Annotated in this window: 55 protein-coding genes (2 of these 55 only partly in view); 30 read left to right on the forward strand and 25 right to left on the reverse strand. The window is 66.9% G+C overall.

Annotated elements, in window-relative coordinates; translation table 11 throughout:
• On the forward strand, positions 1-171 hold the 3' portion of the coding sequence (locus tag VGV58_RS16360) for a diguanylate cyclase domain-containing protein (protein ID WP_326875091.1). Its footprint begins 786 nt before the window's first position; the window shows 171 of its 957 coding nt (coding positions 787-957); the start codon falls outside the window, past its left edge; the stop codon is at positions 169-171.
• A gap of 193 nt (positions 172-364) precedes the next feature.
• Here the strand turns inward: VGV58_RS16360 and VGV58_RS16365 are convergent, their stop codons facing one another.
• Complete coding sequence (locus tag VGV58_RS16365) at positions 365-739, reverse strand: VOC family protein (RefSeq protein WP_326875092.1); 375 nt, start codon at positions 737-739, stop codon at positions 365-367.
• Positions 740-928: 189 nt separating this feature from the next.
• Between VGV58_RS16365 and VGV58_RS16370 the strand changes: the two genes are divergently transcribed.
• From VGV58_RS16370 to VGV58_RS16380, 3 genes are all read left to right on the forward strand, one after another.
• On the forward strand, positions 929-1,207 hold the full coding sequence (locus VGV58_RS16370) for a hypothetical protein (RefSeq protein ID WP_326875093.1): 279 nt from the start codon (positions 929-931) through the stop codon (positions 1,205-1,207).
• The gene (locus tag VGV58_RS16375) at positions 1,192-1,524 is read left to right on the forward strand and encodes a hypothetical protein (RefSeq protein WP_326875094.1); all 333 of its coding nucleotides are present in this window, start codon (positions 1,192-1,194) and stop codon (positions 1,522-1,524) included. The genes VGV58_RS16370 and VGV58_RS16375 overlap by 16 nt, the downstream gene beginning before the upstream one ends.
• Before the next feature lie 201 nt (positions 1,525-1,725).
• Complete coding sequence (locus VGV58_RS16380; protein WP_326875095.1) at positions 1,726-2,196, forward strand: VOC family protein; 471 nt, start codon at positions 1,726-1,728, stop codon at positions 2,194-2,196.
• Between the two features lie 6 nt (positions 2,197-2,202).
• Here the strand turns inward: VGV58_RS16380 and VGV58_RS16385 are convergent, their stop codons facing one another.
• Positions 2,203-2,568, reverse strand: coding sequence for a winged helix-turn-helix transcriptional regulator (locus tag VGV58_RS16385; protein WP_326875096.1), 366 nt, complete (start codon positions 2,566-2,568; stop codon positions 2,203-2,205).
• 122 nt (positions 2,569-2,690) lie between these two features.
• On the opposite strand from VGV58_RS16385, the gene gstA reads away from it, so the two are divergent.
• The 4 genes from gstA to VGV58_RS16405 all read left to right on the forward strand — a co-directional run bounded on the left by gstA (position 2,691) and on the right by VGV58_RS16405 (position 6,285).
• Positions 2,691-3,302 carry a glutathione transferase GstA gene (gene gstA, locus VGV58_RS16390; RefSeq protein WP_326875097.1) on the forward strand — a complete coding sequence of 204 codons (612 nt, stop codon included), beginning with the start codon at positions 2,691-2,693 and terminating at the stop codon, positions 3,300-3,302.
• A 4-nt stretch (positions 3,303-3,306) separates the two neighbouring features.
• Complete coding sequence (locus VGV58_RS16395) at positions 3,307-3,690, forward strand: nuclear transport factor 2 family protein (RefSeq protein WP_326875098.1); 384 nt, start codon at positions 3,307-3,309, stop codon at positions 3,688-3,690.
• A gap of 240 nt (positions 3,691-3,930) precedes the next feature.
• Entirely contained in the window at positions 3,931-5,640 is a 1,710-nt protein-coding gene (locus VGV58_RS16400) for a Na/Pi cotransporter family protein (RefSeq protein WP_326875099.1), read from the forward strand.
• A 180-nt stretch (positions 5,641-5,820) separates the two neighbouring features.
• The gene (locus tag VGV58_RS16405) at positions 5,821-6,285 is read left to right on the forward strand and encodes a hypothetical protein (protein WP_326875100.1); all 465 of its coding nucleotides are present in this window, start codon (positions 5,821-5,823) and stop codon (positions 6,283-6,285) included.
• A 45-nt stretch (positions 6,286-6,330) separates the two neighbouring features.
• Here the strand turns inward: VGV58_RS16405 and metH are convergent, their stop codons facing one another.
• The 4 genes from metH to VGV58_RS16425 all read right to left on the reverse strand — a co-directional run bounded on the left by metH (position 6,331) and on the right by VGV58_RS16425 (position 13,710).
• A complete protein-coding gene (gene metH, locus VGV58_RS16410) occupies positions 6,331-10,083 on the reverse strand; it encodes a methionine synthase (RefSeq protein WP_326875101.1) in 3,753 nt (1,250 codons plus the stop codon).
• Positions 10,084-10,087: 4 nt separating this feature from the next.
• Positions 10,088-10,999: a methylenetetrahydrofolate reductase [NAD(P)H] gene (gene metF / locus VGV58_RS16415; RefSeq protein WP_326875102.1), complete on the reverse strand. Its 912-nt coding sequence runs from the start codon at positions 10,997-10,999 to the stop codon at positions 10,088-10,090.
• Positions 10,999-12,012 carry an ArsR/SmtB family transcription factor gene (locus VGV58_RS16420; RefSeq protein WP_326875103.1) on the reverse strand — a complete coding sequence of 338 codons (1,014 nt, stop codon included), beginning with the start codon at positions 12,010-12,012 and terminating at the stop codon, positions 10,999-11,001. Before VGV58_RS16420 ends, metF begins: the two co-directional genes overlap by 1 nt.
• A 270-nt stretch (positions 12,013-12,282) precedes the next feature.
• Complete coding sequence (locus tag VGV58_RS16425) at positions 12,283-13,710, reverse strand: aminotransferase-like domain-containing protein (RefSeq protein ID WP_414644042.1); 1,428 nt, start codon at positions 13,708-13,710, stop codon at positions 12,283-12,285.
• Between the two features lie 84 nt (positions 13,711-13,794).
• Here VGV58_RS16425 and VGV58_RS16430 point away from each other — a divergent pair, with 84 nt between their 5' ends.
• Entirely contained in the window at positions 13,795-14,658 is an 864-nt protein-coding gene (locus VGV58_RS16430) for a DMT family transporter (protein WP_326875104.1), read from the forward strand.
• 177 nt (positions 14,659-14,835) lie between these two features.
• On the opposite strand, the gene VGV58_RS16435 is transcribed toward VGV58_RS16430, so the two are convergent.
• Together VGV58_RS16435 and VGV58_RS16440 are read right to left on the reverse strand one after the other, a co-directional pair.
• Complete coding sequence (locus tag VGV58_RS16435) at positions 14,836-15,039, reverse strand: cold-shock protein (protein WP_326875105.1); 204 nt, start codon at positions 15,037-15,039, stop codon at positions 14,836-14,838.
• 137 nt (positions 15,040-15,176) lie between these two features.
• Positions 15,177-17,378 carry a glycoside hydrolase family 3 N-terminal domain-containing protein gene (locus VGV58_RS16440; RefSeq protein ID WP_326875106.1) on the reverse strand — a complete coding sequence of 734 codons (2,202 nt, stop codon included), beginning with the start codon at positions 17,376-17,378 and terminating at the stop codon, positions 15,177-15,179.
• A 199-nt stretch (positions 17,379-17,577) separates the two neighbouring features.
• Between VGV58_RS16440 and VGV58_RS16445 the strand changes: the two genes are divergently transcribed.
• From VGV58_RS16445 to VGV58_RS16455, 3 genes are all read left to right on the forward strand, one after another.
• The gene (locus VGV58_RS16445) at positions 17,578-18,723 is read left to right on the forward strand and encodes an alpha-hydroxy acid oxidase (RefSeq protein ID WP_326875107.1); all 1,146 of its coding nucleotides are present in this window, start codon (positions 17,578-17,580) and stop codon (positions 18,721-18,723) included.
• Positions 18,724-18,882: 159 nt separating this feature from the next.
• Positions 18,883-19,452, forward strand: a complete 570-nt coding sequence (locus VGV58_RS16450) for a TetR/AcrR family transcriptional regulator (RefSeq protein WP_326875108.1) — start codon at positions 18,883-18,885, stop codon at positions 19,450-19,452.
• 85 nt (positions 19,453-19,537) lie between these two features.
• The gene (locus VGV58_RS16455; protein ID WP_326875109.1) at positions 19,538-20,419 is read left to right on the forward strand and encodes an SDR family NAD(P)-dependent oxidoreductase; all 882 of its coding nucleotides are present in this window, start codon (positions 19,538-19,540) and stop codon (positions 20,417-20,419) included.
• Between the two features lie 77 nt (positions 20,420-20,496).
• On the opposite strand, the gene VGV58_RS16460 is transcribed toward VGV58_RS16455, so the two are convergent.
• Together VGV58_RS16460 and ettA are read right to left on the reverse strand one after the other, a co-directional pair.
• Complete coding sequence (locus tag VGV58_RS16460; protein ID WP_326875110.1) at positions 20,497-21,597, reverse strand: serine hydrolase domain-containing protein; 1,101 nt, start codon at positions 21,595-21,597, stop codon at positions 20,497-20,499.
• 184 nt (positions 21,598-21,781) lie between these two features.
• On the reverse strand, positions 21,782-23,434 hold the full coding sequence (gene ettA / locus VGV58_RS16465; protein ID WP_326875111.1) for an energy-dependent translational throttle protein EttA: 1,653 nt from the start codon (positions 23,432-23,434) through the stop codon (positions 21,782-21,784).
• A 246-nt stretch (positions 23,435-23,680) separates the two neighbouring features.
• On the opposite strand from ettA, the gene VGV58_RS16470 reads away from it, so the two are divergent.
• From VGV58_RS16470 to VGV58_RS16495, 6 genes are all read left to right on the forward strand, one after another.
• A complete protein-coding gene (locus VGV58_RS16470; RefSeq protein WP_326875112.1) occupies positions 23,681-24,490 on the forward strand; it encodes a FadR/GntR family transcriptional regulator in 810 nt (269 codons plus the stop codon).
• Positions 24,450-24,995, forward strand: coding sequence for a TRAP transporter small permease (locus VGV58_RS16475; RefSeq protein ID WP_326875113.1), 546 nt, complete (start codon positions 24,450-24,452; stop codon positions 24,993-24,995). Before VGV58_RS16470 ends, VGV58_RS16475 begins: the two co-directional genes overlap by 41 nt.
• On the forward strand, positions 24,992-26,275 hold the full coding sequence (locus VGV58_RS16480) for a TRAP transporter large permease subunit (RefSeq protein ID WP_326875114.1): 1,284 nt from the start codon (positions 24,992-24,994) through the stop codon (positions 26,273-26,275). Before VGV58_RS16475 ends, VGV58_RS16480 begins: the two co-directional genes overlap by 4 nt.
• Positions 26,276-26,329: 54 nt before the next feature.
• The gene (locus tag VGV58_RS16485; RefSeq protein WP_326875115.1) at positions 26,330-27,358 is read left to right on the forward strand and encodes a TRAP transporter substrate-binding protein; all 1,029 of its coding nucleotides are present in this window, start codon (positions 26,330-26,332) and stop codon (positions 27,356-27,358) included.
• A gap of 138 nt (positions 27,359-27,496) precedes the next feature.
• Positions 27,497-28,693, forward strand: coding sequence for a mandelate racemase/muconate lactonizing enzyme family protein (locus VGV58_RS16490; protein ID WP_326875116.1), 1,197 nt, complete (start codon positions 27,497-27,499; stop codon positions 28,691-28,693).
• 84 nt (positions 28,694-28,777) lie between these two features.
• Positions 28,778-29,584, forward strand: coding sequence for an MBL fold metallo-hydrolase (locus tag VGV58_RS16495; RefSeq protein ID WP_326875117.1), 807 nt, complete (start codon positions 28,778-28,780; stop codon positions 29,582-29,584).
• A 3-nt stretch (positions 29,585-29,587) separates the two neighbouring features.
• On the opposite strand, the gene VGV58_RS16500 is transcribed toward VGV58_RS16495, so the two are convergent.
• Entirely contained in the window at positions 29,588-30,328 is a 741-nt protein-coding gene (locus VGV58_RS16500; protein ID WP_326875118.1) for an SDR family NAD(P)-dependent oxidoreductase, read from the reverse strand.
• A 100-nt stretch (positions 30,329-30,428) separates the two neighbouring features.
• Between VGV58_RS16500 and VGV58_RS16505 the strand changes: the two genes are divergently transcribed.
• Complete coding sequence (locus VGV58_RS16505) at positions 30,429-31,040, forward strand: TetR/AcrR family transcriptional regulator (RefSeq protein WP_326875119.1); 612 nt, start codon at positions 30,429-30,431, stop codon at positions 31,038-31,040.
• 111 nt (positions 31,041-31,151) lie between these two features.
• A complete protein-coding gene (locus tag VGV58_RS16510; RefSeq protein ID WP_326875120.1) occupies positions 31,152-31,472 on the forward strand; it encodes a hypothetical protein in 321 nt (106 codons plus the stop codon).
• Between the two features lie 7 nt (positions 31,473-31,479).
• On the opposite strand, the gene VGV58_RS16515 is transcribed toward VGV58_RS16510, so the two are convergent.
• Positions 31,480-32,364 carry an AraC family transcriptional regulator gene (locus VGV58_RS16515; protein ID WP_326875121.1) on the reverse strand — a complete coding sequence of 295 codons (885 nt, stop codon included), beginning with the start codon at positions 32,362-32,364 and terminating at the stop codon, positions 31,480-31,482.
• Here VGV58_RS16515 and VGV58_RS16520 point away from each other — a divergent pair.
• A complete protein-coding gene (locus tag VGV58_RS16520; RefSeq protein WP_326875122.1) occupies positions 32,363-32,773 on the forward strand; it encodes a DUF2000 family protein in 411 nt (136 codons plus the stop codon). The genes VGV58_RS16515 and VGV58_RS16520 overlap by 2 nt on opposite strands.
• Positions 32,774-32,779: 6 nt before the next feature.
• Here the strand turns inward: VGV58_RS16520 and VGV58_RS16525 are convergent, their stop codons facing one another.
• Positions 32,780-33,790, reverse strand: coding sequence for an aldo/keto reductase (locus VGV58_RS16525; protein WP_326875123.1), 1,011 nt, complete (start codon positions 33,788-33,790; stop codon positions 32,780-32,782).
• A 118-nt stretch (positions 33,791-33,908) separates the two neighbouring features.
• On the opposite strand from VGV58_RS16525, the gene fliK reads away from it, so the two are divergent.
• The 6 genes from fliK to VGV58_RS16555 all read left to right on the forward strand — a co-directional run bounded on the left by fliK (position 33,909) and on the right by VGV58_RS16555 (position 39,991).
• Positions 33,909-35,447: a flagellar hook-length control protein FliK gene (gene fliK, locus VGV58_RS16530; protein WP_326875124.1), complete on the forward strand. Its 1,539-nt coding sequence runs from the start codon at positions 33,909-33,911 to the stop codon at positions 35,445-35,447.
• Positions 35,444-35,722, forward strand: coding sequence for an EscU/YscU/HrcU family type III secretion system export apparatus switch protein (locus tag VGV58_RS16535; RefSeq protein ID WP_152012428.1), 279 nt, complete (start codon positions 35,444-35,446; stop codon positions 35,720-35,722). Before fliK ends, VGV58_RS16535 begins: the two co-directional genes overlap by 4 nt.
• On the forward strand, positions 35,719-36,846 hold the full coding sequence (locus VGV58_RS16540) for a GNAT family N-acetyltransferase (RefSeq protein ID WP_326875126.1): 1,128 nt from the start codon (positions 35,719-35,721) through the stop codon (positions 36,844-36,846). The genes VGV58_RS16535 and VGV58_RS16540 overlap by 4 nt, the downstream gene beginning before the upstream one ends.
• Positions 36,847-36,908: 62 nt before the next feature.
• Entirely contained in the window at positions 36,909-37,916 is a 1,008-nt protein-coding gene (locus VGV58_RS16545) for an NAD-dependent epimerase (RefSeq protein WP_326875127.1), read from the forward strand.
• Between the two features lie 9 nt (positions 37,917-37,925).
• Positions 37,926-38,471 (forward strand): molybdopterin adenylyltransferase, encoded by a 546-nt coding sequence (mog, locus tag VGV58_RS16550; protein WP_326875128.1) that lies wholly within the window; start codon positions 37,926-37,928, stop codon positions 38,469-38,471.
• 104 nt (positions 38,472-38,575) lie between these two features.
• Positions 38,576-39,991 (forward strand): mannose-1-phosphate guanylyltransferase/mannose-6-phosphate isomerase, encoded by a 1,416-nt coding sequence (locus tag VGV58_RS16555; protein WP_326875129.1) that lies wholly within the window; start codon positions 38,576-38,578, stop codon positions 39,989-39,991.
• A gap of 223 nt (positions 39,992-40,214) precedes the next feature.
• Here the strand turns inward: VGV58_RS16555 and VGV58_RS16560 are convergent, their stop codons facing one another.
• The 12 genes from VGV58_RS16560 to VGV58_RS16615 form a co-directional block, all read right to left on the reverse strand.
• Positions 40,215-40,772, reverse strand: coding sequence for a glutathione peroxidase (locus tag VGV58_RS16560; protein WP_326875130.1), 558 nt, complete (start codon positions 40,770-40,772; stop codon positions 40,215-40,217).
• Between the two features lie 184 nt (positions 40,773-40,956).
• Positions 40,957-41,343, reverse strand: coding sequence for a response regulator (locus tag VGV58_RS16565; protein ID WP_291679682.1), 387 nt, complete (start codon positions 41,341-41,343; stop codon positions 40,957-40,959).
• A gap of 112 nt (positions 41,344-41,455) precedes the next feature.
• Positions 41,456-42,568, reverse strand: coding sequence for a chemotaxis-specific protein-glutamate methyltransferase CheB (gene cheB, locus VGV58_RS16570; protein WP_326875131.1), 1,113 nt, complete (start codon positions 42,566-42,568; stop codon positions 41,456-41,458).
• Positions 42,568-43,161, reverse strand: a complete 594-nt coding sequence (locus VGV58_RS16575) for a chemoreceptor glutamine deamidase CheD (protein WP_326875132.1) — start codon at positions 43,159-43,161, stop codon at positions 42,568-42,570. The genes cheB and VGV58_RS16575 overlap by 1 nt, the downstream gene beginning before the upstream one ends.
• Complete coding sequence (locus VGV58_RS16580; RefSeq protein ID WP_326875133.1) at positions 43,158-44,009, reverse strand: CheR family methyltransferase; 852 nt, start codon at positions 44,007-44,009, stop codon at positions 43,158-43,160. The genes VGV58_RS16575 and VGV58_RS16580 overlap by 4 nt, the downstream gene beginning before the upstream one ends.
• Before the next feature lie 22 nt (positions 44,010-44,031).
• On the reverse strand, positions 44,032-45,954 hold the full coding sequence (locus VGV58_RS16585) for a methyl-accepting chemotaxis protein (protein ID WP_326875134.1): 1,923 nt from the start codon (positions 45,952-45,954) through the stop codon (positions 44,032-44,034).
• A gap of 78 nt (positions 45,955-46,032) precedes the next feature.
• Positions 46,033-46,536, reverse strand: a complete 504-nt coding sequence (locus tag VGV58_RS16590) for a chemotaxis protein CheW (RefSeq protein ID WP_057190852.1) — start codon at positions 46,534-46,536, stop codon at positions 46,033-46,035.
• A 3-nt stretch (positions 46,537-46,539) separates the two neighbouring features.
• Entirely contained in the window at positions 46,540-48,819 is a 2,280-nt protein-coding gene (locus tag VGV58_RS16595) for a chemotaxis protein CheA (protein WP_326875136.1), read from the reverse strand.
• A gap of 8 nt (positions 48,820-48,827) precedes the next feature.
• Positions 48,828-49,187: a response regulator gene (locus tag VGV58_RS16600; RefSeq protein WP_326875137.1), complete on the reverse strand. Its 360-nt coding sequence runs from the start codon at positions 49,185-49,187 to the stop codon at positions 48,828-48,830.
• Positions 49,188-49,194: 7 nt separating this feature from the next.
• The gene (locus tag VGV58_RS16605) at positions 49,195-49,590 is read right to left on the reverse strand and encodes an STAS domain-containing protein (RefSeq protein ID WP_326875138.1); all 396 of its coding nucleotides are present in this window, start codon (positions 49,588-49,590) and stop codon (positions 49,195-49,197) included.
• A 2-nt stretch (positions 49,591-49,592) separates the two neighbouring features.
• Positions 49,593-50,060, reverse strand: coding sequence for a response regulator (locus VGV58_RS16610; RefSeq protein ID WP_326875139.1), 468 nt, complete (start codon positions 50,058-50,060; stop codon positions 49,593-49,595).
• 69 nt (positions 50,061-50,129) lie between these two features.
• Positions 50,130-51,584: a methyl-accepting chemotaxis protein gene (locus VGV58_RS16615; protein WP_326875140.1), complete on the reverse strand. Its 1,455-nt coding sequence runs from the start codon at positions 51,582-51,584 to the stop codon at positions 50,130-50,132.
• 157 nt (positions 51,585-51,741) lie between these two features.
• Between VGV58_RS16615 and VGV58_RS16620 the strand changes: the two genes are divergently transcribed.
• The 3 genes from VGV58_RS16620 to VGV58_RS16630 form a co-directional block, all read left to right on the forward strand.
• Entirely contained in the window at positions 51,742-52,617 is an 876-nt protein-coding gene (locus VGV58_RS16620) for a LysR substrate-binding domain-containing protein (protein ID WP_326875141.1), read from the forward strand.
• Positions 52,618-52,718: 101 nt separating this feature from the next.
• The gene (gene metC / locus VGV58_RS16625; protein ID WP_326875142.1) at positions 52,719-53,903 is read left to right on the forward strand and encodes a cystathionine beta-lyase; all 1,185 of its coding nucleotides are present in this window, start codon (positions 52,719-52,721) and stop codon (positions 53,901-53,903) included.
• Between the two features lie 91 nt (positions 53,904-53,994).
• On the forward strand, positions 53,995-54,935 hold the 5' portion of the coding sequence (locus VGV58_RS16630; RefSeq protein WP_326875143.1) for an amino acid ABC transporter substrate-binding protein. 79 nt of this gene lie beyond the right edge of the window; only the first 941 of its 1,020 coding nucleotides appear in the window; it begins with the start codon at positions 53,995-53,997; its stop codon lies beyond the right edge, outside the window.

Below are 54,935 nucleotides of genomic sequence, written 5' to 3' on the forward strand. Positions count from 1 at the left end.
ATCCTGCGGCCAGGCCTGCTGCACGATCCCGAGCGGCGCTTCGCCGAGGCGGATTCGGCGCTCTATGTCGCCAAGGCCGCCGGCCGCAACTGCCTGCGCCTGTTCGGCGATCCCGTCGAGGTCGCGGGCGACGTGGCGATGGTCAGCGCCGGCACGATGCATGTGGTCTGAGCGAGTGCCTGGCAGGGGATCTGCTCCCGGCTGCGGCTGATATTCGTCCGCTCCCGCCCCTGGCGAACTGCGAGCAGGCCACTTCATGGCGAGCCGACTGGCTCGAAGGGAGAGGTAGGGATTGGGCCGTCCGCTTGCCGGCGAATGTCCCGAAAAGCGCGGCGATCTTCGGCCCAGCCGTTGCCGATTGTGCTTACTTCGTCGGCCGGGAGCGCGCAGTAAGCTTGTTTCCGTCCGGATCACGGAGGTAAGCGACGAACGCACCATTCGGGCGCTCGCTGGGTGGGCTCTCGATCGCCGTCCCACCATGCGAGGTGCCAGCCTTATGCCAGGCGAGGACATGGTCACGGCTCGCAGCGGCGATGCCGATCGTCCCACCGTTGGCCGCGGTCGCTGGATTGCCGTCGATCGGCTTCGTGATCATCAGCCGACCGCCCATGTGGGCATAGATCAACCTGCCCCTGGCATCCATCTCGCCGGGCTCGCCTCCCAACGCGGCGAATGTGGCGTCATAGAAATCCCTGGCCCGCTCGAGGTCGTTGCTGCCGATCATGACGTGAGTGAACATGTTTTCGCTCCAAAGAGGGCCTGTGCGAGATAATCACAGCCGAACGCGCAGACGACCGGCCGACCGCGAATAGACCAATGATTATCAGGCTATCCTGTGCGGCCTTTTGGAAAAGATCAGTCCTTTCGCAAGGCATGCCCGCAGAGTTGGCGGCAAGCTGCGCACATACCCTCCCCAGGAGATCCAGCGATGACGCCCGGGCGAATGCCTGCTCGCGGCTGCCACACCAGTCTCCGTGGCCACATCATCAACGCCAGGCTGGACCACGAGCCCGGCAACCTCTTCGCAACCTTCTTTGACCAAACTTCGCCGGCGGGACAGCTCCGGCTGACGATCTCGTGCGGTGCACGAAACAGCGGCCCGCGCTCGCTGAACATCAGCGAACATTTCCATTCAGGCGGCGTTGCCATTGCAAGTGCGATGATCGCCTCAGCTAAACCAGGAGACACCTCATGCGACATCTCGTGATCGCGGCCGCCCTGTTCATGGGCTCGGTCGCCGCGGCCAGCGCCGCACCGGCCGCCACTCATGACGGTGCGCTTGCACCCACGGTCGCGCAGCAGCTCGACCGGCTACCCGCCGAATTCACCGCCAGCGCCGCCAAGCTGCGGCGGATGCAGATCATCCAGGACAATCTCGATCGCCAGCGCTACGGGCGCAGCGGTGGCTACCGACGCGACTACGGCGGCGGTTACGGGCGCGGCTACGGACGCGGTTACGGCGGTGACGGTTATCGACGCGGATACGGCGACGGCTACGATCGCCCCCGCTACGATCGCTGGTGAGGCATGGCGGCCTCGCTGGCAAGCGGGGCCGCTGCATGCGCCGGAAGGCGTGAAGGGGTCGAGAGGGATAAGAACCGTCCCTCTCAGAATCCCAACTTTCTTCCAAAAAAAACGTCCCGCCTTGTCGGAACTTTGCTCCCTGCTTCGTCCTTGAGCTGACAGGCCGCCATCTGGTCTGATGAGGCAGCAAGGAGCACAGCGATGAAGGTCATCCAGAATCTCTGGTTCGACAAGGACATGGACGCGGCGATCAGCCTCTACACCTCGCTGATCCCGAATTCGGCTCTCGAATGGACCAACGCCCTGCCGGCGGAATCGCCAAGCGGGCCGGCCGGCAGCGTCAAGATCGCCTTCTTCACCATCGGCGGTCAGCGTTACCAGGCCTTCGAGGCGTGGCGCTCCGATGCCTTCAACCATACCTTCTCGATCATGGTCGAGTGCGAGACACAGGCCGAGATCGACCGGCTCTGGGAGGCGCTCGGTGAAGGCGGCAAGTTCGAGCAATGCGGCTGGCTGAAGGATCGCTGGGGCCTGTCCTGGCAGATCGCGCCCAAGCGCCTGGGCGAGCTCGTCCGCGATCCCGATCGGGACAAGGCCAAGCGCGTCGCCGAGGCGATGCTGAAGATGGTCAAGCTCGACATCGCCACGTTGGAAGCCGCGGCTAAGGATTGAAAGCGCTCAGGCGGCTTCGGCCGCCTGCCCCATGCGCTCCTTCAGGCGCTTGCCGACCTCGACGATCGCCTCGATCGCCGGCATCAGCTCGAGGCCGAGTTCGGTCAGCCCGTACTCGGCCGAGGGCGGCGAGCTCGGCACGACGCACCGCGCGACCACGCCCCTGTTTTCGAGATCGCGCAGCCGCTCGCTCAGCATCTTGGCAGAGATCTGCGGCATGTCGTGCCGCAGCTCGCCGAAGCGGCGCGGGCCGGCGCTCAGATACCAGATCACGTTCGGCGTCCAGGCTTTGCCGAGCACCTGCATGCAGGTGCCCACCGCGCAGGTCGGCGGCGGGTTCTTGGCCCGATTCTTCCGTATCTTCAAAGCCATGAGGAGAATTCTCCGGTTACCGGGAAGATACCGGAAAATTCAGTAACCACAAGTTACCGGGTATACAAAAGTTATCTCACCTCCTACCGCTGAGCCGCCCGCCAACACGGAGACGGATCAGCATGAAACTCTATTACGCCCCCGGCGCCTGCTCGCTCTCGCCCCATATCGCGTTGCGCGAGGCCGGCCTGGCCTTTGCGCTCGAAAAGGTCGACACCAAGACCAAGACGACCGAGACCGGCGCAGACTTCACTGCCGTCAATCCACGCGGCTATGTCCCGGCGCTTGAGCTCGACAACGGCGAGGTGCTCACCGAAGGCGCCGCGATCGTGCAGTACATCGCCGATCTGAAGCCGGAGGCGGAGATTGCCCCGAAGGCCGGCACATTTGCCCGCGCGCGGCTGCAGGAAGAGCTCAATTTCGTCTCGTCCGAACTGCACAAGGGCTTCAGCCCGCTGTTCAATACCGCAGACAGCGAGGAGAACCGGGAGGCTGCCAAGCAAAAGCTCTCACGCCGTTTCGACAACGTCGAGGCGAAGCTCGCCGATGGCCGCTCCTACCTGCTGGGCGAGCGTTTCAGCGTCGCCGACGGCTATCTCTTCACCGTGGCGAACTGGGGCGGCCATGTCGGCTTCCCGCTCGACCGCTGGCCAAAGGTCCAGGCCTTGATGGCCCGCGTCGCGGAGCGCGCCACCGTGCAGGCCGCAATGAAGGCCGAAGGCCTGGTCAAGTAAAGCCATGGAGCCGCGTTTCGCAGAGATCGTCGCTGCGCTCGGCGACTACTTCGACGGCCTCCATCACAGCGACGCCGACAAGCTCGGCCAGCTTTTCCACCCGCAGGCGATCTATGCCTGCGGAACGGAAGGCAGCCTGACCCATCTCACCATGGATCAGTACCTGCCCATGGTGGCGAAGCGTCCTTCGCCGGCAAGCCGCGGCGAGCCCCGGCGCGACCGCATCCTCTCGATCGAGTTCGCCGGCCCGGTCACCGCGCTGGCCCGCGTCGAATGCGCGATCGGTCCAAAGCGCTTCACCGACCTCCTGAGCTTCATCAGGCTTGATGGGCGCTGGCGGCTGATCGCCAAGGTCTTCCATTTCGACCTCGATGAGACAGCCGCCTGATTAGTCGAGAGTGACCCTGCCGTCGGCGGATATTCACGCCGGCGGCCAGTCGATCGCTCGCCAGTCTTGTGACGCACAGTCACCCGAATGTCGTACGACCTGCCTAAGGACTCCGCTGGCCAGGTGGGGGCCGGCACGGAGAAGCACGCGCGTCCATTGCCGGGCACGCCTGTTGCCGCTTGCCGTGACGCCTCGACCCGGCGGTAGACGCGACCGCGCACATTTGTCGGAGTCGAGAGCATGCAAATCGACATCTTCACGCAGGTGATCGTGCCTGTGATCGGTGGCCTGGGCATCTTCATGCTCGGCCTCGAATTCATGAGCAACGGCATCCAGAACCTCGCCGTCAACAAGATGCGGGCGCTGCTCGCCAGGATCGCCGGCACGCCGGCCAAGGGCGTCCTCGCCGGCACCTTCATCACCGGCGTGATCCAGTCCTCGACCGCGATGACCGTCATGGTCGTCGGCCTCGTCAACGCCGGCGTCATCGGGCTGCGGCCCGCGATCTCGGTGATCATGGGCGCCAATATCGGCACGACGCTCGGCAACGGCCTGATCGCGCTGCCGCTCGGCCCGCTCGGCCTGTTCCTCGCCGGCATTTTCGCGCTGGTGCACATCTTCGCCAAGACCGACAAGGTCAAGAACATCGCGCTCGCCTGCATGGGCTTCGCGCTGATCTTCTATGGCCTCAACCTGATGACCGGCGGCCTGCGCCCCCTGCGCAACATGCCGGAGGTGATGGGCGTCATCTCCTCCCTGAAGGCCGACACCTATCTCGGCCTGCTCTACTGCGTGCTGATCGCCGCCGGCATCACCGCGATGATCCACTCATCCTCGGCGACGATCGGCATCGTCATGGGCCTCGGCGCCGCCGGCATCCTCGATTGGAAGACCGCCGTTGCCTTCTCGCTCGGCGCCGATCTCGGCACCACCATCACCTCGTGGATGGCCTCGCTCAACCTGACCAAGAACGCCAAGCGCGCGGCTTACGCCCATATCTCCTTCAACATCATCGGCGTCGCCATCACGATACCGCTGTTCTTCGTTTCGATGGACGTGCTGACCTGGGCGATGCAGTGGTTCGGCGGCAATCCCGGCATCCCTGTCATCAAGGACGGCAAGGAAACCTTCCCGCTCATCCCGGTCGCGATCGGCCTCTATTCGACCTTCTTCAACATCTTCAACACCGTCCTGCTCTTCCCCTTCGTCGGCGTCTTCGAGCGCGTCCTGATGAAGGTCGGCGCCACGGCGACGGACGAGATCGAGGACTATTCGGCGCCACGCTTCCTCGCCAAGGCCACCGATCACGCCCATGCCGTCGCCAACATCCAGAAGGAGACCGGCCGCTATCTCCAGGCGGCGCAGCTCTTCCTCGACATCGCCCGCGACAAACCGGATGCGCCGCAGAAGAGCGACGAGCACTACGCTGCCATCGACATCCTGAACCGCGACATCCGGGCCTACACCTCCGGCATGTTCACGCCAGAGATGCCCTATGCCCGCGCCGACCTCGTCGCGAGCCTGATCGAGGAAGAGGACTTCACCGCCAGTCTCGGCGAGACCCTCTACCAGATCGCCCGCCGCATCGAGCGCCAGCCCTTCAGCGTGCCCGGGCGCGAGATCGTCGACAGCGTCATAGATCAAGTCGCCGAGGCGATGCGCGCGATCGTGCCGGCCGGACCGGATGCTCCGCTGGTCTCCGCGGAGGCGCAGCCGCGCATCGCCGCCCTGACGAGCGTCCGCGAGCGCTGCCTGCGCCTCGGCGCTGAACTGCCCTGGGTCGAGCGCGGCGCGATCCTGGCGCTGCTCGGTTCGGCCGAACGCGCCTACTTCCTGATCGAGCGCATCGACGCCGAACGCCGCTCGGTCTCGCGCGTCGTGCCGGTAGCCGAGACCAGCCAGCAGAGCCGCGAGGTCGGTGGTTTCAGCGCCGCTGCCGTGCCGGCCTGAGCGATCCGCTCCTCATAGGACTGTGGACAGGCCGCCATCGTGCGGCCTGTTTGCCGTTCCAGCTGAATTTTTGTCGTGATTGCAGGCGAAGAGGAGCGGTCCGCAATGACGGTGCAATGCGCGAATTGTCGCCTGTTCGCCCCAAAGGCGCGGCGATCGATCGATACGAGGACAGCTATCATGACGTCGAAGGCGATTTTCCTCCTGGCGCCCGCTCTGGCGCTCCCGGCCGCTGCGGCTTGGGCCGATGACGGCCTGACCTGGGGTGTCCGGCAGGATGGCGAGGGCATCGTCGTCGCCTATGAGATGCCGCAGACGGACGACCAGCGCCTGTTCTTCTCCTGCGACTTCGCCAGCAAGAGCCTGACCGTGCGGATTCCTTTCTTCAAGGAAGGCATGAAGGACAATGCCGTCACCACCGCCAAGTTCTCGTCCAGCGGCGGGCAGGCGGATGTCGGCATGAAGCTGATCAGCGACGAGATGGGCAATCACTTCGAGGCGACGACGACATTGTCGCCCGCGCTCCAGGCGGTGCTGCGCAAAGGCAAGAGCCTCACCCTGCGCGTTGAGGGCGAGACGCAGAACTTCCCGCTCGCAGCGGGACAGAAGGGCTTTGCCGTGCTGGCGCAGCGCTGCGGGGGGTAAAGAGCTGCGGCAGCTCTCGCGCTGCCGCTGCCTCCTCCGGAGATCTTACTCCGCCGCCTCCGCATAGGCACTCGGATCGTAGTTCAGGATCGGCGCCAGCCAGCGCTCGACCTCGCGGATGTCCATGCCCTTGCGGACCGAATAATCCTCGACCTGGTCGCGCTCGACCTTGGCGACGCCGAAGTAATAGGCGTCAGGATGCGAGAGATAGAGGCCCGAGACCGATGAGCCCGGCCACATCGCATAGCTCTCGGTCAGCTTGACGCCGACGCGCGGCTCGGCCTGGAGCAGTTCGAACAGGGTCGCCTTCTCGGTATGATCGGGCTGGGCCGGATAGCCCGGCGCCGGCCGGATGCCCTGGTATTCCTCGCGGATCAGGTCCTCGTTCGAGAAAGCCTCGTCCGGCGCATAGCCCCAGAACTCCGTGCGCACGAGCTGGTGCATGCGCTCGGCAAAGGCCTCGGCGAAGCGGTCGGCCAGCGCCTTGACCATGATCGAGCGATAGTCGTCGTTGTCGCGCGCGAACTTCTCCGAAATGCGCTCTTCTTCCGCCCCGGCCGTGACGACGAAGGCACCGATATAATCGGGCCGCTCGATGCCCTCGGGCGCGACGAAGTCGGAAATGCACATGTTCGGCTTGCCGTCGCGCTTCGAGAGCTGCTGGCGCAGGCCGTGGAAGGTCGCGAGCGTCTCCTGCCGGCTCTCGCCGGTATAGAGGCGGATGTCGTCGCCGACCGCGTTCGCCGGCCAGAAGCCGACCACCGCCTTCGGGTTGAACCAGCGCTCCTCGACGATGCGCTTCAGCATCGACTGCGCATCGTCCCAGAGCGCGCGCGCCGCCTCGCCCTGCTTCTCATCCTCGAGGATCGCGGGGAAACGCCCCTTCAGCTCCCAGGTCTGGAAGAACGGCGTCCAGTCGATCACCGGCACGAGATCGGCGATGTCATAGGTCCGGAACACGCGGGTGCCGAGGAAGGTCGGCTTCGGCGGCTGGTAGCCGGCCCAGTCCGGCTTGAAGGCGTTGGCGCGCGCCTTGGCCAGCGGCAGACGCTGCTTTTCGGCCTCGGAGCGGCGATGGGCGGCGGCGACCTTCTCGTACTCGGCCTGGAGACCCTCGACATAAGCAGGCTTCTGCTCCTGCGAGAGCAGGCTGGAGACGACGCCGACGGCACGCGAGGCGTCGGTGACATAGACCGCCTGGCCCTGATTATAGGCCGGGTGGATCTTCACCGCGGTATGGACCCGGCTCGTCGTCGCCCCGCCGATCAGCAGCGGAATGTCGAAGCCCTCGCGCTCCATCTCGGAGGCGACGGTCACCATCTCGTCGAGCGAAGGCGTGATCAGCCCGGAGAGGCCGATGATGTCGACCTTCTCCTTGCGCGCGGTGTCCAAGATCTTCTGCGTCGGCACCATCACGCCGAGGTCGATCACCTCGTAGTTGTTGCACTGGAGCACAACGCCGACGATGTTCTTGCCGATGTCGTGGACATCGCCCTTCACCGTCGCCATCAGCACCTTGCCGGCAGCCTGGCGCTCGGCGCCGCCATTGAGGCGCTTCTCCTCTTCCATGTACGGCATGAGATAGGCGACAGCCTGCTTCATGACGCGGGCCGACTTCACCACCTGCGGCAGGAACATCTTGCCGGCGCCGAACAGGTCGCCGACGACGTTCATCCCGGCCATCAGCGGCCCTTCGATGACGTGCAGCGGCTTCTCGGCCTGCGTCCTCGCCTCTTCCGTATCGCGGTCGATGAACTCGGTGATGCCGTTGACCAGCGCGTGCTTGAGGCGCTCGTGCACATCGGCCTCGCGCCAGGCGAGGTCCTTGCCCGAGACCGCCGCCGAGCCGTCGCCCTTGAAGCGCGGCGCGGCGTCGAGCAGCCGCTCGGTCGAATCCTTGCGGCGGTTGAGGACGACGTCCTCGCAGAGCTCGCGCAATTCCGGATCGAGGTCGTCGTAAGAGCCGAGCTGGCCGGCATTCACGATGCCCATGTCCATGCCGGCCTTGATGCAATGGTACAGGAAGACCGAATGCATCGCCTCGCGGACCTTTTCATTGCCGCGGAAGGAGAAGGACAGGTTCGAGACGCCACCGGAGATATGCGCATGCGGCAGCGTCTCGCGGATCGTGCGGGTCGCGTTGATGAAGTCGTTGCCGTAGTTGTCGTGCTCCTCGATGCCGGTCGCCACCGCGAAGATGTTCGGATCGAAGATGATGTCCTCGGGCGGGAAGCCGGCGACCTCGGTCAAGAGCTTGTAGGCGCGGCTGCAGATCTCGATCTTGCGCTCATAGGTGTCGGCCTGGCCGGTCTCGTCGAAGGCCATGACCACGACGGCCGCGCCATATTGCCGGCAGATGCGGGCGTGCTCGAGGAAGGCTTCCTCGCCCTCCTTCATCGAGATCGAGTTGACGATCGGCTTGCCCTGGATCGTCTTGAGACCGGCCTCGATCACATGGAACTTCGAGGAATCGACCATGATCGGCACGCGGGAGATGTCCGGCTCCGAGGCGATCAGATTGCAGAACTCGGTCATCGCCTTCTCGGAGTCGAGCAGGCCCTCGTCCATGTTGATGTCGATGACCTGCGCGCCATTGGCGACCTGGTCGCGCGCCACATCGAGCGCGGCGGCATAATCGCCATTGGTGACCAGCTTGCGGAACTTGGCCGAGCCGGTGACGTTGGTGCGCTCGCCGACGTTGACGAAGGGAATGGTCTCGTCGAGCGTGAACGGCTCGAGACCGGCGAGCCTGAGGTAAGGCTTCGGCTCCGGGATGGCGCGCGGCGCCTTGCCGGCGACGGCTTCGGCGATGGCGCGAATATGGCCGGGCGTCGTGCCGCAGCAGCCGCCGACCATGTTGACGAAGCCGGCATCGGCGAACTCGGCCAGCATCTTGGCAGTCGCTTCCGGCCGCTCGTCATAGAGGCCGAACTCGTTGGGCAGGCCCGCATTGGGATAGGCGCAGACAAGGGTGCCGGCGACGCGCGACATGTCCTTGATATGGGCGCGCATCTCGCGGGCGCCGAGCGCGCAGTTGAGGCCGATCGTCAGCGGATCGGCATGGCGCACCGCGTTCCAGAAAGCCTCGACCGTCTGGCCCGACAGCGTGCGGCCGGAAAGGTCGGTGATCGTGCCGGAAATCATCACCGGCAGCTTCGAGCCCTTCTCGCGGAAGACCTCCTGGATCGCGACGATCGCGGCCTTGGCGTTGAGCGTATCGAAGATCGTCTCGATCAGCAGCAGCTCGGAGCCGCCATCGATCAGGCCGCGCACCTGCTCGGCGTAGGCATCGCGCACTTGGTCAAAGGTGACGGCGCGAAAGCCGGGATTGTTGACGTCGGGCGAGATCGAAAGCGTGCGGTTGGTCGGTCCGATCGCACCGGCGACGAAGCGGCGGCGACCGTCCTCCTTGCGGGCGATCTCGGCGGCCTCACGCGCGATCCGGGCACATTCGACGTTGAGCTCGTAGACGATCGCTTCCATGCCGTAATCGGCCTGGGCGATCGAGGTGCCGGAGAAGGTGTTGGTCTCGACGATGTCAGCGCCGGCCCGGTAATAGGCCAGATGGATGTCGCGCAGCGCATCCGGCATCGTCAGCGCGATCAGGTCGTTATTGCCCTTGAGGTCGTGGTTCCAGCCCTTGAAGCGCTCGCCGCGGAAATCGGCCTCGGTCAGCTTCAGATCCTGGATCTGCGTCCCCATCGCGCCGTCGAGGATGAGGATGCGCTCGGACGCGGCCTGGCGCAGGGCGCGCACGATCTCGGCGCCGTCAGCTAGGGTGGGCTTGTAATCGGACATGGGCTTACTCCGCCGCCGCCTGCTGCGCCTGCGCCTTCTCCGGCTTCAGGCCAACGAGATGGCAGATCGCATAGACCAGATCGGCCTTGTTCATCGTGTAGAAGTGCAGGTCGGAGACGCCGCGATCGATCAGGTCGAGCACCTGCTCGGCGCAGACGGCGGCAGCGACCAGCCGGCGCGTCGCCGGGTCGTCCTCCAGCCCTTCGAAGCGGTCGGCCAGCCATTGCGGCACGCTCGCCCCGGTCCGGCGGGCAAAGCCGGCGGTCTGCTTGAAGTTCTGCACCGGCACGATGCCGGGCAGGATCGGGATCTCGATGCCGCTGGCACGGACCTTGTCGAGATAGCGGAAATAGACGTCGTTATCGAAGAAGAACTGGGTGATCGCCCGGGTCGCGCCGGCATCGACCTTCTTCTTCAGCGCATCGATGTCGGCATCGAGCGAGGCGGCCTCCGGATGCTTCTCCGGATAGGCCGAGACGGTGACCTCGAACTCGCCGATCTTGCGGATGCCTTCGACCAGGTCGGAGGTCTGGTGATAGCCCTCGGGGTGCGGCTCATAGGTGGTGCCGAGCCCGCCGGCCGGATCGCCGCGCAGCGCCACGATATGGCGCACGCCCGCCGTCCAGTAGGAGCGGATGACGTCGTCCACCTCGGCGCGAGAGGCGGAGACGCAGGTCAGATGCGCTGCCGGCTTCAGGCCGGTCTCGTCGATCATGCGCTTGACGGTGTTGTGGGTGCGCTCGCGGGTCGAGCCGCCGGCGCCATAGGTCACCGAGACGAAGGCCGGCCCGAGCGGCTCCAGCCGGCGCACGCTGTCCCAGAGATTGACCTCCATCTCCTCGTTCTTCGGCGGGAAGAACTCGAAGGAGACGCGCGGACGGCGCGAGCCGTGGCGGCTGGGGCGGAACGCGTTCATCACGCAACCTCACGATCGAACTGGCGAATCGGAAAATCACCCTGGAGGCGCCGATCGCGCCCGCGCCAGAGCATGACGCCGAGCTGGCCGCAAGCCCCGTCGGGTGCCGTGACCTCTTCGGCAAGGTCGCAGTCGAGGCCGGCTTCGGCGAACCAGGCTGCGATCTCGTCCTTCTCGAAGCCGAGACGACGATGAGCGTGCTCGGTCCGCAGGAACTCCATCTCGTGCGGCGCGAAATCGACCAGGATCAACCGCCCGCCCGGCGACAGCAGCGCCGCCGCCTCGCGCAGGGCGCGCGCCGGATCGTCGAGGAAGTGCAGTACCTGATGCACGATCACCAGGTCGAAGGAGCCGCGGGCGAAGGGCAGCGCATAGATATCGCCCTGCCGGAGCTCGACCCGCGACAGCCCCGCCTTTTCGAGATTGGCGCGGGCCACCGCCAGCATGGCGTGGCTGGCATCGACACCAACCGCGCGGGCTGCCTTGGGCGCAAGGCGCTCCAGCATGCGCCCGGTGCCAGTGCCAAGATCGAGCAGCGCCTGCAGCGGCGTCTCGCCGACCGCCGCCTCGACGGCAGCTTCCACGGCGGCATCCGGTACATGCAGCGAACGCAACTGATCCCATTCGCGCGCGACATTGGCGAAATAGGATTGCGCCGCCGCCGCCCGTGTCGCCCGGACGGCAGCAAGACGCTCGCCATCGGCGGCAAGAACCGGGTCGGCGGGGTCGAGATCACGAGCGAGAGCCAATGCCAGCGCACCGCCCGGCGTCGCATCGTCGAGCCGGAAGAAGGCGAAGGCGCCTTCCCGCGAGCGGCGCAGCAACCCGGCCTCGGCCATCAGCTTCAGATGGCGCGAGATGCGCGGCTGCGACTGGCCGAGAATGTCGGTGAGATCGGAGACCGAGAGCTCGCCTTCCGCCAGCAGCGCCAGGATCCGCAAACGGGTCTCCTCACCCGCCGCACGCAGCGAGGCCAGCAAGGTCGGCAGCGAATGGTGGAAGCGGCTGGTCACCTGCGGGCGCCTCGAAATTCTGTGAAAGATATAAAGATATCTTTATGTCAGATACGAGGAAGATGCAAGCCTGTTCGTCCGATATTCCAGTCGACGCCGACGGATCAAACAAACGCGGGATCCCCTCTCCCGGATGGGAGAGGGTAGGGGTCAGGGACCGCCGCTGATTGTTGAAACGCAACGGCGCCGTTGCGACTTCAATGGGCGAGGGCAGGCCCTCATCCCTACCCTTCTCCCATACGGGAGAAGGGTTCCCCGCGCCCTTGATTGCTATCGCGCAGCTGCCAGCATCGCCTCACGCAACACGCTGAAGATACGTGGATCGGCAGCCTGCGCCACATTGAAGCGCATGAAATGCCGGGCCGTCTGCGACAGGCTGAACGCGTTGCCCGGCGCGAGCACAATCCCCTCGCCCAGCGCATGCCGGGCAACCTCCCCCGCGTCGAGCTCGTCAGGCAGGCGGCCCCACAGGAACAGCCCGCCGCGCGGCGTCAGCCAGGGCTCGATGTCGAGCGCGGCGAGCCGGCCACGCGTCTGTGCCATCGCTTGCGCCAGCCGCTGGCGCAGCGCCTCGACATGGCGGCGATAGCTGCCGTCCTTGAGGATATCGAGCACCAACTCGGCTGCAAGCCGCCCGCCACCGAAGGACAGCGCGACCTTGAGATCGGTCAGCCCCTCGATCCAGTCCGGCCGTGCCGCGATGTAGCCGCAGCGCACCGAGGCCGACAGTGTCTTCGAGAAGCTGCCGATCTGGATCACCCGCTCCAGCCCGTCGAGCCCGGCGAGCCGCGGCGCGACATCCGGTTCGAGATCGCCGAAGATGTCATCCTCGACGATGGTCAGGCCAGCCTGCTCGGCGAGCTTGAGCAGGCGATGCGCCGTCGTGGCCGAGAGCGTCGCGCCGGTCGGGTTGTGCAGCGCTGAGTTGGTGACGTAGAGCCGCGGCCGGTGCTCGCTCAGCGCCTGCGCAAACAAGGCAATATCCGGCCCCGACGGCGTATAGGGCACGCTGACGATCTTCGCCCGGTGCGCCCGCAGCAGCGCCTGGAAGTTGAAATAGCAGGGATCGTCGACCAACACCGTGTCGCCGGGCTCGAGCAGGAAGCGGCAGACGAGATCGATCGCCTGCGTGCCCGACTCGGTCAGGACGATCTGGTCGGGCGAGGCCTCGACGCCGCGCTCGGCCAGGCGATGCGCGAGGAGATGGCGCAGCCCGGCTAAGCCGAGCGGCGTGCCGTATTCGGCCAGCGTCGCCGCCTCGGCCCGGCCGAGCTTGCGCAGCGCCTTGCGGATCGAGGCTTCCGGCAGCCAGTCCGGCGGCAGCCAGCCGCAGCCGGGCCTGAGGCTGTCCGCGCCGGCATCGAGCGACTGCCGGGCGATCCAGAGCGGGTCGACCGCCCGGTCGAGCTTCGGCGCGACATCGGCGAGCGAGAGCGGCGGCAGGCGCCGGACATAGAAGCCCGAGCCGCGCCTTGCCTGAACCGCCCCTTCGGCCGCCAGCCGCTCATAAGCCTCGACCACCGTCGACTTCGACACGCCCATGCTCTCGGCAAGGCCGCGGATCGAGGGCAGCTTGGCGCCCGGCGTCAGCGTCCGCCCGGCGATCCGCTGCCGTATCGTCGCCATGACACGGCCGACGAGCGTGTCGGCGGCCGCCGCAGCCTCGCCTGATTCCTTAATCTGTACTGCATCCTGCATCAGTACAGATTGCCGGAACTGTACCGGACTGTCTCTGGAAATCTTCACGCACTCTCCGCATGCAGGCCAGCCTCAGGAGGTATCATGGACAAGACTGCAAACGGCCTGCTCAACGGCTTCATCGGCGTCGTCATCTTCAGCGGCTCGCTGCCGGCGACGCGCGTCGCCGTCGCCGATTTCGATCCGATCTTCCTGACCGTCGCTCGCGCCGCCATTGCCGGCCTGCTCGGGCTCGCCCTCCTGCTTGCATTGCGCGAAAAGCGCCCCGCAACCGCCGACCTGTTGCCGCTCGCCGTCGTCGCGCTTTGCGTCGTCGTCGGCTTCCCGCTGCTGACGGCGCTGGCGCTGAAGCATGTCACCTCCGCCCACTCGATCGTCTTCATCGGCCTCTTGCCACTCGCGACCGCGATCTTCGGCGTGCTGCGCGGCGGCGAGCGACCGCGCTTTGCCTTCTGGCTCTTCGCCATCCTCGGCAGCCTCTGCGTCGTCGGCTTCGCCTGGACGCAAGGCATCGCCGCCTCCCCGGTCGGCGACCTCTTGATGCTCGCCTCGATCATCGTCTGCGGCCTCGGTTATGCCGAGGGTGGCCGGCTGTCGCGCCATCTCGGCGGCTGGCAGGTGATCTCCTGGGCGCTGGTGCTATCACTGCCGATCATGGCCGGCCTCTCGCTGGCGACGCTGCCGGCCTCGTTCGCGCAGGCGGGCGGCCCGGCCTGGCTCGGCCTCGCCTATGTCTCGCTGTTCAGCATGCTGATCGGCTTCGTCTTCTGGTATCGCGGCCTCGCCCAGGGCGGCATCGCCGCGGTCGGGCAGCTGCAATTGCTGCAGCCCTTCTTCGGCCTGGCGCTGGCCGGCCTGCTGCTCGGCGAGACTGTCGGCTGGCAGATGATCGCGACCTCGGCCGCCGTCGTGCTCTGCGTCGCCGGCGCACGGCGCTACGCGCGCTAGAAGGGAACATCGGACAAATCGAGATCGAGAGCCGCAGCACGCCCTGTCGCAAGCGCGTGCTCACCGTCCCGGCGGGGGCCGGCTCTGAGTGGGGCAGCGAGCCTATCAGCTTCGGGCGCAGTGCTTACAACCGCAGGCCTGCAGCCTTCGTCACGCCTACCAGTCCTTCGGCTGCGTTCAGAGCAGCTTCAGGTCGCCTGCAGCGGTCTTGCCGCGCTCGGTCTTCAGGTCGAAGGAGAGCTTCTGTCCCTCGGTCAGGGACATCAGACCTGCTTCCTTGACGGCCGTGATGTGCACGAACACATCCTTGCCGCCGTCAGCAGGTTGAATGAAGCCATAGCCCTTCTCGGTATTGAACCATTTGACGGTTCCGGTCGACATCGCCGCATCCCTCGGAGCATCCGTGGTCGTAACGGAGCCCTCTCGGCAAAGACGTCGAAAAGGCCCCGCGCAGCAAGAATTGACCGAAAACGCAAGCTTGTCGAGATGAAACCGCCGGCAGTTGCCGTTACGTCCGCTTAAGGCTTTGCCAGCTCGAATTGCGTCCTTACCGATGCGAGTGAAGAGCCCCCAAGATAAACTTCCACGATACCCGGATCGAGCTGGTAGCGGCCGTCATCGTCATGGCCGCCGAGCGCCTTGCCCTCCAATTTGAACCGCACTGTCCGGGTTTCGCCCGCCTTGAGCGCGATCTTCTCGAAGCCCTTGAGCAGCCGAAGCGGCCGCGACCGTTCCGCGACCGGCTGGCGGATATAAAGCTGTACGACTTCCTGGCCGTCGCGGTCCCCCTGATTGGTCACGTCGACGGCGATCTCCGTCGCGCCATTGAACGGCACCCTGGCGTTCGTCACCCGCGGATTGGCATAGGCGAAGCGGCTATAGGACAGGCCGAAGCCGAACGGGTAGAGCGCCTCGTTGGCCTCATCCATGTAGATGGATTCATAGCGCTGGCGGATCTTCTGCGGCCGCCCCGTCGGCAGCTGGTCGTAATAGACCGGGATCTGCCCGACCGAGCGCGGGAAGCTCATCGGCGTGCGCCCGGCCGGATTGACCTTGCCGGCCAGGACCTCGGCGATCGCGGCGCGCCCCTCGGTGCCGCCATGGAAGGTCTGGACGATCGCGGCGACATGCTTGTCGGCCCAGCTCAGGACCAGCGGCCGTGCGGTCGCCAGCACCAGCACCACCGGCTTGCCCGTGGCGACCAGCGCCTCGAGCAACTCCTGCTGCACGCCCGGCAGACTAAGATTGGTGCGCGAGGCCCCCTCGCCCATGAACTCGCAATCCTCGCCGAGCATGGTGACGACGAGATCGGCGGCGGCCGCCGCCTTCAGCGCGGCGTCCTTGTCCTTGAACTCAGTGCCGCAAGCCTTGGTAAAGGCTGGCTCGTAGGTGACGGTGACGTCCGAAGGCAATTGCTCGCGCAGCGCATCCGGCAGCGGCTGCACGACGCGTCGGCCTAGCCCAGCCGGATCGGTCCAGACCCGCTCGTCCTCCGGCACCGCCATGGCGCCGATCACCGCGACCGACTTCACAGCCGGCGCGATCGGCAGCGTCTGCTTGTCGTTCCTGAGCAGGATCACACCCTCGCGCGCCGCCTGGCGCGCGACCTTGCGGGCTTCCTCGGTCTGCATCAGCGACGGCGCCGCCGCCACATCGACGTCCTGCCGCTCGAACAGGCCAAGATGGTACTTCACCCTGAGCACGCGCCGGACGGCCTCGTCGAGCGCCTTCACCGGCACGCGGCCAGCCTTCACCTCACCCGCGAGGTGCTTGTGGTAGACATCGCCCATCATATCCATGTCGATGCCGGCGAGCAGCGCCTTGCGGGCGGCCTCGGCGTCATCCTTGGCGATGCCGTGCAGGCGCAATTCGGTGATCGAGCCGAAATCCGAGGTGACGAAGCCGCGGAACCCCCATTTCCCGCGCAAAAGGTCGGTCAGCATGCCGCGATGGGCCGTGGCCGGCATGCCGTTGAGGGCATTGAACGCCGCCATCGCCGTCATCGCGCCGGTGTCGAAGGCCGCCTTGAACGGCGGCAGGAAAAGGTCGTGCAGCTGGCTGGTCGGGATCCAGGTCGAGTTGTAGTCGCGCCCGCCCTCGGCCGCGCCATAGCCGACGAAGTGCTTGACGCTCGCCGCGACGCCGCCGCGCTGATAGCCGCGGGTGCGCGCCGCCGCGATCACGCTGGCGAGGTAGGCGTCCTCACCCGCGCCCTCCAGCACCCGGCCCCAGCGCGGATCGCGCGAGATGTCGACCATCGGCGCGAAGGTCCAGTTGACGCCGGCGGCCCGCGCCTCGCGCCCGGTCCAATAGGCCGCCTGCTCGATCAGTTGCGGATTCCAGCTCGAAGCCTGGCCGAGCGGCAGCGGAAAATAGGTCGAGAAGCCGTGGACGGCGTCGAGGCCGATGATCAGCGGGATCTTGAGGCGCGACTGCCTGACAGCCTCCTGGACCTGCCGAACCTCCGCCGGCACGACGAAATTCATCACCGCGCCCATGCGGCCGGCCTTGACCTGATTGATGTCGAAGCCCTCGCCGCGCCCGGAGAGGTGGAGCTGGCCGACCTTCTCCTCCAGCGTCATCCTGCCGATCAGCGCCGTGATCTTGCGCTCGATCTCGGCCGCCTCGCGCCCGGTCTTCCAGCCGACGCCCTCCTGCTGAGCGGAGGCGACGGTCGCAAGGCCGCAGAAGAGGAATGCAGCGACGAGCCGCAGAAGCATGAGCACTATCTCGCAGAGCAGACGGACGGGGTGAGCGGCCCCTACAGGATCGGGCCGCCCGGCTCAACCGCTGGCATCGCCGCATCGCGATGAACAGGGCCTGAAGCGGGCCGCATCTCAGGACGCGTGGCCTCCGCGGTTGCCTCCCGCTTCGTTCCATGCGACCGAGCGAACGGAGAAAACGCGGGATTTGGCGACTATGGCCCAGCTTCTGACCATCGAGGATTTGCGTCTGCAGGCAAAACGCCGCGTCCCGCGCATGTTCTACGACTATGCCGATTCCGGCGCCTGGACCGAGAGCACCTATCGCGCCAACGAGGCCGATTTCGCCAATATCAAGCTGCGCCAGCGCGTCGCAGTCGACATGACCAACCGCACCCTGGCCTCGACCATGATCGGCGAGCAGGTCTCGATGCCGGTGGCGCTCGCCCCGACGGGCATCGCCGGCATGCAGCACGCCGATGGCGAGATCCTCGCCGCCAGGGCAGCCGCCCGGGCCGGCGTGCCCTTCACGCTCTCGACCATGAGCGTCTGCTCGATCGAGGACGTCGCCGAGAACACCGACAAGCCGTTCTGGTTCCAGCTCTATGTGATGCGCGACCGGGTCTTCATCGAGCGCCTGATCGACCGCGCCAAGGCGGCCGGCTGCTCGGCGCTGATGCTGACGCTCGATTTGCAGATCCTCGGCCAGCGCCACAAGGACATCCGCAACGGCCTCTCCGCGCCGCCCAAGCCGACCATCGCCAATCTGATCAACCTCGTCTTCAAGCCGCGCTGGTGCATGGGCATGCTCGGCACCAAAAGGCGCAGCTTCGGCAACATCGTCGGCCACGCCACCGGCGTCGGCGACATGACCTCGCTCTCCGCCTGGACCGCCGAGCAGTTCGACCCGACCCTGAGCTGGGACGACGTCAAATGGATCAAGGACCGCTGGGGCGGCAAGCTGATCCTCAAGGGCATCCTCGACGCCGAGGACGCCGAGCTCGCGGCCCAGAGCGGCGCCGATGCGCTGATCGTCTCTAACCATGGTGGGCGCCAACTCGACGGCGCGGTCTCCTCGATCGCGGCCCTGCCCGGAATCGTCGAGCAGGTCGGAGGGCGCATGGAGGTCTGGATGGATGGCGGCGTCCGCTCCGGCCAGGACGTGCTCAAGGCGGTGGCGCTCGGCGCCCGCGGCGTGCTGATCGGCCGCCCCTTCCTCTATGGCCTGGGCGCCATGGGCGAGGACGGCGTCAAGCTCGCTCTCGACATCATCCGCAAGGAGATGGACATCACCATGGCCCTCTGCGGCAAGCGCGACATCCAGGATGTCGACGCCAACATCCTGGTGAAGGGCAAGGCGTGAGGCCCACGGCCCCCATTGATTGGGCCGGCGCAACCGGCCCAATCAGCGCCTGCCCGCCAGCAACCGGTCACGGCTTCGAGAGGCAGATCAGCAGGGATTGACTTTCCATGTCACCGGAATAAATGAGCAATCACTCACTCATTCAGATTTGATCCGTTCATGGCCCGTCCCCTCAGCGAAGCGAAGCGCGAAGCGATCCTGGCCGCCGCCTGCAAGCTGGTGGCGGAGCATGGCACCGGCGCGCCGACCGCCAAGATCGCCAGGGAGGCCAAGCTCGCCGAGGGCACGCTCTTCACCTATTTCGCCAGCAAGGACGAATTGCTCAACCAGCTCTATCTCGAGCTGAAGACCGACTTCGCCAGGCTCACCGTGCCCTCCTATCCCAGCCATGGCAGCGTGCGCGACCGGTTCGAGCATTTCTGGAACGGCTTCATCGACTGGGGCGCGAAGCATCCCGCCAAGCGCAAGGCGCTGCGCCAGCTCGCCGTCTCCGGCCGGATCACCCAGGAAACCCGCGACAGGTCTGCCGTCGCCTTCGCCGAGATCAGTGCCATGTTCGAGCAAGGCCACCGCGAGGGCGTGCTCAAGGACCAGCCGCAGAGCTTCATCGGTGCGGTGCTCGACGCCATCGGCACCATGACGCTCGACCTGATCGCGCAGGAACCAAACCGGCACGAGCACTACAGGAAGACCGGCTTTTCGGTCTTCTGGGACGGCATTTCCGCCTGAACGCTAGCCGAGGCAGAGGGCGCCTGGGCTTTTTCGATCAATTTAAATGAGCAAGCACTCACTCACAATGTCGAGAGGACAGCACATGACGAAGACCTGGCTGATCACCGGCGCCTCCCGCGGCCTCGGTCGCTCGATCACTGAGGCCGCCCTCGCCGCCGGCGACACTGTCGTCGCGACCGCCCGCGATCCCGGCCGCCTCGCCGATCTCGAGGCCCGCTACCCCGACACGCTGCTCTCCTTCGTGCTCGACGTCACCGACATGGCGGCCGCGAACGTGGCCGTAACCGTTGCGGTCGACACCTTCGGCCGGCTCGACGTACTCGTGAACAATGCCGGCTACGGCCACGCCGCCGCCTTCGAACAGACCAGCGAGGACAGCTTCCGCGCCCAGATCGAGACCAATTTCTACGGCGTCGTGAACCTCACCCGCGCCGCGCTGCCGGTGCTGCGGGCCCAGCGCGCCGGCCACATCATCAACATCTCTTCGGTCGGCGGGCGGACCGCTACGCCCGGCCTCAGCGCCTACCAGTCGGCGAAATGGGCGGTCGGCGGCTTCAGCGAGGTGATCGCCAGAGAAGTCGCGCCCTTCGGCGTGAAGATCGTCTGCGTCGAACCCGGCGGCATGCGCACCGGCTGGGGCGAGGTCGCCCGCGGCAACACCCCGGCGGTGATGCCGGACTATCAGCCCAGCGTCGGCGCCGTGCTCGACCTGCTCAGGACCTATGTCGGCAACGAGATCGGCGATCCCGAGCGGATCGCTGGGGTCGTGCTCGACCTCAGCCGCCGCGAGACGCTGCCGGCCCATCTCGTCCTCGGCAGCGACGCCCTCTTCGTCCTCGCGCAGGCTGACGCGCAGCGACAGAAGCAGGCGGCGGAATGGGCGGAGGTCAGCCGCTCCTCGGATTTCGTCGGGACGGACCTCGTGGCCCTGCAGAAGCTGCTCGGCGGGGAGGCTCGGGCATAGCGGTCGGCTTCTGCCCTGTTGCGGAGGTTAAGAGGGCCTCTTCAGGATAAGGCGCGGGAGTTCTCGCCTGAGGACTCCTATTGCAATTGCGCCAGGACGATTTCACGCAAGACCCGCGTCGGCGGCATCCACTGGTCTTCCCGCTCGTAGTTTCCGGCTGTCACCGCGATGACCAAGTCGAGCGCGGGGATAACGAACAGCCGCTGGCCTCCCTCGCCTTGCGCCATCCACATGCGCTCCAGCCGGCCGACGGCCCAGCCCTTCGGCTTACCGAAGGCGATGTCGAGGACAAACCACTGATAGCCGTAGCGGCGAAGCTCGTCGGCGCTGACGAAAGGGGTCACGCAGCGCGCAAGCCATTCGGCGGGGACGACCGAACGTCCGCTCACCTGGCCGCCGTTCAGCATCATCATGCCGATGCGCGCAAGATCGCGTGTCGACATCCGCACGCCCGATGCGGCAATCGGCTCGCCATCATCATCCGTCACCCATTCGGTCGCCCCCATCCCCAGGGGTCCGAACAGGCTTTCGCGAGCAAAGTCGTGGAGCGCTTTGCCCGTGCCCTTCGCGATGATGCGGGCCAAAAGTGCTGTCGCTCCGCCGCAATACGCCCAGTGCGCACCCGGCACATCGATCACCGGCCGCTCAAGGATGTAGCGATACCGATCCGGCGCAGCGTCCATCGCAATCTCGCTGTTGCGAGGGTCGGAATACGGGAAGCTGCTTTCGTCCCAGTCGGTGCCCATCGCCATCGTCAGCACATGCTGGATCAGAAGCCGATCACGGCCATCCCGATGCGCGAGATCGGCGTGTTCCGGGAATGCGGAGAAGAGCGGCGCTTCCGGAGGTGGTACCTGTCCCTGCTGCAGCGCGATGCCATAGAGCAGGCCGACGATGCTCTTCGAACAGGATCGCAAATCATGCAGCGTGTCGGGCGTGAAGACGACATGGCCGAGCGCGCCGACGCCGCGGGCGCGATCCTCGCCTCCGAAATAGCGTTCGAGGACTGCCTTGCCGCTTCGCAGCACGACGAGCCCGTGCAGGTTCCAGACTTTCCCGTCGGCTATGGCCTGATCGAGCCGAGCGCCGAGACCGGGCAAGAAACCCTCGTCTTCGGGGGCGGCCTTTGCGAACCAGCCGGGATCATCGCCGGCAGGGGCAGTAGAGTGCTGCATCATGATCGAGGCTCCGACCGGCGCGCTCATTCTTAAGCAGGATGGCGGCTTTCCGGAACCACCCCAGAGCTTACAAGCTACCGGCTTTCGACATTCACACCGTCATGCACTCGATCTGGCCACCCGATAGAAAAAGCCCGCGCCCCGTTTCCGGAGCGCGGGCCGTTTTGAATCCTGCGCCAGCGGCTTAGCGCGTGAACTTCTTGTACTGGATGCGCTTCGGAATGGTGCTGTCGATACCCAGCCGGCGCTGCTTGTCTTCCTCGTAATCCTGGAAGTTGCCCTCGAACCACTCGACATGGCTGTCGCCCTCGAAGGCGAGGATGTGGGTGGCGATGCGGTCGAGGAACCAGCGATCGTGGCTGATGATCACGGCGCAGCCGGCATAATCCTCCAGCGCCTCTTCGAGCGCGCGAAGGGTATCGACGTCGAGGTCGTTGGTCGGCTCGTCGAGCAGGAGGACGTTGGCGCCGCTCTTCAGCATCTTGGCGAGGTGGACGCGGTTGCGCTCACCGCCCGAAAGCGAGCCGACCTTCTTCTGCTGGTCGCCGCCCTTGAAGTTGAAAGCCGAGCAATAAGCCCTTGAATTGATTTCTTTCTTGCCGAGATAGATGATGTCGTTTCCGCCCGAGATTTCTTCCCAGACATTCTTCTTGTCGTCGAGCGAGTCGCGGCTCTGGTCGACATAGCCGAGCTGCACGCTCTCGCCGATCTTGATCGTGCCGGCATCCGGCTTCTCGACGCCGGTGATCATCTTGAACAGCGTGGTCTTGCCGGCACCGTTGGGGCCGATCACGCCGACGATGCCGCCCGGCGGCAGCTTGAAGGTGAGGTCATCGATGAGAAGCTTGTCCTGGAAGCCTTTGGAAAGCCCCTCGAAATCGACGACGTTGTTACCCAGCCGCTCGGCGATCGGGATGATGATCTGCGCGGTGTCCGGCCCCTTGTTCGAGGCCTTCTGGACCAGCTCGTCATAGCGCTGGATACGGGCCTTGCTCTTGGCCTGGCGCGCCTTCGGCGAGGCGGCCATCCACTCGGCCTCGCGCTCCAGCGTCTTCTGGCGCGAGGCGTCCTCGCGGCCTTCCTGGGCGAGACGCTTCTGCTTCTGCACCGACCAGGCCGAGTAGTTGCCCTCATAGGGGATGCCCTGGCCGCGATCGAGCTCGAGGATCCAGCTGGTGACGTTGTCGAGGAAGTAGCGATCGTGGGTGACGATCAGGATCGCGCCCGGATAGGTCCGCAGATGCCCTTCCAGCCAGGCGGTGGTCTCAGCGTCGAGATGGTTGGTCGGCTCATCGAGCAGCAGCAGCTCGGGCTGCTCCAGCAGGAGCTTGCACATGGCGACACGGCGGCGCTCGCCGCCCGAGAGCTTGCCGACCTGCCAGTCGTCCGGCGGGCAGCGCAGCGCGTCCATAGCCTGGTCGACCTTGGAATCGAGATCCCACAGGCCCTTGGCCTCGATCTCGTCCTGGAGATTGGTCATCTCGTCCGCGGTCTCGTCCGAATAGTTCATGGCGAGTTCGTTGTAGCGGTCGAGGATCGCCTTCTGCGGGCCGACGCCGAGCATGACGTTCTCGCGGACGGTCAGCGTCTCGTCGAGCTTGGGCTCCTGCGGCAGGTAGCCGACGCGCGCGCCTTCGGCGACCCAGGCCTCGCCGGTCCACTCCTTGTCGAAGCCGGCCATGATCTTGAGCAAGGTCGACTTACCGGCGCCGTTGACACCGAGCACGCCGATCTTGGCGTCCGGATAGAAGCTGAGATGGATGTCCTTCAGGACCTGCTTGCCGCCCGGATAGGTCTTCGACAGGCCGCGCATATGGTAGATGAACTGACGAGACATGGGGCGTGCGGGCTCCGCTTCGGACTGGGCGCTGAGGCTTTCGGGAAATCTGGCCGCTATGTAGCGACCAGCCGCCCTGCCCGCAACCGTCCAGCCCGCTCCGAAGCCGCAGACCCGCTCAGCGGCGCGCCCTTTCGTCGGACGACCGCTTCTCCACCTCCCCTCCCAACCGCATTCCGGCGCCGTCTCCGGGCTCCAGCCCAAAGGCCTACTTGCGACTCAATCATATGATGATATGATCTATCTATGGCTCGCCCTTCGAACTTCCATGCGCACCTCGTCGACCGGCTCGGCCGGGAGATCGTCTCCGGCCAGATCGGGCTCGATGGGACACTCCCCCGGGAAGACGAGCTCTGCGCGCGCTACGGCGTCAGCCGCACCGTCATCCGCGAGGCGACCAAGACGCTGCAGGCGCTGGGGCTGATCGTCACCGGCCCGCGCGTCGGCTCGCGGGTCCAACCGGTCTCGGCCTGGCGCCTGCTCGATCCGCAGGTGATGGGCTGGATGACGGATGCCGACATGGCGAGCGGCTTCCAGCGCGACCTGCTCGAACTGCGCGGCATGATCGAGCCGACGGCCGCCGGCCTCGCGGCCGAGCGCGGCACCGAACAACAGATCGCCGAGATCACCGCCGCGATGACCGCGATGACGGCTGCGGACGACAAGCCGGCCCACCAGACCGCCGACTACCGCTTCCACGAAGCGATCCTCGAGGCCTCCGGCAACCTGCTGCTGATTCAGCTCAAGCCGATCCTGCAGGCCGTGCTGAAGGCCTCGTTCGGGCTCTCCATGCACGACCATGAGCGCGCGCGGGCCTCGCTCGCGATCCACCGCGTCGTCACCGACGCCATCGTCGCCCGCGATCCTGAACGTGCCAGGCGGACCATGGCCGAGCTGATCGCGGTCGCCCGCGCCGACATGGAAAACGCCGCCCGCATCAAGACCGAAGCGCCCAGATCCGAAGCGCCGAAGAGCGCCGGAAAGCCGACAACAACAGACCAACGGGAAACGTCCAATGCTGCGTCACGCCGAAAGGTGGGTCTTACGCGCGCTTGAGTTCAGCCTCGTCGCCCTGCTCGCTGGCATGGTGGTGATGGTGTTCGGCAATGTCGTGCTGCGCTATCTGTTCAACTCCGGCATCGACGTGTCGGAGGAGCTGTCGCGCTATTTCTTCGTCTGGCTGACCTTCATCGGCGCCGTCGTGGTGATGCGCGAGAACGGCCATCTCGGCGTCGACAGCCTCATCGGAGCGCTCGGCGACAAGGGCCGACGCCTCTGCATGATCGTCAGCGACGCCATCGTCTTCATCTGCTGCCTGATGCTGCTGGAAGGTACCTGGAAGCAGCAGGCGATCAACGAGACCTCCGTTGCCCCGGTTACCGGCATCAGCATGGCCTATGTCTACGGCGTGCTCTATTTCGCCGGCGCCGGCATCGCGCTGATCACGCTCGGCCGCCTGTTCCGGGCGCTGACCGGCAAGCTCGGCCCGTACGAGCTCGCGGAATTCGCCGGCGACTACAGCGCCAGCCCCTCGCATAATCTCAAGGGGCACCTGGAATGACCGTCGCCGTCTTCCTCGTCTCGCTCTGCGGAGCGATGGCGCTCGGCATGCCGATCGCCTTCGCACTGATCGTCTGCGCCGTCTGCCTGATGTTCTGGCTCGGCGTCTACGACACCCAGATCATCGCGCAGAACATGATCATCGGCGCGGATTCCTTCCAGCTCCTCGCCATTCCCTTCTTCTTGCTCGCCGGCGAATTGATGAATGCCGGCGGCCTCTCTAAGCGCATCGTCAACTTCGCGCTCTCGCTGGTCGGCCATCTCCATGGCGGCCTCGGCTATGTCGCGATCTTCGCGGCGATCATCATGGCCTCGCTCTCGGGCTCGGCCGCGGCCGACACTGCGGCGCTCGCCTCGATCCTGCTGCCGATGATGCGCAGCGCCGGCTACGATGTCGGCCGTTCGGCCGGCCTGATCGCGTCCGGCGGCATCATCGCCCCGATCATCCCGCCCTCGATCGGCTTCATCGTCTTCGGCGTCGCCGCAAACCTGTCCATCACCAAGCTCTTCCTCGCCGGCGTCTTCCCCGGCCTCCTGATCGGCCTCTCGCTGGTCATCGCCTGGTGGATCGTCAGCCGCCGCGATCAGCTGACAGTGCTGCCGCGCCGGACCGGTCGCGAGCGCCTGCAGGCGACCTGGGACGGTTCGCTCGCGCTCTTGATGCCGATCGCGATCCTCGGCGGCATCCGCTTCGGCATCGTCACGCCGACGGAAGCGGCTGTAGTCGCAACCGTCTACGCGCTGATCGTTGGCATGTTCGTCTATCGCGAGCTGAAGCCGAGCGACCTCTACCGGGTGACGCTGCTGGCCGCCAAGACGACCAGCGCCGTGATGCTGCTGGTCGCCGCGGCCGTGGTCTCGGCCTGGCTGATCACGCAGGCCAACATCCCGGCCGAGCTCTCCTCGCTGCTCGAACCCTTCATGGGCAACAAGACCGTGCTGATGATCATCATCATGCTGCTGGTCATGGCGGTCGGCACCGCGCTCGACTTCACCCCGACCGTGCTGATCCTGACGCCGGTGCTGATGCCGATCGTCAAGCAGGCCGGCATCGACCCGATCTATTTCGGCGTCCTTTTCATCATCAACAACGCCATCGGCCTGATCACGCCGCCGGTCGGCATCGTGCTCAACGTCGTCTGCGGCGTCGCCCGCGTGCCGATGAGCGCGGTGATGCGCGGCGTCTGGCCGTTCTTCATCGCCCAGTCGATCGCGATGTTCCTGCTCGTGCTGTTCCCGCAGCTCGTGATGGTGCCGCTCGCCTGGCTGAGCGGCCGCTGAGACAAAGCCTGCCCCACCAAAACCCAAGAAGAGTTCAGTACCAGGGAGTAGATCATGACCAAGGCAACTCGGACCAAGACAGCCCGCCTCCTCTCGCTCGTCGCCGGCGTCGCGCTCGCGGCTATCGCCGGCACCGCCCAGGCGCAGATCAAGGAGCGCAATATCCGTGTCTCCAACGGCATCAACGAGGATCACCCGGTCGGCAATGGCGTCGCCAAGATGAAGGCCTGCATGGCCGAGAAATCCGGCGGCAAGCTCAAGCTCCAGGCCTTCTGGGGCGGCGCGCTCGGCGGCGACCTGCAGGCGACGCAGGCGCTGCGCGCCGGCACGCAGGAGATGGTGATCACCTCGTCCTCGCCGCTGGTCGGCATCATGCCCGAGCTCGGCGTCTTCGACCTGCCCTTCCTCTTCACCGACGAGAAGGAGGCCGACGCGGTGCTCGACGGCGCCTTCGGCAAGTACATCTCTGACAAGCTGCCGGGCTTCGGCGTGGTCAACCTCGCTTATTGGGAGAACGGCTTCCGCAATCTCACCAATTCGAAGCGGGCCGTGACCAAGGCCGAGGAGATGACCGGGCTCAAGGTTCGCGTCATGCAGAACAACATCTTCCTCGACAGCTTCAAGACCATGGGCGCCAATGCGACGCCGATGGCCTTCGGCGAGGTCTTCGCGGCGCTGGAGACCCATGCGATCGACGGCCAGGAGAACCCGCTCGTCACCATCGACACCTCGAAGCTCTACGAGGTCCAGAAGTATCTGACCCTGTCGCGGCACGCCTATACGCCGTTCCTGATGCTCTATTCGAAGAAGCTCTGGGACCAGCTCTCGGCCGAGGAGCAGAAGATCCTCAGCGACTGCGCCATCGTCGGCCGCGACGAGGAGCGCAAGGTCTCGCGCGAGCTCAACGACAAGTCCCTCGCCAATCTCAAGGCCAAGGGCATGCAGGTCAGCGAGGTCAGCGCCGAGGAGCTCGCCAAGATGCGCGACAGCACCCAGGCCGTGTACCAGCGCCACCAGGCGACGATTGGCAAGGACACGATCGAGCGCATTCAGGCCGACCTCGCCAAACTGCGCGGGAAGTAAGCGAGCCCACCGACGCCGTCATGGTCGGGCTTGCCCCGACCATCTCGGAAACCAGCGCCCTCCAGTCATGAGATTCTCGGGTCAAGCCCGAGAATGACGCCTGATCTGCGCCCCTCTTCCAACCGATCCGGACCACCCATGAAGATCACCGCCCTCGAAACCATCCGCCTTGCCGAGTTCGGCAACCTCGTCTGGGTGCGCCTGCACACCGATGACGGGCTCGTCGGCCTCGGCGAGACCTTCATGGGCGCCGCCGCGGTCGAGGCCTATCTGCATGAGAGCGTCGCGCCCAAGCTGATCGGCCAGGATCCGCTGCAGATCGAGGCCCGCAATGCCAGCCTGAACAATTATCTCGGCTGGCGCGGCTCGGGCGTCGAGACGCGCGGCAACTCGGCCGTCGACCTCGCGCTCTGGGACATCTACGGCAAGGCGATCGGCCAGCCGGTCTCGATCGCGCTCGGCGGCCGCTCCCGCGACACCATCCGCACCTACAACACCTGCGCGGGCTACAAATACATCCGCGACGCCCGTGCCCAGAAGGTCGCGAACTGGCATGTCGGCGAGCAGGGCGGCCCCTATGAGGACCTCGAAGGCTTCCTCTACCGGGCCGACGAACTGGCGCATTCCCTGCTGGAGCAGGGCATCACCGGCATGAAGATCTGGCCCTTCGACATCGCCGCCGAACGCACCGCCGGCTGGGACATCAGCCCGCAGGAGCTGAACACGGCGCTGGAACCCTTCCGCAAGATCCGGAGGGCGGTCGGCGACAAGATGGACATCATGGTCGAGTTCCACTCGCTCTGGAGCCTGCCCATGGCCAAGAAGCTAGCCGAGCGCCTCGCCGAGTTCGACACCTACTGGCACGAGGACCCGTTCCGGCTCGACAACGTCCAGGACCTCGGCGAATACGCCCGCCATTCCAAGGCCTGGGTCTGCGCCTCGGAGACGCTGGCCTATACCCACTCCTTCCGCGACTATCTCGAGACTAAGGCGGCCGGCGTGGTGATGCTCGACCTGTCATGGTGCGGCGGCCTCTCGGAAGCGCGCAAGATCGCCGGCATGGCCGAGGCCTGGCATACCCCGGTCGCGCCGCATGACTGCACCGGCCCGGTGGTCTATGCGGCGTCGTGCCATTTCTCGCTGCACGCCCGCAACGCGCTGATCCAAGAATCGGTCCGTGCCTTCTACACCGGCTGGTACACCGAGCTCGTCACGGAGCTGCCGGCGATGAAGGACGGCATGATCACCGTCTCGGAAGCACCGGGCCTCGGCCTCGAACTGCTGCCCGGCCTGGAGAAGCGCGCCGACGCGACCGTGCGGGTCAGCAAGGGCTGACGCTTCACAAACCCGCCAGCCGGCTTTTCGTGGTCCGGCTTTTGCGGGAAGCTCCCGGTGCACCAACTGCTCCGGGAGCCGACGATGACCGTTGCGACGATGCTATGGCGATTTGGTCTCGCCGCCATCCTCGCGACCGGGCTCGCCGCCCCTGCCCTCGCTCAGGCGAATGAGCCCGGCTGCCGGCCCGAGATGGCCTCGCTCCGCCTGCCGATCCAACGCGTGAACCTCGGCAAGGACGAGGTGAAGCTGACCTTCGTCGGTCACGCCACCTTCCTGATCGAGACGGCCAGCGGGGTGAAGGCGGCGACCGACTACAACGACTATGTCCGTCCGCCGGTGACGCCCGACATCGCTACGATGAACAAGGCGCATTCGACGCATTATTCGCGTGCGCCGGATCCCGCCATCAAGCAGGTGCTGCCGGGCTGGGACCCCTCAGGCAAGGGCGCCGCCCGTCACGACGTCACGATGGGCGACCTGCGCGTGCGCAACGTCCCGACCAATATCCGCACCTATGGCGGCGACACCGACTATGACGGCAACTCGATGTTCGTCTTCGAGATCGGCGAGCTCTGTATTGCCCATCTCGGCCATCTCCATCACCCGCTCGAACCCGGCCATTTACGCGCGCTCGGGCGGGTCGATATCGTGCTCTTCCCGGTCGATGGCAGCTATACGCTCGACCAGGAGGGCATGCTGGAGGTGCTGAAGGCCGTGCAGGCCAGGGTAATGATACCCATGCACTTCTTCGGCGGCGGCACGCTCAATCGTTTCCTCGCCCGCTCGCAGGACCTCTGGCCGGTCGAGCGGCGCGAGCGGCCGGAGATCGTGTTGTCGAAGGCGACGCTTCCGACGAAACCGACGATCATCGTCCTGCCGGGGCACTGAGCCTCAGGTATTCACCCCGCCATCGATGGCGATGCCCGCGCCGGTGATGAACCGCCCTTCCTCGCTGGCGAGATAGGCGATCAATCCGGCGATGTCCTCGGCCTTGCCGTAGCGTGGGATCGCCATCTTGGCGCGCTGGTCGTCGGCATGGTCGCCATCGGCCGGGTTCATGTCGGTATCGGTCGATCCAGGATGGACGACGTTGACGGTGATGCCGCGCGCTCCGAGATCGCGGGCGAGGCCCTTGGTGAAGCCGATCAGCGCCGCCTTGCTCATCGCATAGAGGGCGATGCCCGGATCGGTCACGCGCTCGGCCAGGCATGAGCCGGTGGTGATGATCCGCCCGCCATCGGGCAGATGCTTCGCCGCGGCCTGCGAGGCGACGATCACGGCGCGGACATTGACGGCGATGACCTTGTCGATCTCGTCGAGGCTCCAGCTCCCGACCTCGCCATAGTGCCAGATGCCGGCATTGTTCACGAGGATGTCGAGCCCGCCGAGCTCCGCCGCGGCCTTGTCGACGGCCGCCGCGAGCGCCGCCGGATCGGCACTGTCGGCCTGCAGCACCACGGCCTTGCGTCCGAGCGCCCGAATCTGGCCTGCCACGGCCTCGGCCTTGTCGCGGGCGTGCTCATAGGTCAGCGCCACATCCGCCCCGTCCTGCGCCAGCCGGAGCGCGGTCGCCGCGCCGATGCCGCGGCTGCCGCCGGTCACCAGAGCCCTTTTGCCAGCCAGTTCCGTCATGGGTTACCATATCTGTAGTAATTGATACAGATATCGATGCCTCGCTTGCCCCAAAGCGTCAAGCGATTTATTTATCGGTCGATACAGAAAGGTAGCGATCATGGCCGAACGTGGCCGCCCACGCGCCTTCGACCGGGCTGAAGCCCTGCAGAAGGCCATGCTGCTGTTCTGGGAGAAGGGCTTCCAGGGCGCCTCGATGAGCGAGCTCACCGCGGCGATGGGCATCAATGCGCCGAGCCTCTACGCCTGCTTCGGCAGCAAGGAGGCGCTCTATCGCGAAGCGCTGGCGCTCTATGAGGCGGGCGACGGCGCCGAGCTCGCCGCCGCGATCGCCGCCGCACCGACCGCCCGCGAGGCGATCGGGATCTACCTGATGCGCTCGGCCGCCCTGTTCAGCCGCCCCGGCAAGCCGGCCGGCTGCATGGTCGTGCTCTCAGTCATCCATGCCGCCGGCACGAGCGACGAAGCCGGCCGCGCCCTGCGCGATGCCCGCGGCGAGATGCAGGGCGTGATGGAAGCGCGCCTGCGGAACGACATCGCCCGGGGCGAGTTGCCCGCAAGCTGCGATCCGCCGGCGATTGCCGCCTTCTACGCCACGGTGCAGCAGGGCATGTCGATCCGCGCCCGCGATGGCGCCAGCCGCGTCGAGCTGGAGGCGGTGGCGCAGGGCGCCATGGCGGCATGGGCCGGCCTGACCGGAGCCCGCGCCTGATCTTGCAGCAGCCCGCGCCATCCGCTTAACCCCTTGCTCAGCTTGATCCGAAGCTTCGCTGGGCAGGACAAGCATGCTCAGGCACGCTCAGGCCGCGCAATGGAGCCTGGCATGATCCGTCTTCTCGCTGTCGCCACTCTCGCCATGGCCCTTCTGCCGGCGAGCGCCGAAGCCGCCAAGTTCCGCTTCGGCGGCCGTTCACACGCCACGCCGACGAGCCAGGGCCACCGTGACGGCTCCCATCTCGTCGCGACGCCGGCTTTGCGCAGCCGCCAGGGGGAAAGCGCAGCCGCGAACCAGCCGCTCCGCAGCGCGACACCAACCACCGTCGCTGCAGCCAACGCGACCGACCTGCGGAGCACACAGCCGGCGGAGCCGCAGATCTGGTGCCGTTCGCAGACGGTCATCGGCGGCTTCTGCGTGATGAACTGAGCGCCGCTCAGGCCGCCTCCGGCCTGTCTCCGACCTGCATCGCCCGCCAGCGTCCGGGCGATTGCCCATAGGCCTTGCGGAAATGCCGGGTCATATGGCTCTGATCGGCGAAGCCGCTCGCCGCGGCCGCCTCGGCCAGCTCTTCGCCCTGGCGGATCAGCAGCCTTGCCCGCTCCAGCCGGCGCATCACCAGGTAATGATGCGGGCTGGTGCCGTAGCGGCGGCGGAACTGCCGCGCCAGCGCATAGCGGTCGAGCCCGGTGATCGCTTCCAGCTGCGTGGAATCGATCGCTTCGTCGCGGCTCTCGCTCAGAAAATCGCGCGCCCGCTCGCAGGCCCGCATCGCCGGCGTCTCCGCCCCATCAAGCCCACAGGACGGATCGAGCTTGAGCAGCGCCTCGGCCAGCGCCCCGACCGCTGCATCGCGCTCCAGCGGCTCCAGCCCATGCCCGACATCGCCGAGCAGGCCAACCAGCGCCCGCATCAGGCTGCCATCACGGCAGACGGCATTGCCGATGAACGGCATCGCGCTGGCGCGCCCGGCGAGCGCCGCCATGATCAGGCCGGGTTCGACATAGGCCATGCGGTAGCGAAAGCCGCTCTCGATCCCGGCCCGGCCGTTATGCAATTCGTCCGGATGCAGCACGATCAGGTCGCCCGGCGTCGAATCCCGCTGCGCGCCGCGATAGTCGAAGCTCTGCACCCCGCTGATCGTGTAGCCGATCGCATAGGTGTCGTGCCGGTGGGTGTCATAGGCATGGCCGCTGAAGAAGGCCTCGATCCGCTCGATGCCTTCGCCATCCGGCGCCGTACGGATCCAGTCGCCGGACGAAGCGGTGGCGCACGAACGTTCAAGACCCACCGGCTTGGTGGGCTCTATCGCTGTCGTCATGCGCTTCGACACCAAGATTGCCATCATCGTCCATGACGAGCTCGCCGCTTGGCAGAAGCTCAACGTCACCGCCTTCCTGTCCGGAGGGTTGGTCGCCGCCGCGCCGGAACTCGGCGGTCAAGCTTACCGCGACGGCTCCGGCCAGGTCTACGGCCCGCTGGTGCGCCAGCCGATCCTGATCTTCGCCGCGAGCTCGGCCGACCTCACCCGCGTGCTGCGGCGGGCCGGCGAAGCTGGGCTAACGCCCTCGCTCTACACGCGCGAGTTGTTCGCGACCGGCCATGACGAGGCCAATCGCGCTGCGGTCGAGGCGGTGACGACCGAAGCGCTCGACCTCGTCGGCATCGCCCTGCACGGCGAGCGCAAGGCCGTCGACAAGGCGATCAAGGGACTGAAGTTGCACCCCTGAGCAGGTTCAGCCAGTGCGCGCCAGGCGCCCCTCCAGCGGATAGGCCGGATCGCTATAGCCCGGCGTCGAGGGATGGCCGGTTGGCACGAGTCGATCGACCAGCGCCTCGTCCTCGGCGGTGAAACCGGCTGACAGCGCCGAGAGATAACCCTGCCATTGCTCCATGGTGCGCGGGCCCGCCACGGCCGCGGTCAAGAGCTTGTTGTTCAGCACCCAGCGGACCGCGAACTGCACGGGCGTCAGGCCGCGCGCTGCGGCATGGTCGCGGATCGTGCGGGCAATGATCAGCGATTCCTCGCGCCATTCCGTCTGCATCAGGCGCTTGTCGGCGCGCCCGGCACGGGTGCCTTCCGGCGGCGCCTGGCCGGGCTCGTATTTCGCCGTCAGCACGCCGCGCGCCAGCGGCGAATAGCTGGCGACGCCGAGCCCGTAATAGCCGCAGGCCGGCAGATGCTCGACCTCGGGCATGCGGTTCATCGCGTTATAATAGGGCTGGCTGACCACAGGCCGGTCGATGCCGAGCTCGTCGCAGAGCCGGCAGATCTCGGCAACACGCCAGCCGCGATAATTGGAGACGCCGAAATAGCGGATCTTGCCGGCCCGCACGAGGTCGCCGATCGCGCGGATCGTCTCGGCCAGCGGCGTCGTATGGTCTTCCTTGTGCAGGTAGTAGACGTCGATGAAGTCGGTGCCGAGCCGCTTCAGGCTGGCATCGCAGGCCTCCAGCAGCCATTTGCGCGAGAGCCCGCGCTGGTTCGGCCCATCGCCCATCGCGTTCGCCGCCTTGGTCGCCAGCACCCAGCCATTGCGGTTGCCGGCGATGGCGCGGCCGGTGATCTCCTCCGAGCGCCCCTCGGCATAGACGTCCGCCGTATCGATGAAGTTGATCCCTGCCTCGGCGGCGCTGTCGATGATCGCCCGCGCATCCGCTTCCTCGGTCTGCGCACCAAACATCATCGTGCCCAGGCAGAGCGGCGAGACCTTGAGGCCGGAGCGGCCGAGCGCGCGATAATCCATGACGAAACCTCCAGAACAGGCGGGCAACCTGCCGCAGAGCCGGTCTCCGCACCAGCGCGGCTGACGCAACGCTGCCGCGCGCAAGAGAATCCTTAACATTTCGTGCCAGGCTTCTCCGATGGCAGCCATCCCGTCCGATCCGGCACAACTCGCGGCGCTCATCAAGAGCCAGAATCTCGCGACCCTGCTCGCGACGATGACTGGCAATGGCGGCCTTGCCGCCGGCAAGACAGTCGAAGCCAAGCTTGTCGCGCTCGATCCTGACGGCAACGCCACCGCTTTGGTCAACGGCGTCAAGGTCGCGCTCGTGCTCGCCGGCCCGGAGGCCAGACAGGCAGCTTTGCAGCCGGGCGCCAGCCTGATGCTCAAGCTCGCCGCACCGGCCGAGCCTGGTGCGCCATTGCAGGCGACGCTGGTCGGTGTTCGCCCGGCGCCTGCCAACAGCCTCAATACTCCGGCGGCGCCCGCGCAACAGACGGCTGGCACCACGCCGCCAACTCCGCAGCAAACACAGGCGGCCACCTCGGCGAGCGCCCCGCCCGCAACCGCGCAGCCATTGGCGGGCGCCAACGCCTTGCAAGCCGGTCACACGCCACTCACCACAACAACCGCTGCTGTCGCTTCCCAGACCGCCGCCTCGCCTCGCGCCGTCGCCGGTCCTCTGCTCGGCGCGGCGCTCGGACGGCAGGACAGCCTCGCCCCGCTCTTCGCCAATCTCGGCAGCCTGGCAAAGGGCTCCGTCGCGCTGACCTTGCCGAAGCCCTTGATGGCCCTGGTCGACCAGATTCTGGCCCAGCGCCTGCCGACTGCCGAAGCGAGGCCTGTCACGGCCGAGGCGCTGAAGGCAGCGGTCGCCCGTTCCGGAACCTTCCTCGAAGCCAGGCAGGCGGCGGGAGAAGCCCCGACACCACAGACCGACCTGAAGGCGGCCCTGCAGAGCCTGCGCGACCTGCTGAAACCAGCGGTCGAAGGCGCGTCGCCGGCAAGATTGCCACTCCCCGGCGAGGCCGCGAACGAAGCTGCGCCGCAGCCTGGGCGTCCGCTCCCGCGCAGCACGCCCGAGCAAGACGCCGCCGCCTCGACACCGGCCAAGGCCCGCCCTGCCCCGCCGCGAGACGGCCTGCTGACGCCTCAGGCCGCCACCGAGCCGAGCCTGAGCAGCGCCGCCCGGCCGGCCGCAATCGCGCAGACCCTTTTTGGCCAGGCCGAAGCGGCGCTCGACCGCATCGCGCTCGCCCAATACGCCTCGCTGCCGCAGGAAGCCGCCCGGCTCGATCAGCAGCCGCCGGCGCGCTGGCTAACAGAAATTCCGCTCGCCCTGCCGAACGGCACCGCCGTGCTGCCGCTCGAGATCGAGCGCGATCCACCGCAATCCGGCTCGGCTACGCCCGACGCACCGCTCTGGCGCGTACGCTTCGCGCTCGATGTCGAACCGCTCGGCGCCTTGCAGGGCGTAGTCACCCTGCAAGGGCGCGCCATCGGCGTCTCCTTCTGGGCCGAGCGCGAGGATACCAGCCGGCTGCTGCGCCAGGCGACGCCCGATCTGGAGAGCTCGCTGCTGAGGTCGCGCTTCGACAGCGCCGAGTTCGAGGTCTTCACCGGCCATCCGCAAAAGGCCAAGGCGGCGGCCGGCCAGTTCCTGGACCGGCGCTCATGAGCCAGTCGCAACCGCTGCCGCTCGCCGTCGCGCTCGAATATGACGGCCAGGGCGCGCCGCGCGTCACCGCCAAGGGCCATGGCGTCGTCGCCGAAAAGATCATCGAGACCGCACGCGAGCACGACATCGCGATCGAGCAGAATGCCGCCTTGGCGCAGGCGCTCTCGGCGGTCGAGCTCGAAGACAGCATCCCCGAGGAGCTCTATCTCGCCACCGCGCAGGTGATCGCCTTCGTGCTCGGCCTGCGCCGCCGCGGTGGCCCCTCTCGCCCATGACCGTTTCGATCGCGGTCCGCCGCCTGCCGGCCGGGACCTATGGCGCGACACTCGCCGAAGCCTTCGCCGATCTCTGCCGGCGCGCCGATGCGCCCAATCTGCATATGGCGCCGGCCGCTGTCGCGGCGGCGCTGGGTTTCGGCATCAACGAAGACGATATCGTCGTCCTCGCGGTGCAGGAGCAAGGCGACGAGCGCCTGCTCGGCCTCTGGGCGCTGCGCCGAACGCGCAGCCTCCATAGCGGGCTCGCCCCAGTTCTCGAAGCGCCGCTGGTGCCGCTCTACGAGGTGTCCTCGGCCCCGGTGTTCGACCGCGAACGCGCGCATGACGCCGCCGCAGCGCTGATCGCGGCCATCGTCGAGGCACCCGACCTGCCGAAGGTCCTGAAGCTGCCTCTGTTACCCGTGGCGGGCAGCGTCTTCACCGCATTCGAAGCGGCGCTGGCAACAACAGGCAGCACCATCGCGAGCTTCGAGCGCTGGCAGCGGCCCATGCTGATTCCCGAGCTCGGCGACGACGCGGAGCGCTATCTGCGCCGCACCCTCGGCCAAGGCTATAAGAAGCGGATGCAGCAACATCGCCAACTGGAGAAGGCCGGCACGCTCGCCTATCAGCGCCATCGCGGTGCCAACGCCATCACCGCGCTGGAGGAGTTCCTCACGCTCGAAGCAGCTGGCTGGAAAGGTCGCGGCGGCACGGCCCTCGGCAGCCTGCCCCGCGACAGCGCCTACATCCGCAAGATCGTCGAGAAGTTTGCCGCCACCGACGGAATCCGCATCGACCTGCTGCGGCTCGATGATCAGCCGATCGCCGGCGGGCTGCTGCTTGATCTCGCCGGGCAGGCTCATTTCCTCAAGATCGCCTATGACGAGGACAAGTCCCGGCTCTCGCCCGGCCGGGCTCTGGCCATCGAGATGCTGCGCGCCGACTTCGCTGCCGGCCGCCCGTTCCGGCTCGACAGCGGTGCCGGCGATCGGGTCGATCCGTCGGCCTATCCCTGGGGCGAGCGGCAGGAGATGGCGAATGCGATCGTCGCGCTCGCCGGCCATTCAGCCGCCCTGCCGCGCCTCGCGGCTACGGCACGCATGCGGTTGAGACACTGGCGCGACCGCAGCCCGCGTTGACCGGGGCCGCAAGCTGCTCGATAGACGGTGGACGAAACGCCGCGTCTGGCACGAGGAGGATCATGCGCGTTCTGGTGACGGGGGCGGCCGGCTTCATCGGCAATGAGACAGCCCGGGTTCTGCTTGAACGCGGTGATGAGGTCGTCGGCATCGACAATCTCAACGACTATTACGACCCCGCTTTGAAGCAGGCGCGACTCGCTCGCCTCGACGGCCATAACCGCTTCAGCTTCGAACAGCTCGATCTCGCCGATCGCGACGGCATGGCCAGGCTCTTCGCGGAAGGGCGCTTCGAGCGCGTCGTCCACCTCGGCGCCCAGGCCGGCGTGCGCTTCTCGATCGAGAACCCGCAAGCCTATCTCGATTCCAACCTCACCGGCTTCGGCCATGTCCTCGAGGGCTGCCGCCGCAATGGCGTCGAGCACCTCGTCTATGCCTCGTCCAGCTCGGTCTACGGCGCCAACACCCGCACGCCCTTCCGCGTCGAGGACAATGTCGACCACCCGGTCAGCCTCTACGCCGCGACCAAGAAGGCGAACGAGGGCATGGCTCATGCCTACAGCCATCTCTACGGGCTGCCGACCACGGGCCTGCGTTTCTTCACGGTCTATGGCCCCTGGGGCCGGCCCGACATGGCGCCGATGATCTTCACCCGGAAGATCCTGGCCGGCGAGCCGATCGAGGTCTTCAACGAAGGCAAGCACGAGCGCGACTTCACCTATGTCGACGACATCGTCGAAGGCGTTGTCCGCGTGCTCGACCAGGTCGCCGCGCCCGATCCGGCCTGGTCGAGCGACGAACCCGGCCCCGCGACCTCCTCTGCGCCGTGGCGACTCTACAATATCGGCAATTCCGACCCGGTTCCGCTGATGGAGTTCATCGCCACGATCGAGCAGGCGCTCGGCAGGAAGGCGGTGATGGAGATGAAGCCGCGCCAGCCCGGCGACGTCTTGCGCACCGCCGCCGACGTTTCGGCGCTGGAGGCGGCGGTCGGCTTCCGCCCGCACACCCCGCTCGCAGAGGGTATCGGGCGGATGGTGCGCTGGTATCGCGACTTCTACCGCGTCTGAGGACCCACCATGGCATCGCCCGCGAAGATCGGCATCGTCACCGTCTCCGACCGCGCCTCGGCCGGCGTCTATGCCGACGAGGGCGGCCCGGCCATCGTCGACTACTTCGCCAAGGCATTGGCCAGCCCCTGGCAGGCGGTAACCCGCGTCATTCCCGACGAGCGCGCCGGCATCGCGCAGACACTGACCGAGCTCGCCGACAAGGAAGGTTGCTGCCTGATCGTCACGACGGGCGGCACCGGCCCGGCCCCGCGCGACGTCACGCCGGAAGCGACAGAGGACGTGATCGACAAGCTGATGCCGGGCTTCGGCGAGCTGATGCGCCAGGTCAGCCTTGCGAAAGTCCCGACCGCGATCCTCTCGCGCCAGCTCGCCGGCATTCGCGGCAAGTCGCTGATCGTCAACCTGCCTGGCCGCCCGCGTGCGATCGCCGAATGCCTCGACGCGGTGATGCCGGCGATCCCCTACTGCATCGACCTGATCGAGGGCCCCTATCTCGAAACCGACCCGGCGGTCATCGTCGCGTTCCGGCCGGGGCAGAAGCCGAAAGGGTGAACGATACCTCGACCGATACCACCCGCCTCTCCTTATGAGCGTTTATCGGATGGTAGCTTCGGTGCTGTAGGACTAGACGGACCAGTTTCCGCCGGAAGTTCGATATGACTGCAAAGATCGTCCCCCTCGTCATGGCCGGCGGCTCCGGCACCCGGCTCTGGCCGCTTTCGCGCGACACCATGCCCAAGCAGTTCATCGCGCTGCTGGATGATGGCCTCTCGACCTTCCAGGCAACGCTGCAGCGCCTGATGGATCCGGCTTTCGGCGCGCCGATCGTCATCACCAACAATGATTTCCGCTTCATCGTCGCCGAGCAGATGCTGGCGCTCGGCATCAAGGGCGAGATCGTGCTGGAGCCCGAGCGGCGCGATTCCGCCGCGGCCATCGCGGTCGGCACGGTCATGGCCGGCAAGCGCGATCCGGAAGCCGTCTGCGTCGCGCTCGCCTCCGACCATGTCGTGAGCGATGCCGCAGCCTTCCGCGGGGATTGCAAGCGTGCCACACGCCTGGCCGCAACCGGCCTGATCATGACGCTCGGCATCAAGCCGACGCATCCCTCGACCGCCTATGGCTATCTCGCTCCCGGCGAAGCGCTGTCAGAGCCTGGCGCCAGCCGCCTCTCCCGCTTCGTCGAGAAACCGAAGCTCGATGTCGCCGAAAAATACGTCGCCGAAGGCTATCTCTGGAACAGCGGCAATTTCCTGTTCTCGGCCAAGACCATGCGCGATGAGCTCTCGCGCCATGCCCCCGCCGTGCTCTCGGCGGCCGAGGCCGCGGTCGACAAGGCCACGCGCGATCTCGACTTCCTGCGGCTCGATCCCGAAAGCTTCGGCAAGGCCACCAAGATCTCGATCGACTATGCCGTGATGGAGCGCACCGCTCATGCCGGCATGCTCTCTGCCTCTTTCGACTGGTCGGATGTCGGTTCCTGGGATTCGATCCATGCGATCAAGCCGCAGGACGGCGACGGCAATGTGCTGGAGGGCCCGGCGGTCGCGCTCGACACCCATCGCTCGCTGATCCGCAGCGAAGACGTGCTGACCACCGTGGTCGGGCTCGACGACGTCGTCGTGGTCTCGACCCGTGACGCCGTGCTCGTCGCCTCGATGGCGGCGGCCGGCAAGGTCAAGACCCTGGTCGAACAGATGAAGGCCGAGGGCCGCCCGGAGGCCAGCGAGCATTTGCGCATCTACCGGCCCTGGGGCTGGTATCAGCGCATCGACATCGGCGCCCGTTTCCAGGTCAAGCACATCCACGTCAAGGAGGGCGGCCAGCTCAGCCTGCAGAAGCATTTTCACCGCGCCGAGCACTGGGTCGTGGTCAGCGGGACGGCCGAGGTCACGCTCGACGATACTGTCCGCTTCGTCCACGAGAACGAGTCGGTCTACCTGCCGATCGGCTGCACGCACCGGCTGAAGAATCCCGGCAAGATCGGGCTCGAGCTGATCGAGGTCCAGGTCGGCAGTTACACAGGTGAGGACGATATCGTCCGCATCGAGGACATCTACGCGCGCAGTTGAGAGCCTCCTCGCAACACGCCCCTCTTATCGACCTTGGAAAGTGTTCCATGTCGGGTCGCGATACGCGGGAGCCCTCTCCCGGCACGGGGGAGGGTTGGGAGGGGGCAGAGCCGAGACTGGTCCAATGTAGCGCCGGCCCCCTCTCCATCTCTCCCCCGTTCCGGGAGAGAGAGCCTGTCGGGGTTACGCAGCCCTCGCTGTAATGGCGCGCTGCCGTCCAGCCTCAGCCCTTCTCCAGCTCCTGCCCTATCGCGCGGATCAGCTCCGGCGAGAGCGGGTCCAGCCGCGAGCTGAAGCTGCCGACCAGGCTGCCGTCGCGGCCGATCAGGTATTTGTGGAAGTTCCAGCTCGGCAATTCGCTCGGGCGCTGATTGGCGGCCCAGCGATAGAACGGATGCGCATCCGGGCCGCGAACCACATTCTTCTGGGTGATCGGATAGTTCGCGCCATGGCTCTGGCGGACCGCTTCGGCGATCGCCGCGCCATCGAGCGGCTCTTGCCCGCCGAAATCATTGCTCGGCACCGCGATCAGGATCAGGCCGCGCTCGCGATAACGCTCCCAGAGCTGCTCCAGCCCGGCGAACTGCCCGGCCAGCCCACATTGCGTCGCCGTGTTGACGATCAGGATCGGCTTGCCGCGATAGGCCGAGAGCGGGATGCGCCCCCCTTCGGCCCGGTCGAAGCTGAAGGCGTAGGCGTTGGCTTCGCCCTGCGCGGCAAGCGCCGGGACAGCGGGTGCAAGCGCGAGCAAGGCGAGAATCTGGCGGCGATGGAAGCGCATGGGCAAGCTCCGCGATGCTGCCAGGCTACTTCCGAGAGAGCCTACTCGCAAAGTAAGATATCCGCGAGCGGTCTTTTCCCTTCCCCCCGCTTGCGGTGGGAAGGGCTTTCGCCGCGGAGCCCGTCAACGAAAAACGCCCCGGCGCGGGCCGGAGCGTCGATCATTCGCCAGGGAGGCCGGCCACTCAGCAGGCCAGCACCTTCTTCACGCGCACCTCGAGATCGCGCAGCTCATAGGGCTTCACGACATAATGGTCGGCGCCGTTGCTGGTCGCCTCGTCCATCTTGTCGACCGAGCGCTCCGAGGTCGCCATGATGATCTTGATCTGGTTGAGCTCCGGCACCGAGCGGATGGCACGCAGCAGGTCGATGCCGCTCATCCCGTCCATGTTCCAGTCGAGCAGCAGCAGGTCGTAGCGCTTGACCTGCATCTTCATCAGGGCCTCGCGGGCGTTCTCCGCCTCGTCGATGTCCTGGAACTCGATCTGCTTGAGGAAATAGGTGGCAAGGCCGCGCATGCTCTTCTGGTCGTCGACCACGAGGATGCGGTAGTCGCTTCTCGCCTTTGACATCGTACTCTCCTATGGCATCGGACCGAAAAGTGGACTCCACTTTTCGGAATAATCCGATGCGATAACAATGCGATAGATCACCGCGACCGCGTCCGTTCGGACGCGCGATGATCTACGCGGTGCGCTGCTGCGGGCGTTCGCCCAACAACCCCGCGACGGCGCCTCCGATCTGGTCGAGCGGTACGACCCGTTCGGCGGCGCCCAACTCGAACGCGGCTTTCGGCATCCCGTTTACCACACAGGTCTCGCCACTTTGGATTAACGTCGCAGCCCCTGCTTTGCGCATGGCTAACAAACCGTCAGCGCCATCGCGGCCCATGCCGGTAAGCAGCACGCCGATCGCCTGCGCCCCGAGCGCGCGAGCGACCGAATGGAACATCACGTCGACCGAAGGGCAGTGCCCGCTGACCAACGGCGCGTCCTTGAGATGGCAGATCAGTTCGCCGCGGCGCTCCTCGATCTCGAGATGCTTCGGGCCGCCCGGCGCCACCACCGCCATGCCCGGCCGCAGGCGGTCGCCATCGGCGGCTTCGCGCACGTCGAGCCCGGTCGCGGCCGAAAGCCGCGCCGCGAACTTGGCGGTGTAGCCAGCCGGCATGTGCTGCACCACGGCGATCGGCAGGCGCAGATGCGCGGCATCGCGCATCACCGTCTGCACCGCCGGCACGCCGCCGGTCGAGGCGCCGATCGCGATCAGCGAGACCTTGCCGTGACTGGCTGGCGCATGAGACGCCACCGCCGGCCTGGCCGGCGCGGCCACCGCTGGCCGCTGTTGGGCCGCGAGCCCCTTGGCGGCCGCGAGCATCCGCCGGCTGGCCGAGGCGCGCTGCAGCGCCGCGGCGACATGCTTCATGAAGCCTTCGAGCGTATGCGTCGAGCCATCGGGCTTTTCGATGAAGTCGATCGCGCCGAGCTCCAGCGCCTGGATGGTGTTGTCGGCGCCCGGCCCGCCGAAGGCCGAGACGATCAGCACCGGCAGCGGGTCCTGCTTCAGCACCCGCGCCAGCAGCTTGAGGCCGTGCCGGCCGGGCAGTTCGAGGTCGAGCGTCAGGATGTCGGGCCGTAGATCCTGTATCGCGTCCCAGCCCTCCTCGGCGCTGCCGGCGACGCCCATCACCTGGAAGCCGGGCGTCGAGTTGATGATCTGCGTCATCAGCTTCTGCATCAGCACGGAATCGTCGACGACGAGGACTTTCACCGGGCCGGCGGACGAGGTCATGCTCATCACCAGATCTCCACTTCGCCAGCCACCGGCTGCGTCTTGAGGCGGTTGAGATAGGCAATTTCCTGCTCGCGCTCGGGATCGCGCGCCGCCTGCTGGACGTGCTGGACCCAGGCACGCCCCGTCGCGGGCTGGTAGTGGATGCGGCGCGAACGCGTGCCGCCGACATCCCTGGATACCACCGGAATGCCCTCGCGGGTGAGGAACTCGTTGACGAAGATGATGTTGCCCTCGCCGATCGCCAGCATGGTGGCGCCGGAGAGCACGCGGGCACCGCCGAAGACCTTGGCCTCGAGCTGGCCGCGCCTGGCGCCGCGCTTCAACAGGCCGTTGATCAGCACCTCCATGGCGGTGTCGCCATAGCGCTCGCCGGCGCTGGCGTCGGTGCCGCCATTGTTCTTCGGCAGCAGGAAGTGGTTGAGCCCGCCGACGCCGATATTCGGGTCGCGCATGCAGACCGAGACGCAGGAGCCGAGCACTGTGGCGACGATCTCGTCCTTGGCCGAGGTGATCTCGTGCTCGCCCGGCGCGACTGTGATGATGGTCGCTTCGAAGCGCGGATCGAAATAGCGCCGTGAGGATCGGGTCAGGCTCATGCCGTGCGCTCGTAGATGGTGCGGCCGATCAGCCGAAGCTGGGGATGCGGCTGCGGCAGGGATTCGGAGTGGCCGAGATAGAGGAAGCCGCCCGGCTGCAGCAAAGCGACATAGCGGTCGAGGATCGCAGCCTTGGTCGGCGTGTCGAAATAGATGAAGACGTTGCGGCAGAAGATCACGTCGAACGGCCCCTTCATCGGCCAGCGCTCGATCAGGTTGAGCCGTTTGAAGGCGATGAGCCGCTTCAGGTCCTCGGCGATGCGGGCTTCGCCGCGCGCGCTCTGGCCTTCCAGCCTGAGCAGTGGGCGCAAGTCGGCCGGCAACCGGTCGAACTGCTCGGCCGGATATTGCCCGGCTGCCGCCCGGTCGAGGATGTCGGTATCGATGTCGGTCGCGAGGATCTTGAAGTCGAGATCGCTGCGATGGCCGATCACGTCGCGCGAGATCGCGGCGGCGCTGTAGGGCTCCTCGCCCGAGGAGCAGGCCGCCGACCAGATCCGGATGCGCCCGCGCCGCCCTGCCCGCTCCTGGATCAGCCGCGGCAGCACGTCCTTGCGCAAATGGTCGAAATGGTGGCGCTCGCGGAAGAAGGCGGTGTGGTTGGTGGTGACCGCGTTGATCAGCTCGGGAATCTCGTCGACCGCCGCCGGCGTGCGCAGATAAGCGCAGTATTCCGCGATCGAGCCGAGGCCGAGCACCTTGACGCGCCGCGCCAGCCGGCCGCGCGCCATCGCCTCCTTGTGCTCGCGGATGACGATGCCGGCGTGCTCGTAGACAAGCTTGGCCACCAAGGCCATGTCGTCGCGGCTGAGCGTCGTGTCCGACTGGACGGGTTGCGGGGCAAGCATGCTCTGACCTTGGTGACGAGACTTAAGAGTCCGCCCACTCATCCATCCGGCCGCCACCGGCGATGCGGCGGCGCGGAGCGGCGGGGCGGGCTTCGGTGGAACGATGATGGTCCTGGCGGGCCGGCTGGCGCCGCGGCTCGCTCGGTGTGTGGGCCGGCAGCGAGCGCGCATGAACCATCGGCCGCTCGAAGTGGAAGACGTCGGCGAGATCGCGCAGCGCCTGCGTCTGTTCGGCGAGGCTCGCTGCCGCGCCGGCGCTCTGCTCGGCCAGCGCCGCGTTCTGCTGCGTCGCCTGGTCCATCGCCGAAACGGAACGGCTCATCGCAGCGATGTCGCCGGCCTGACCGGCACTCGCCTGCGAGATCTCCGACACCGTCGCCGAAACCTGCTCGACCGCCACGACGATCTTGCCGAGCGTCTCGCCGGTCCGGCGCACCAGGCGCACGCCTTCGGCGACCTGCGCGTTGGAGTTGGCGATCACGCCCTTGATGTCCTTGGCGGCCGTGGCCGAGCGCTGCGCCAGGGTGCGCACCTCGCTCGCCACCACAGCGAAGCCCTTGCCGGCATCGCCGGCACGGGCTGCCTCGACCGCGGCGTTCAGCGCCAGCAGGTTGGTCTGGAAAGCGATGCCATCGATCACGGAGACGATCTCGGCGATACGCGCCGAGGACTGCTCCATCTGCCCGATCGCCGCGATCGTCTCCGCGACGACCTGCTGCCCGCTGCCGGCAACCGCCATCGCCTCGCCGGCGAGCTCGGTCGCGGCGCGCGAGCGGCCGGCGCTCTGCGTGATCGAGGCCGCGAGCTGGCCGGTGGTCTCTGCCGTCTCCTCCAGGCCGGCTGCCGACTGTTCGGTGCGCCCGGCAAGATCGACCGCGCCCGCCTTGATCTCGACGGCCGTCGCCGCGACATGCGCCGCCGCCAGCTGGATGCCGGAGACGGTCTGCGTCAGCCGCGCCAATGTCTGGTTGAGGCCGGACTTCAGCTCGCCGAGCCGCCCGTCATAGGCGCCGTCGACGCGGCCGGTCAGGTCCCCTTCGCTGAGGCCCGCCAGCACCGCGGCGAACTCGTCGGTGGCGGCCTCGACGATCGCGTTGATCTCGTTGACGCCCGTGGCGATGCGCTGCAGGGCCTCGGGCTTGCCGGCGAGTGGCACGCGCCGGGAGAAATCGCCCTCGGCCGCAGCGGCGACGACGGCAGCGACCTCGTCGGCGGCCCGCAATTCCTCGGTCAGCTCGCGCCATTCGATGGTCGAGCCCAGCCTCTGGCCGTCGGGCTGCGTCGTGACGGTCAACGTCAGACCGACCATGCGCTTGCCAAGCGCGACGCGCATCGCGCGCGCTTCGGGAATGCCCTGCGGGCCGGTGAACAGCTCCAGCACCTTGCCGAGCATGTCCTTGGCCGAGACACCCGGGAAGGCGGCGCGGAAATCCTCCTGCGCCTCGCTGAAGAACTTTAGCAGCGACTTGTTGACGTAGACGATCCGCCCGCTCGCATCGCAGACCATGATCGCAGTGCGGCAGCCGTCGAGGGCCGCCCGGATCCGCCCGGCCTCGACCGAGCTTTCCTGGACCTGGCGCAGAGCCCGCGAGAGCTGGCCGATCTCGTCGCGGCGGGCGAGTTCCGGTAGCGCCTCGGACGCGCCTTCCGAGAGCTTCTCCATGCCCTCGCGCAGCGCCGTGACGGGCCGGGCCAGCGAACGGGCTACGAGCCAGCCGAGGCCGGCGGCGAGAGCGACGCCGGCAACACCGAACGACAAGGCAGTGCCGGCAAAGCCCGACAGCGCCGCCTCGACCTGCTGGCTGGACAGGCCGACGGCGCCAAGCCGGGCGATTGCGCTCTGCTGGACCGCGTATGCGACGAGCCCACCCGAAACGGCAGCGCCGCCGGCGAACAGCGCCGGCAGCTTGACCGAGAGTTTCGAGAAGGCGCCCAGCTGAGTCATCGGTTCTTTTTGTCTCTCAGGCGTTCCTGGCCATCATTCGGCATTCCGGCTGGGCGCTACCGGCAAGGCCGACGACGCTCAGGCGACGCGCAGTTGCTTGTCCTGGTTGTCGCCGCCGTCGCGGATCACCGCGGCGAGGTCGAGCAAGGCGACGATCTCGGTGTCGAGCAGGACGAGGCCTTCGATCAAGCCGTGCTCATCGCGCTCGAGGTCCGGCGCCGGCCTGACCGCGCTGACCGGCACGTCGACGATATCCGAGACCGAGTCGACCAGCAGCCCGGCGGTCTTGTCCTCGACATCGACGACAACGATCACATGGGTCGCCGTCGCTTCGGTGGAGCCGAGGCCGATCGCGGTGCGCAGATCGTAGACCGCGAGGATCACGCCGCGCAGGTTGAGCACGCCGCGCACATGCGGGGCCGCATGCGGCAGCGGCGTCGTCGCCTGCCAGCCCTTGATCTCGCGGACCATGCCGACATCGATGCCGAAGGTACGGTCGCCGACCCGGAAGGTGACGATCCGGCGCGCAGCGGACTCAGGCTGCGCCGAGGTGAAGTGCTTTTCGCTGAGCTGCAGGGACATGGTTCATCCAGCCAGTTTGAGTTCGGGAGCGGGTTGGCGGGTACCCGAAGCCGCCACGCGCAGCATCGAGTCGACGTCGAGGATCAGGGCGACCAAGCCGTCGCCGAGGATCGTCGCAGCCGAGGCGCCGGCGACCGCGCCATAGTTCGACTCGAGGCTCTTCACGACGACCTGCTGCTGGCCGACGATCTCGTCGACGGCGATGCCGACATTCCCGCCGCGCTCGGTCTCCGCGATGATGATGATGTTCTCGTCGCGCGTGCCGGCCGAGCCCATCACGGCGCCCAGGCGATGCAGCGGCGTGATCTCTCCGCGCCAGCGCAGCACTTCCTGGCCGAAGGTCAGGTGCTCGATCGGCGTGTTGGCGAGGTGCTGCGTCTCGATCACGCTGGCGATCGGGATGACGTAGCGGTCGTCGCCGCAACGGATCACCATGCCCTCGAGCACGGCCAGCGTCAGCGGCAAGGCGAGGGTGAACTTGCAGCCGCGGCCCGGCTCGGAATCGACGCTGATGCGCCCGCCGAGCGATTCGACATTGCGGCGCACCACGTCCATGCCGACGCCGCGCCCGGAAATGTCGCTGACGGCGTCCGCGGTCGACAGGCCGGCGGCGAAGATCAGCTGGTCGATCTCTTCCGGCGCAAGCTTCTCGTCTGCGCCGACGAGACCGCGGGATTTCGCCTTGGCGAGCAGCCTGTCGCGACCGATGCCGCGCCCGTCGTCGGTCACCGAGATGACGATGCGGCCGGCGCGATGCTCGGCGATCAGCCTGATCGTGCCTTCCGGGTTCTTGCCGGCGGCGATGCGCTCCTCCGGCGTCTCGACGCCGTGATCCATCGAATTGCGGATCATGTGGGTGAGCGGATCGGCCAGTTCCTCGATGATCGTCTTGTCGACCTCGGTGTTCTCGCCTTCGAGGACGAGCTTCACTTCCTTGCCGAGCGTCTGGGCGAGCTCGCGCACCAGGCGCGGCATGCGCTGGAACACCGCCTTCACCGGCTGCGCGCGCACCGCCATGACATGGTCCTGCAATTCACGCGTCTGGCGCGACAGGGTCAGGATGCCTTCGGCGGTCTTGGCGTACACGTCATAGGGCAGCGAGCGCACGCATTCGACCAGCATGGACTGGGTGATGACGATCTCGCCGACCAGGTTCATCAGCCGGTCGATACGATCGAGATCGACGCGCACGCTGACCGCCTGGCGCTGGCGCGCGGCGGCCTCGTTGGAGACAGGCCGCGCAGCCGCACGGGCCGCCGCCGGAGCAGCTGCAGGCGCGGCGGCGACGGGAGCCGCCGCGGGAGCAGCGGCTGGCTGGATATCGGGCTGCGGCGCGGCATCGGCGGCCGGCCCGAGCCGGGCAAGGATCGCCGACAGGTCGGCGGCGACGTTCTGCGGCACCTCGGGCGCAGCAGCAGGGGCCGCCTCGGCCATGGGCTCCGCAGCGGCTTCGGTATCCGGCAGGACCTCGACCTCGAACTCCTCATTGGCGAGGGTGAAGTCGAACTTCGCAACAATTTCATCGGCGCTGAGCTCGGTGCGCATCATCACCGTGAAGCGCATATGGCAGTCGGTGACGTCGAGCGTCTCGAGCGCCGGCACATGGCTGAGGTCGCAGGCGACCGAGACGATCTCCTCGGCCGGCAGGATGCCGATGGCGACGCGCGGCTCGATCACCCGGCGGAACAGGTCGGCTTCCGGCGTGATCTTGATGCGGACGTCGTTGCCTGGCCTCCGGGCGGGCGCAGCGGCGACGGGCTCGTCGTCGTCCCAGCCGTCATTGGCCGCAGCCGGGGCCGCCGGAGCAGGCGCGCCCATCTTGGCGTCGACCATGGCGAGCAGATTGCCGAGCGCGGCGATGCCGACGGGAGCGTCGGCCGCAGGAGCGGCGGGAGCGGCAGCCTTGGCCTGACCGACCTGTTCGAGCGCGGCCAGCAGGTCGGGACGAACCGGCGCAACCTCGTCGTTGCGGGCGGCGGCGACCAGATCCGCGACGGCATCCGAACAGCGCAGGAACAGGGTGAAGGGCGCATCCTCCAGCGCGACGCGACCGGAGCGCAGATGGTCGAGCGCCGCCTCGAAGACATGGGCGAAGCCGACGAGCTCGGTGCAGCCGAAGGCGCCTGCGCCACCCTTGATCGAGTGGATGGCGCGGAAGGCCGCGTTGACATCCTCGGAATCGGTCGAGCCTTCGTCGAGCGCCTGGAGTTTCTGCTCCAGTGCGCCGAGGAGCTCCTCGCACTCCTGGAAGAAGGTCTGCTTGAGTTCCGCCAGGGGATCCATGGACCGCCTCAGTTCTGGTAGCGCGCGACGAGGCCGAGCAGGGTGTTGGGTTCGAATGGCTTGACCATCCAGGCGCTGGCGCCGGCACGGCGGCCTTCCGCCTTGATCTCGGCGCCGTTCTCGGTGGTCAGCACGATGATCGGGGTGTTCTGGCCGGCCGGGCGCGCGCGGCAGGCGCGCGTGAACTCGATGCCGTCCATCACCGGCATGTTGAGATCGGTGATGACAAGGTCAGGCTTGAACTGATCGAAGCGCGCCAGCCCCTCTTCGCCGTTCTCCGCCTCCGCCACCTCGTGGCCGGCATTCCGCAACGTCATGCTGAGCAGGCTGAGCAAGGTCTTGGTATCGTCGATCGCGAGGATCTTCATCGCGGGATCACTCCAGAACGAGAGCGCTTTGCGTCGGGTCGAACCCGATCGCCTGAAAAGACTGGCGGCACTCGTCCGAGACCGCCTTGAGCGTGACGCTGAGGCCGCGCGCCTTGGCGCTGTTGGCAGCAGAATGCAGGAGCTGGATCCACAGGCTCGGGAACGGCCCGGCCTCGGCACATTCGACCGCGATGCTCTCCTTCTGCTCCAGCGCGACGAGGAGCTGATTACGGAAGGCAGCAGCCTCTGATCGACCGAGGAAAGGCGGAAGGGAGACGGTGATGACCACGGCGGCGCGCCCTGTGTTTATTGACTGGGAAGCATCTCCGGGATTGGTAAAAATTTCGCTAACCGCCCCGGTTCGCGGCAAGGATTGTGACCGTTCCGCGGCAGCTTCGTTCAACGTCAGAACAGATTGTTGCTGATCGCGCGCGGCACCAGCGAGATGCTGCCGTTCGCTTCCTTGTACTTGCGCGGTATGTTGATGATGCCCGAGAGGTGGAGCCAGAGATTGTTCGGTGAGATCGGCTTGATGATGATCTCGTGCGCGCCGAGCTTGGCAGCCTGCACCACGGCGCGCCGGTCGGGCTTCTCCATCATCACCAGCACCGGCGCCTTGGCGAAGGGCGAGGTCTTGAAGGAGCGGATCGAAGCCAGGCACTTCACGCTGTCGCCGTCGGGCAAGTCCCAGTCGAGCATGACGATGTTGGGCTGCTTCTGGATGAAGGTCGTCGCCGCCGTGGCGAGATCGGCGGCCTCGAACACGCGCTGCAACTGCGCCTGGTAGAGCATGGTGCGGATGATGCGCCGATAGTGCGGGCTGGAGTCGATCAGCAGCACCGAGAGATTGGGGAAGGATGGCGCGATATGCATGTCCGCAACTCGAAACCCGTACTCGACTAAGACACTCGCAGACGGCGGTTAAGGCTCCGCCCAACTCCCTCAGACGCTGAGCCCGAACCGGACCCCGCCCCAGTGCCGGCCCCGCACGACGATCGGGGCCGAAAGATCTTCCATCACCAGGAAATTGCCGCCGCCCATGTCGCGCCGATAGGTCTGCAGCAGGAACGGCTTCTGGTTGCGCGCCGCGGCGAGGCCGGTGCGATCGTTGAAGATGCGCCGGTTGCGGCAATTGGCGTTGTTCCAGACCGGGTCGTGCCCCTGCGGCTGCGAATATTTGCGGTTGTGCGTCGGCAGGTAGCCGTTCCGGTCAACCGCCGCGCAGAAGACGATCCGCTTGCTCGCCGTGAGCATCTTCTCCTGCACCGAAGGCAGCAGCCGGTCGGTCAGCTCGGTGAAGCGGCAGAGGAATTGCTGGGGATCGCTGCCGGGGATCGGCCTGTAGGCTTCGTCGAACAGGTCGGCCTGACTGGCCTGCCCCGTCGCCAGCGCCTGCTCGAACAGGCCGGCGATCGCCGCCGCCGCCTCGAGCGCGATCTCGATCATGTCCGATTGCGGCGTGCGCACGCCCGAGCTCGCGATCGCTCCGAGGACCGCCTCGCTGGTCGAGACCAGCGACGCCCCGCGCCGGGCCGCGACCTCGAGATTGCGGCCGGACTGGTCGACCCCGGCGACCAGTCCCTTGATCTCGTCGCCGACCTGCGCGAACGCCGCCGCATTCTCGCGCGCCGGCGCCGAGATCGAGTCGATCTCCGAGATCAGCCCGACCACCGAACGGCCGAAATGGTCGAGCTCGCCGATCTGCTGCGAGATGCCCTGGCTCTCGTCGCTGGCGCGCCGTGCCGCCTGCGCGTTCGCCTCGCTCTGCTTCGCAAGCTGATCCACGGTCGCGACCAATGCGTCGAGCTGCTTGGCGCTGGCCGCCGTCGCATCGCGCGTCTGCTCGGCGAGCTGCTTCACCGCCGCAGCGATCACGGCGAAGCCGCGCCCCGCGGCACCGCTGCGCGCCGCCTCGACGCCGGCATTGATCGAGAGCAGCTGGATCTCGCGCGTGATCGTCTGGATGGCTTCGCTGGCTTCGCGCGCCTTGTGGGCGCGCCCGACGGCCTCGTTCAGCGCCTGCGAGATCGACTGGGCACCATCAGACAATTCGGCGATGTCGTTCTGCGCCGCGTTGAGCCCTTGCCGGACCGCACCGGTGACGCGCTCCAGCCCGCTCTTGACCACGGAGGCCGCCTGCTGGGCCGTATCGGCCGCCTGCTGGATCGCCTGGTTCGAGCGCGAAACCTGTTCGACCGAGGCGACGACGCGGTGCAAACCGTCGGTCTGCCGGTCGAGCTCGGCGTTGACGTCGCCGACACGCCCGGAGATGTCTGTGATCTCGGCACTGAGCTTGCCGAAGCGTTCGGCGATCTCGCGTACGGCTCGCGCCGCCGCTTCCGCCCCCGGCGCATCCTCATTGACAGGATCAGGCAGCTTCAGGGCCAGGGCGTGCATCGCTCGGCGCTTCCTTCTTGGAGTTATGCCCGCCGAACCTAAAGGAACAGGGTAAATCCGCGGTTAAGCGGCCCTGTCGGCAATATCTGCGTGGTTCCCTCGGCCCAGCGCGACCGCTAGGCTGGCGCCGCAGGACAGCCCCGGGGGCGGAAGCCGCTTGAACAGCCGACAGCTCGAAACCTTCGCCGCGGTGATGAAGGCCGGCACGATCTCGCGCGCCGCCGAGCTGCTCGGCGTCACCCAGCCTGGCGTCAGCCGCGCCATCGCCGAGCTGGAGAAGTCGCTCGGCTTCCTGCTGTTCGACCGCATCCGCAACCGCATCGTCGCGACGCCCGAGGCCAAGCTGTTCTATGCCCAGGTCCAGGCGTCCTTCCTCGGCATGGACACGCTTCGCGCCACCGCCGCCCGCATCCGCGACCATGGCGCCGGCCAGTTGCGCATCGGCTCGCTCTCGGCGCTCGGCTCGTCGCTGGTGCCACGGGCGGTGCGCCGCTTCCGCGACCGGCGCCCGGAGATCGCGGTGACGTTGATGGTGCTGCCCTCGCGCGATGTCCGCGACGGCGTCGCCTCCGGCGCCTTCGACATCGGCCTTGCCGCCGACGAGATCGACGTCTCCGGCGTGCTGCACCAGCCCTTTGTCCAGCCGCGCGTGCTCTGCGCCCTGCCGCTCGGCCACCCGCTAGCCGAGAAGGAGCTGATCGGCCCGGCCGATCTGCACGATCTGCCCTTCGTCGCCTATGTGCCGGAGGATCGCGCCCGTCAGAGGCTCGACCGCATCTTCGCGGAAGCCGGCGTCAAGCCGCGCATCGTCGTCGAGACCATCTATGCCGCCACCGTCTGTGCCCTCGTCGCGGAAGGCGTCGGCGTCGGCCTGGTCAGCCCCTATGCCGTCGCCGGCGCCGACCCGACCCGGCTGGTGCTGCGCCCCTTCGAGCCGGAAGTGCAGAGCCGCAGCCTGCTGATCCTTCCGCTCGACCGGCCGAAATCGCAATTGGTGCGCGACTTCATCGACTGCCTGATGGAAGTCCGCTAGCCGGCCAGACCATAACACCCAGGCATCGAGCCATGAGTTTTGCCTGATTGCCGGCAAGACCCCGCAGAGGGAACCTTTCTTCCACGAAAGGACCCTCTCCCATGCATGACGCGACCCGCAGCGTTCACCATCCCGCTGTCAACGAAGAGGGCTATGCCAGCCTGACGGTGCCGACGCACCGCGCCTCGACCATCGTCTATCCCGATGCGGCGAGCTTCTTCGCCCGCAAGCATCGCGGCTTCGACGGCTACACCTACGGCCTGCACGGCACGCCGACGCATCGCACGCTCGAAGCGCAGCTGACCGCCCTGCATGGCGGGGTGCGCACGGTGCTCGTCCCCTCCGGCCAGGCGGCGGTCACCATCGTCCTGCTCTCGGTGCTGCTGCCGGGCGACAAGGTGCTGATCCCCGATCAGGTCTACCAGCCGGTCCGCAGCTTCTGCGAGGACTATCTGAAGCCGCGCGGCATCGACTACGGCGTCTACGACCCGCTGATCGGCGCCGGCATCGCCGATCTCATCGACGACAAGGTCAAGCTGGTCTGGGTCGAGTCGCCGGGCTCGAACACGATGGAGGTGCAGGATATCCCCGCTATCGTGAAGGCGGCGAAGGCCAAGGGCGTGCTCGTCGGCTGCGACAACACCTGGGCGACGCCGCTGATCTTCAAGCCGCTGGCCCATGGCGTCGATTTCGCCTGCGAGGCGCTGACCAAATATGTCGGCGGCCATTCCGACCTGCTGCTCGGCTCGGTCACGGTCGCCGACCTTGATCTGCGCGAGACGCTGAAGGTGACGCTGCGCGGTCTGGGTGTCGGCGTCTCGCCCGACGAAGTCCAGCTCGCCTTGCGCGGCCTGGAAACTCTGGCGCTACGCCTTAGCCATATGGGCAAGGTCTCCGAGGACTTCGCCCGGCGCCTTTCCCGCTCGCCCGCGGTCGAGACCGTGCTGCATCCGGCCCTGCCCTCCTGCCCCGGCCATGAGTTCTGGAAGCGCGACATGGGCCGCTCGTCCGGCGTGTTCAGCGTCGTGCTGAAGCCGGTGCCGCAGGCGCAACTCGAAGCGGCGCTCTCAGCGCTCAGGGTCTTCGCCATCGGCGCTTCCTGGGGCGGCACGCGCAGCCTGATCGCGCCGCTGGCGCCCGAGGGTGACCGCAGCGTCGTGCCCTGGCCGCATCAGGGCCCGTCGCTGCGCATCAGCATTGGCCTCGAGGACCAGGACGACCTCTGGAACGATCTCGACGCCTTGCTGGTCGCGCTCGAACCGCCGGCCGCCGCCAAGGTCGCCTGAGGCAGGGAGACGAAAGACGACGAACGTGGCGGGGCAGCGTCTCCGCCGCGACGGGAGAGCTTTGCCTGATAACAACGACAGGGGATCAACGATGAAACGGACCTTGCTACGCCTCACCGCCGCGTTCGCGCTCGCCGCCGGCTTCGCGGCCCCCGCCTCCGCCGACACGCTTCAGATGATCCGCGACCGCGGCAAGATCATCTGCGGCACCAGCCCCGGCGTCGCCGGCTTCTCCACGCAGGACGCCAATGGCCGCTGGCAGGGCTTCGACATCGATATCTGCCGGGCGCTCGCCGCGGTGATCTTCAACGACACCGAGAAGGCCGGCTTCGTCTCGCTGACCTCGAAGGACCGGCTGATCGCGCTGCAGGCCGGCGAGATCGACGTGCTGCCGCGCACAACGACCTGGACGCTGTCGCGCAATGCCGGCCAGGGCGTCACCTTCACCACCGTCAACTATTACGACGGCCAGGGCTTCATGGTCTCCCGGAAGCTCGGCGTCTCCTCCGCTGCCCAGCTCGGCGGCGCCTCGGTCTGCGTCGCGCAAGGCACGACCAGCGAGCTCAACCTCGCCGACTATTTCCGCAAGCTCGGGGTGAAATACGAGGCCGCCGCCTTCGGTACGTCGGAAGAAGCACTCAAGGCCTACGAATCCGGCCGCTGCGACGCCTACACCACCGACATCTCCGCCCTCTCGGCCGTCAGGATGAAGCTGCAGGACCTCGACGACCACGTCATCCTGCCGGAAGTCGTCTCCAAGGAACCGCTCGGCCCCTGGGTCCGCACCGGCGACGAAACCTGGTTCAACCTGGTGCGCTGGACCGTGCTCGCGCTGATCAACGCCGAGGAGCTCGGCATCACCAAGGCCAATGTCCAGGAGATGCTGAAATCGTCGAATCCCGAGGTTAAGCGTTTCCTCGGCCTCGACGGCAAGATGGGCGAGGCGATGGGCGTCACCAACGACTGGGTGGTGCGCATCATCTCCGCTGTGGGCAATTACGGCGAGAGCTTCGAGCGTCATCTCGGCAAGAG

The organism is Allobosea sp. (assembly GCF_035944895.1).
In the GTDB taxonomy this organism is placed as follows: Bacteria; Pseudomonadota; Alphaproteobacteria; order Rhizobiales; family Beijerinckiaceae; genus Allobosea.

Excerpts from the sequence above, each read along its gene's own strand:
- VGV58_RS16365 (WP_326875092.1), bottom strand. The coding sequence starts at position 739 with ATGTTCACTCACGTCATGATCGGCAGCAACGACCTCGAGCGGGCCAGG.
- VGV58_RS16370 (WP_326875093.1), top strand. The coding sequence starts at position 929 with ATGACGCCCGGGCGAATGCCTGCTCGCGGCTGCCACACCAGTCTCCGT.
- VGV58_RS16375 (WP_326875094.1), top strand. The coding sequence starts at position 1,192 with ATGCGACATCTCGTGATCGCGGCCGCCCTGTTCATGGGCTCGGTCGCC.
- VGV58_RS16380 (WP_326875095.1), top strand. The coding sequence starts at position 1,726 with ATGAAGGTCATCCAGAATCTCTGGTTCGACAAGGACATGGACGCGGCG.
- VGV58_RS16385 (WP_326875096.1), bottom strand. The coding sequence starts at position 2,568 with ATGGCTTTGAAGATACGGAAGAATCGGGCCAAGAACCCGCCGCCGACC.
- gstA (WP_326875097.1), top strand. The coding sequence starts at position 2,691 with ATGAAACTCTATTACGCCCCCGGCGCCTGCTCGCTCTCGCCCCATATC.
- VGV58_RS16395 (WP_326875098.1), top strand. The coding sequence starts at position 3,307 with ATGGAGCCGCGTTTCGCAGAGATCGTCGCTGCGCTCGGCGACTACTTC.
- VGV58_RS16400 (WP_326875099.1), top strand. The coding sequence starts at position 3,931 with ATGCAAATCGACATCTTCACGCAGGTGATCGTGCCTGTGATCGGTGGC.
- VGV58_RS16405 (WP_326875100.1), top strand. The coding sequence starts at position 5,821 with ATGACGTCGAAGGCGATTTTCCTCCTGGCGCCCGCTCTGGCGCTCCCG.
- metH (WP_326875101.1), bottom strand. The coding sequence starts at position 10,083 with ATGTCCGATTACAAGCCCACCCTAGCTGACGGCGCCGAGATCGTGCGC.
- metF (WP_326875102.1), bottom strand. The coding sequence starts at position 10,999 with ATGAACGCGTTCCGCCCCAGCCGCCACGGCTCGCGCCGTCCGCGCGTC.
- VGV58_RS16425 (WP_414644042.1), bottom strand. The coding sequence starts at position 13,710 with ATGCAGGATGCAGTACAGATTAAGGAATCAGGCGAGGCTGCGGCGGCC.
- VGV58_RS16430 (WP_326875104.1), top strand. The coding sequence starts at position 13,795 with ATGGACAAGACTGCAAACGGCCTGCTCAACGGCTTCATCGGCGTCGTC.
- VGV58_RS16435 (WP_326875105.1), bottom strand. The coding sequence starts at position 15,039 with ATGTCGACCGGAACCGTCAAATGGTTCAATACCGAGAAGGGCTATGGC.
- VGV58_RS16440 (WP_326875106.1), bottom strand. The coding sequence starts at position 17,378 with ATGCTTCTGCGGCTCGTCGCTGCATTCCTCTTCTGCGGCCTTGCGACC.
- VGV58_RS16445 (WP_326875107.1), top strand. The coding sequence starts at position 17,578 with ATGGCCCAGCTTCTGACCATCGAGGATTTGCGTCTGCAGGCAAAACGC.
- VGV58_RS16450 (WP_326875108.1), top strand. The coding sequence starts at position 18,883 with ATGGCCCGTCCCCTCAGCGAAGCGAAGCGCGAAGCGATCCTGGCCGCC.
- VGV58_RS16455 (WP_326875109.1), top strand. The coding sequence starts at position 19,538 with ATGACGAAGACCTGGCTGATCACCGGCGCCTCCCGCGGCCTCGGTCGC.
- VGV58_RS16460 (WP_326875110.1), bottom strand. The coding sequence starts at position 21,597 with ATGATGCAGCACTCTACTGCCCCTGCCGGCGATGATCCCGGCTGGTTC.
- ettA (WP_326875111.1), bottom strand. The coding sequence starts at position 23,434 with ATGTCTCGTCAGTTCATCTACCATATGCGCGGCCTGTCGAAGACCTAT.
- VGV58_RS16470 (WP_326875112.1), top strand. The coding sequence starts at position 23,681 with ATGGCTCGCCCTTCGAACTTCCATGCGCACCTCGTCGACCGGCTCGGC.
- VGV58_RS16475 (WP_326875113.1), top strand. The coding sequence starts at position 24,450 with ATGCTGCGTCACGCCGAAAGGTGGGTCTTACGCGCGCTTGAGTTCAGC.
- VGV58_RS16480 (WP_326875114.1), top strand. The coding sequence starts at position 24,992 with ATGACCGTCGCCGTCTTCCTCGTCTCGCTCTGCGGAGCGATGGCGCTC.
- VGV58_RS16485 (WP_326875115.1), top strand. The coding sequence starts at position 26,330 with ATGACCAAGGCAACTCGGACCAAGACAGCCCGCCTCCTCTCGCTCGTC.
- VGV58_RS16490 (WP_326875116.1), top strand. The coding sequence starts at position 27,497 with ATGAAGATCACCGCCCTCGAAACCATCCGCCTTGCCGAGTTCGGCAAC.
- VGV58_RS16495 (WP_326875117.1), top strand. The coding sequence starts at position 28,778 with ATGACCGTTGCGACGATGCTATGGCGATTTGGTCTCGCCGCCATCCTC.
- VGV58_RS16500 (WP_326875118.1), bottom strand. The coding sequence starts at position 30,328 with ATGACGGAACTGGCTGGCAAAAGGGCTCTGGTGACCGGCGGCAGCCGC.
- VGV58_RS16505 (WP_326875119.1), top strand. The coding sequence starts at position 30,429 with ATGGCCGAACGTGGCCGCCCACGCGCCTTCGACCGGGCTGAAGCCCTG.
- VGV58_RS16510 (WP_326875120.1), top strand. The coding sequence starts at position 31,152 with ATGATCCGTCTTCTCGCTGTCGCCACTCTCGCCATGGCCCTTCTGCCG.
- VGV58_RS16520 (WP_326875122.1), top strand. The coding sequence starts at position 32,363 with ATGCGCTTCGACACCAAGATTGCCATCATCGTCCATGACGAGCTCGCC.
- VGV58_RS16515 (WP_326875121.1), bottom strand. The coding sequence starts at position 32,364 with ATGACGACAGCGATAGAGCCCACCAAGCCGGTGGGTCTTGAACGTTCG.
- VGV58_RS16525 (WP_326875123.1), bottom strand. The coding sequence starts at position 33,790 with ATGGATTATCGCGCGCTCGGCCGCTCCGGCCTCAAGGTCTCGCCGCTC.
- fliK (WP_326875124.1), top strand. The coding sequence starts at position 33,909 with ATGGCAGCCATCCCGTCCGATCCGGCACAACTCGCGGCGCTCATCAAG.
- VGV58_RS16535 (WP_152012428.1), top strand. The coding sequence starts at position 35,444 with ATGAGCCAGTCGCAACCGCTGCCGCTCGCCGTCGCGCTCGAATATGAC.
- VGV58_RS16540 (WP_326875126.1), top strand. The coding sequence starts at position 35,719 with ATGACCGTTTCGATCGCGGTCCGCCGCCTGCCGGCCGGGACCTATGGC.
- VGV58_RS16545 (WP_326875127.1), top strand. The coding sequence starts at position 36,909 with ATGCGCGTTCTGGTGACGGGGGCGGCCGGCTTCATCGGCAATGAGACA.
- mog (WP_326875128.1), top strand. The coding sequence starts at position 37,926 with ATGGCATCGCCCGCGAAGATCGGCATCGTCACCGTCTCCGACCGCGCC.
- VGV58_RS16555 (WP_326875129.1), top strand. The coding sequence starts at position 38,576 with ATGACTGCAAAGATCGTCCCCCTCGTCATGGCCGGCGGCTCCGGCACC.
- VGV58_RS16560 (WP_326875130.1), bottom strand. The coding sequence starts at position 40,772 with ATGCGCTTCCATCGCCGCCAGATTCTCGCCTTGCTCGCGCTTGCACCC.
- VGV58_RS16565 (WP_291679682.1), bottom strand. The coding sequence starts at position 41,343 with ATGTCAAAGGCGAGAAGCGACTACCGCATCCTCGTGGTCGACGACCAG.
- cheB (WP_326875131.1), bottom strand. The coding sequence starts at position 42,568 with ATGAGCATGACCTCGTCCGCCGGCCCGGTGAAAGTCCTCGTCGTCGAC.
- VGV58_RS16575 (WP_326875132.1), bottom strand. The coding sequence starts at position 43,161 with ATGAGCCTGACCCGATCCTCACGGCGCTATTTCGATCCGCGCTTCGAA.
- VGV58_RS16580 (WP_326875133.1), bottom strand. The coding sequence starts at position 44,009 with ATGCTTGCCCCGCAACCCGTCCAGTCGGACACGACGCTCAGCCGCGAC.
- VGV58_RS16585 (WP_326875134.1), bottom strand. The coding sequence starts at position 45,954 with ATGACTCAGCTGGGCGCCTTCTCGAAACTCTCGGTCAAGCTGCCGGCG.
- VGV58_RS16590 (WP_057190852.1), bottom strand. The coding sequence starts at position 46,536 with ATGTCCCTGCAGCTCAGCGAAAAGCACTTCACCTCGGCGCAGCCTGAG.
- VGV58_RS16595 (WP_326875136.1), bottom strand. The coding sequence starts at position 48,819 with ATGGATCCCCTGGCGGAACTCAAGCAGACCTTCTTCCAGGAGTGCGAG.
- VGV58_RS16600 (WP_326875137.1), bottom strand. The coding sequence starts at position 49,187 with ATGAAGATCCTCGCGATCGACGATACCAAGACCTTGCTCAGCCTGCTC.
- VGV58_RS16610 (WP_326875139.1), bottom strand. The coding sequence starts at position 50,060 with ATGCATATCGCGCCATCCTTCCCCAATCTCTCGGTGCTGCTGATCGAC.
- VGV58_RS16615 (WP_326875140.1), bottom strand. The coding sequence starts at position 51,584 with ATGCACGCCCTGGCCCTGAAGCTGCCTGATCCTGTCAATGAGGATGCG.
- metC (WP_326875142.1), top strand. The coding sequence starts at position 52,719 with ATGCATGACGCGACCCGCAGCGTTCACCATCCCGCTGTCAACGAAGAG.